Here is a 55,720-nt window from a genome sequence, read left to right on the forward strand (position 1 = left end):
GCGGCCGCGGCCTGCTCCACCAGTGCCGCGTTCTGCTGCGTCACCTCGTCCATCTGCGCCACGGCCTGGTTCACCTGCTCGATGCCCGAACTCTGTTCGGCCGACGCCGCGCTGATCTCGCCCATGATGTCGGTCACGCGCTTCACCGCCTGCACGATCTCGTCCATCGTCGTGCCCGCCTGGCCCACCAGCGCCGTGCCGTTGTCCACCCGCGCCACGGTGTCGCCGATCAGCCCCTTGATCTCCTTGGCCGCGTTCGCGCTGCGCTGCGCCAGGCTGCGCACTTCGCCCGCCACCACCGCGAAGCCGCGGCCCTGCTCGCCGGCCCGCGCCGCTTCCACGGCGGCATTCAGCGCCAGGATGTTGGTCTGGAACGCAATGCCTTCGATCACGCCGATGATGTCGACGATCTTGCGCGACGCATCGTTGATCTCTTCCATCGTGTTGACCACGCGACTGACCACTTCGCCGCCGCGCACCGCGGTTTCCGACGCGTTCGCCGCCAGCCCGCTCGCCTGCCGCGCGTTGTCCGCGTTCTGGCGCACCGTGCTGGTCAGCTCCTCCATGCTCGATGCCGTTTCTTCCAGCGACGCGGCCTGCTGTTCCGTGCGCTGCGACAGGTCGTTGTTGCCCGCGGCAATCTCGCGCGAGGCCGTGGCGATGGATTCCGCCGACTCCTTGAAGTCGCGCACCATGCCCGAGAGCTGCTGCTGCATCTGCTTCATCGCGTGAACCAGGCTCTCGCGGTCACCGGCGCGTGTCTTCACCTCTGCGGAGAAATCGCCTTCGGCAATGCGCGAGGCGATGGCCACCGCATCGCCGGGCTCGCCGCCGAGCTGGCGCGACAGTGCGCGGGCCAGGAATACGCCGAGCAGCACCGACAGCGCCAGGCCGCCAAGCACGAGGCCGAGCATCCACAGGCGGGTGCTGGTGTACACGCTGCGGGCCTCTTCCATGTTGCTGCGCGCGCGGTCATCGCGGCGCTTCACCATCTTGGCCATGACTTCTTCGAGCGCGTGGCTGTCCTTGAGCAGGTCGGCACTTTCGCTGAAGACGGTGCTTTCGAACTGCGAGGTATCGAGCGGCTGCTTGCTGACCAGCTCGGTGTACTTGCCCATGCGTTCGCGAAACGCCGGCGCGAGGGTCTGGTATTGCTTGACCAGCGCCTGGCCCTCCGGTTTCTCGAACATGCCGGCCACCTGCTTGATGCGCTCCTCCATGGTCGCGAGCGACTTGGCGATCTGCTCTTTCTCCGTGGTGCGTTCGCCCATGGTCGATGCCGACAGCAGCGCGATCTGCGCGCGGCTGGCATAGACAAGATTGATATTGGCGTCCTGCACGGCCTTCAGCGCCTGTAAGTCGTTGTTATAGATCTTGCCTGTCCAGTCGGCCATGCGCCCCATGTTGACGACGCCAAGCAGCCCCATGAAAGCGCCGATCACGGCGACCACCAGGAACCCGCCAACCAGCCTGGTCGTGACCCGCAGTTGATTGAACCAATGCATAGAAACTCCCCCTTAAAGCCAATGATCCGGTACGCCCGGCTGCCAGTCTCAGGTCTGCGCCAGGAACGGCGCCTGCGCCATGTCGGCGCGGCGCGGCCGTTGCGGACGCACCTCTGCCTGCATGCTGACGCGGAATGTAGCCACCGCGTCGCGCAGGCGCTCGGCCTGCTCTTCGAGCGCACCGGCTGCGGCCGCGGCCTGCTCCACCAGTGCCGCGTTCTGCTGCGTCACCTCGTCCATCTGCGCCACGGCCTGGTTCACCTGCTCGATGCCCGAACTCTGTTCGGCCGACGCCGCGCTGATCTCGCCCATGATGTCGGTCACGCGCTTCACCGCCTGCACGATCTCGTCCATCGTCGTGCCCGCCTGGCCCACCAGCGCCGTGCCGTTGTCCACCCGCGCCACGGTGTCGCCGATCAGCCCCTTGATCTCCTTGGCCGCGTTCGCGCTGCGCTGCGCCAGGCTGCGCACTTCGCCCGCCACCACCGCGAAGCCGCGGCCCTGCTCGCCGGCCCGCGCCGCTTCCACGGCGGCATTCAGCGCCAGGATGTTGGTCTGGAACGCAATGCCTTCGATCACGCCGATGATGTCGACGATCTTGCGCGACGCATCGTTGATCTCTTCCATCGTGTTGACCACGCGACTGACCACTTCGCCGCCGCGCACCGCGGTTTCCGACGCGTTCGCCGCCAGCCCGCTCGCCTGCCGCGCGTTGTCCGCGTTCTGGCGCACCGTGCTGGTCAGCTCCTCCATGCTCGATGCCGTTTCTTCCAGCGACGCGGCCTGCTGTTCCGTGCGCTGCGACAGGTCGTTGTTGCCCGCGGCCACCTGGTGCGTTGCCGACGAAATGCTGGCCATCCCTTCCTGGATCTCATGCACGACCGACAACAGGCTGCGCTGCATGGTCTGCATGGCCTGGGCGAGCGCGCCCACTTCATCGCGCGCGCGGTGTTCGAAGCTGGTGGTGAGATCGCCCGCGCCCATGCGCAGCGCAAAGTCGAGCATCCGGCTCACCGGACGATGCACGCGCGACAACAGCATCGTGCCGGTGATAAAGGCAGTGGCCACGGCCAGCGCAAAGCCACCCCACAACCACGGGCGCACGGAGCCGATGGCGGCACCGCCAAAGGCTTCGGAGGCCAGCAGCGCGGCCAGGAACCAGACCAGGCCGCCGGCTTGCGACCACAGGATGCGCCGCCGCAGGTTCAGGCGCGTGGCGCGACCGAAGAGGCCGGCCAGGCCGGTGCGTACCACGGCGCCTTCCCGAATGGCCAGGCCATTCGCGCGTCCCTCGCGAAAGCGTGCATAGGCAGCGCTGGCGGCTTCGATCTGCTCGCGCGTCGCCATCGAACGCACCGAGGTGTAGCCCGCCAGCCGGCCATCGATATGGGTCGGCGTCACCGTCGCGCTGACCCAGTAGTAGTCGCCATTCTTGCGGCGGTTCTTGACCACGCCCACCCACGAACGGCCGGCCTGGATGTTCTGCCACAGGTCGGCGAACGCTTCCGGCGGCATATCGGGATGTCGCACGAGGTTGTGCGCCGCGCCCAGCAGTTCCTGCGCGCTGAAGCCGCTGGCTTCGATGAACGTGCGGTTGGCAAAGGTGATGCGGCCCTTCAGGTCCGTGCGCGAAATCAGGTAATCGTCAGGAGAAAGGGCGTACTCGTTTTGCGTGACGGGTTGGTTGTTTCGCATGTATGACATTAACGGCTTGCTTCGGGCACTGCGGCTACGACGGCGGCACAACTCAAAGCGGTTTTGGGGCGACGGCACGTGGTACGTGCCGGTGACACTGGCCCGGCCAGGCGGGCTTGGGTCCCGCGGCCGGGACAACCGGGGTTTTTGGCGAACTCAGGACAGCGCTTCGAGCGCGGCGAGCTCGTCGGTGTTGAGGAGCTTTTCGATGTTCACCAGGATCAGCATGCGCGAGTCGACCGAGCCGAGGCCGCGGATATAGTCGGTGGCAAGCTCGCTGGTGAAATGCGGCGTGGCCCGGATCTGGTCGGGTGCCAGCGTCAGCACATCGGACACGCCATCGACGACGATGCCGGTGGTGCGGTCGCTCAGGTCGACGATGATCACGACGGTGTACTGGTCGTAGCTGACCTTTTCCTGGCGGAACTTGATGCGCAGGTCGATGATCGGCACGATCTTGCCGCGCAGGTTGATCACGCCTTTGATGTAGTCCGGCGCATTGGCAATCTGCGTCACGGACTCGTAGCCGCGGATCTCCTGGACCTTCAGGATGTCAACGCCGTATTCCTCGCGGCCGAGCGTGAAGGTCAGGAATTCCTCGCCGGCGCCTTCCACCTTGTCGATATGCTTCATGGTTGCTTGCCCCCCGGTTGGCTGCTGTGACTCGTGCCGCCGACAGCATGCAGGCGGCAGCGGCACGGGGACTTTCACTTTGTCCCCCGTTATTTACGGCAGCGCGGCGAGTGCCTGAAGGGCGACTCGCGATAAACCACCCCCTTCGTTGGAGGGGGATGGCCATTCAGCCAGCCAACGCGGCCACGGCGGCCATCAGCTGACCGGGATCGAACGGCTTGGGCAGGAAGCCGGAAGCCCCTGCCTCGCGCGCCTGTTCGCGGATACGCTCGTCGGCTTCCGTGGTCAGCATCAGGATGGGAATGCCCGCATAGCGCTCGGTGGCGCGCAGGGTGCGGATCAGCGTCAATCCGTCCGTGCCCGGCATGACCTGGTCGGTCAGCAGCATGTCGAAGCCGGTCTCCATGGCCAGTGCGCGCGCCTGGTCGCCGTCGGCGGCCTCGGTCACCGCATAGCCACCGGCCCGCAGGCACGCGGCAATCATGCGGCGCAGGGACGGCGAATCATCGACGACGAGGATGCTGGGGACGGACATGGGAGGCATGGGTGCTCCGAAAGCGCATGGCGGCTGGATCCGACCGGGGGCATGGCGCTGCCGGCGGCGGACAAGCCGGCGCGGACTGCACGGATCGCCATCCGGGCGCCGGCAGCCTGCCGAAGTGATTATCGGCAGGCCGGTGCACGGGCTTGAGGGGGACGGCGGGGGATCGGCGGGGGAACGGCGGCTTTCCGGACAGACGGCCAGTGCGGCGCAGCGTCTCAGCGCACCGCCTGCACTTCCCTGGCAGAGGCCTTTTGCTCGAGCGCTTCGGCGAACCGCGCCGCGTCCAGCGGCAGGGACAGCAGGAACCCCTGCACTTCATCGCAGCCCATCGCGTTGAGGATCTCGAGCTGCGACAGCGATTCGACGCCTTCGGCCACCACCTTCATGCGCAGCTCGTGGGCAAGCGCCACCATGGAGCCGACAATGGCCTGGCCCTGCGCGTCGGCATCGAGGCCGCCGATCAGCGTCCGGTCGATCTTCAGCGTGCCCACGCGCAGCCGCTTCAGGTAGCCGAGACTGGAATAGCCGCTGCCGAAGTCGTCGAGCGCCACCTGGATGCCGAGCGATTGCAGTTCGGCCAGCGTTTCGAGCGACTTGCCGATGTCCTTCATGGCCGCGGTCTCGGTGATTTCGAGCGTGATGGCCGAGGGCGGGATGTCGTGCTGGTGAATCTGCTCGAGCAGGTATTGCGGGAAATTGCGGCTGGCAAAGCGCAACCCCGATACGTTGATGGCCACCGGCACCAGCGGGAGCCCGGCGTCCTGCCACTGACGCACATGGCGGCACACGCTCGAGATGACCCAGTCGTCGAGCTTGTCGATCTGGCTTGACTGCTCGGCCACCGCAATGAACTCGGCCGGACTGACCTGGCCGAGTGCCGGGTGGCGCCAGCGGCAAAGCGCCTCGGCACCGACCAGCAGGCGCCGCCGCGCGTCGAACTTCGGCTGGAACTGCAGCGACAGCGCGTCGTCCTGGATCGCGGTCCAGAGATCGCGCCGGATCACGCGCGTACGGCGGGCGCGCTCGCCGGCCGCGCTGTTGAACAGGCGCACCTGGTTGGAGCCGCTTTCGCGGGCCTCGGTCAGGCTCACGCGGGCCGCCTGCATCAGGGACTCGGACGTCTGCGCATCGCGCGGATAGACGGCGATGCCGATGTTCACGCCGATCTGCATCTGCAGGCCGCGCGCGGCCACGAATTCGGCCAGCGACCCAAGGACGCGCGACCCCAGTTCCTGGGCGCGGCCATGGTGGACCATTTCAGGCACGCCCACCGCGAATTCGTCGCGTGCCAGCCTGGCCAGGAAATCGTGGGGCTCCAGCGCGGCCTGCGCGAGCGCGCCGGCGTCCTGCGCCAGGATGTCGTCGGCACGCACTTCGAAGACTTCGTCGACTTCGCGAAAGTCCGCGACGTGGATCAGCAGGACGGCACAGTTGCCTTCGGACAGGCGCGCCTGCGCGACAGCCTGGTCCAGCCAGCGGCCGAAGGCGATGCGGTCCGGCATGGCGGTGGCCACGCTGTACTCGGCCACGGTGCCCTGGCCACGTGCGCCGGGGCGGACGACAAGGCGTCCGGGTATGCGGCCGCTGCGCCGGATCTGCCGCGACTCGGCCACGCGCAGCGCGCTCGGGGCGTCGTCCGACAGGTCATCGGCAAGGCCGGCGCCATGGTGCCCGGGGCCGGCCATCCAGCCGCGCGACTGCGCCTGATGGAACGCGAACATCAACACGCACAGCGCGGTCAGCCCACCTGCCAGCCAGGCCGGATGCGGCAACCCCGCGGCATCGATGCAGGCGCGCGCGGTCATGGAACCCGTGCCACAGACTCTCCCAAGCCGCGTGCCGGCTACGGCCACCAGCCCCGCACCAGCCAGCGCCGAGGCAATCGCCGCGCCGCGCCAGAGCCGGACGCCTTGCTTGAGCCAGCCGAACAGCATCTTGCCTGCCGACGTCGCCACCGCCGCGACGGCGAAGGCGCCCGCCATCTGCGCCGTCTCGTTGGCCGCCGGCACGCCGCCGGAGCCGACCACCACCACGAAGGGCAAACCCACCGTCAGCTGCGACAACAACGTGGCAGACCAGGACAGCGCGCGCATCGGGCCGCCGCCGTCGGCCGCTGGGCGTGCCTGGCGGCCGCCGAGAACGGCGGCCACGCCGAGCAGGGCGGCCAGCAGCAAAAGGGCGGTACTCAAGGCGATCATGCGATTGCGCTGTGATGAGAAGAATGCGCGAACGTTGGGACGATGCGGAACAAGCCCGGAATCATGGCAGTTTGCGGTCGCGATGTGAACAGGGCAAGACGACAGCCATGCTAGAAAGCGCTCCAGTCATCGTCCGATCCACGCGATACGGCAACGGCAGGGGCCACCCGGGCCGGCCTTGCCAACGCGGCCGCCGCGTCTGGCCTGGCCGCGGCTGCCGGCAGTACGCGCGCGACGGGCTGCGAGACTGTACCGGTTGCGCTGCCCAGATTGAAGACCGACACCACGTTTTTCAGCTTGCGGGCCTGTTCATCCAGCGAGCCGGCCGCCGCGGCCGCTTCCTCCACCAGCGCGGCATTCTGCTGCGTGACCTGATCCATCTGGTTGACAGCCTGGTTCACCTGCTCGATGCCGCTGGTCTGCTCCTGCGAGGCGGCGCCGATCTCGTTCATGATGTCAGTGACCCGGCGCACGGCCTGCACGATCTCGCCCATGGTTTGGCCCGCCTCGGCCACCAGTCGCGTCCCGTTTTCGACGCGCTGTCCGGATTCGCTGATCAGCGCCTCGATCTCCTTGGCCGCGGACGCCGAGCGCTGCGCCAGGCTGCGCACCTCGCCGGCCACCACCGCGAAGCCGCGGCCCTGCTCCCCCGCGCGCGCCGCTTCGACCGCGGCATTGAGCGCGAGGATGTTGGTCTGGAAGGCAATGCCTTCGATCACGCTGATGATCTCGACCACCTTGCGCGAGGCGCCGTTGATCTCGTTCATGGTGTCGACCACGCGGCCCACCACATCGCCGCCCTTGAGGGCGATCTGCGAAGCCTCGCCGGCCAGCACCCCGGCCTGACGGGCATTGTCGGCATTCTGGCGCACCACCGTGGTCAGTTCCTCCATGCTTGCCGCGGTCTGCTCGAGCGACGACGCCTGCTCCTCGGTGCGCTGGGACAGGTCCAGGTTGCCGCTGGAGATCTGCTCGGTGGCCGAAGCCATGGAATCCGCGCCCACGCGTACATCGGACACGATCTTGTGCAGGCTGTCCTGCATGGCGGCCAGCGCTTGCATCATGCGGCCGACCTCATTGCGGGACACCGCGGTGATGCGCGAGGTCAGGTCGCCGCGCGCGATCCGCTCCATCACCTTCAGCGCTTCTTCCACCGGGCGGACGATGGCGCGGTTCAGCGTGACCGTGCACAAGCCCGCCAGCACTAGGCCGACGGCGATCAGCGCGACCGACAGCATGCGGGTGCGCGCGAAGCGCGTCTGCGAACCTTCGAAACTGGCCTGGCCGGTCGTCATCTGGAATTTTTGCAGGGTCTCGTGCGCCGTAGTCATGGTGCGCTGCAGTTGGGGCATGACTTTGCTGGCCAGGCGCACTGCCTCTTCCTGGTTGCCAGCCAGGGCCGCCTGCTGCAGCGGTTCGATCCCCTTTGCCATAAAGTCGGCGCGCTTGCGTTCGAGGTCGGCGGCGAGCGCCTTTTCCTGCTCGTCTTGCGGCAGGCTCATATACCGCTTCCATGCGGCGTCACCGGCCTCGACAAACACCTTCGAGCGGTCGACGCTGATTTTCGGATCATCCAGCTCGCCCTGCATTACGCTGCGGTCGAGCGCCAGGCGCATGCGCGTCGTGGCCAGCATGGCGTCGCTGAGCGCCACCGTCGAAGCCAGCTGGTTCGAATAGGTTTCCTTCAGCGCGTCATTGCTTTGCGAGATGCCGTGCAGCCCCGCGCCGCCCAGAAGGATCAACAGCAGTGACAGCGTGGCCATGGCGCCCTTGAGCAGGGTCTTGATCTGAATATTGTTTTCGAATGGCATGATGAACGCGACGGTAGGCAACTCACAGGACACACTCTTGGTCCTGGTACGGCGGTCCGACACCCGGCGATCCGCCCTGCCCCGGATAACGGCTTGCCCATTCGGTTCTTGAGCCAGCTCAGATATTTGCAGTGCAGCATAAAAAATGTCGGATAGACGCCACGTGAGCAGGCGTTCCGCGCCATCGGACACTTCAAGAAAATGGCATTTTCGCCAGTTCTTCGACGTCGTTATCGATTATGTGTTTTTGGAAATCGGCAAAGCTCTTCGTCTCAGCCCGCAAAGTGGGATCCAAAACAAATGATCGATTTGACTGGTTCCGGAGCCCCAGCCGGCAACCGGCCATTCGCCCGCTCGATACCGAGCGCCGGTAACCGCGGGCTGACCAGGTGCGATCACAAAAGTTCAGGGCAATATCGCTAGAGAATCTTCCTAATTTTGCCGTTTCATCGGCATGAAAGATTTGCAGCGACGCGTTAGCCCGATATAATGCTTTTCGACATTCCGCACCAACCCGATACACGAGGATCAAATGGCGACTTATCAGGAAATCGTTCAGAAAATCAACGAACTGCAAAAGCAGGCCGAAGAAATCAAGGCACGTGAGCAGGCTGCAGTGATTGCCGATATTCGCGAAAAAATCGACCAATATGGGTTGACGGCGGAAGATCTCGGTTTTGGCGTGAAGGCCGCGGCCGGCAAGAAGGTCGCCAACCGCAAGGTGCCGGTGCGTTATCGCGATAGCGCCGGCAACACCTGGACGGGCCGCGGCAAGCGCCCGGGTTGGTTGACCCAGGCCCTGGCAGCCGGCAAATCGGTGGACGATTTCCTGATCCGCTGATGCAGTCGCAGTAGTCGCAATAAAAACGCCACGGCAATCTCCGTGGCGTTTTTGCTTGGCGCGCCATCCGCTCATCGCGGCCACGCAGAAACGGGTACGCCCAGGATCTCAGGCGTCAAAGCCGTTCGGATTGGTGGACTGCCAGCGCCACGAGTCCTCGCACATGCGGTCAAGGCCATGGCGCGCCTGCCAGCCCAGCAACTGGTGCGCCAGCGTCGGATCGGCATAGCAAGATGCAATATCGCCCGGCCGGCGCGCCACGATCTCGTGGGGCACCGGGCGCCCGCTGGCCCGCTCGTAGGCGGCCGCTACCTCGAGCACGCTGTAGCCGCGGCCCGTGCCCAGGTTGACCGTCATGCTCTGTCCGCGATCACGCAGGCAGACCAGTGCGGCCAGGTGTCCGTCCGCAAGATCGCAGACGTGGATGTAGTCGCGTACGCCGGTGCCATCCGGCGTCGGATAGTCGCCGCCGAATACCATCAGTTTTTCCCGACGGCCGCCGGCCACCTGGGCGACATAGGGCATGAGGTTATTCGGGATGCCGCGCGGGTCTTCGCCGATCAGGCCGCTTTCATGTGCCCCGACCGGGTTGAAATACCGGAGGTAGGCAATGCGCCACGTCGGATCCGATTTTTCCAGGTCGCGCAGGATTTGCTCGCCCATCAGCTTGGTCTGTCCATATGGATTGGTTGCCGAAAGCGGAAAATCCTCGAGAATCGGAACCGTATGCGGATTGCCATACACCGTCGCCGACGAGCTGAACACCAGTTGCTTTACGCCCGCGTCACGCATGGCGGCACACAGGGTCACCAGGCCGTCCAGATTGTTGCTGTAATACTCGAGCGGCTGGCTGACGGATTCACCGACCGCCTTGAGCGCCGCGAAATGGATAGCTCCGGCAATGCGATGCTCGGCGAACAGGCGATCCAGCAAGGCGCGGTCGCGCACATCGCCTTCGACAAAATTCGGGGTCTGTCCGGTAATGGTTGCGATCCGGTCCACCACCACCCGGCTGCTATTGCACAGATTATCGAGGCCGATCACCTGATAGCCGGCATTGAGCAATGCCACCCAGGTATGTGAAGCGATATAGCCAGTGGCACCGGTAAGAAGCAAAGTCTGGGACATTGGAATTCGGTAACTCGTCGAAAAAGGATGGGCGAACATCGGCCATGGCATGCAGCCGCGGGCCGGTACGAGAGGCGACGCTTACGCCGGAACACCGGCTATTATCGCCCACCGGCACAAAGGCAGGCGTCCCGGCAGTCCGGGTTCAGTCGTCCGAGCCGCCGCCCGGAGGCAAGCCAGCCCGGGCAATCCATGCCTCATGGGCGGCACGCAGCCTCCAGCCCGACTCGAAATCGCGCATGCCGAGCCATTGCGACACCGTGGCCGGCGATGCGCCGGCCTCGAAATGCATGGCGCCGCAGGTATTGCGCAGCGTCTGCGGCGATGCCCGTTCGCTGCGCGCCGACAGCACGCCGGCCTGGTCGAGCAGCAGCTCCACGCGTCGATACACGGAGGCGGCATGCATGGGCCGCCCGCTCGGCATGGCCGGGAACACCAGTTCGCCCAGCGTGCCCGACGCCTCGCGCAGCGAAAGCCATGCGCTCAGCGGCCGGTGGGCAAAGGCAAACAGCGGCGCGTCGTAGGTTCGGCCGCTCTCGGGCTTGGCCATGCGCAGCACCACGCGTCCAGCATGGCCGCTGTCGATGGCCCGGGTCCGCAATCCGCGCAATTCCCCCACCTTCAACCCTGCGCCCAGCAGCACCGCCACCATCGCGGCGTCGCGCGCGCGCTTCCATGCCGTGGGCGAAGCGTCGGCCCCATCCGCTGCGCTCTCGCCGGCCGGCCCGAGCACGCGCGCGATCAGCAGGTCGCGCTCGCCGGGCAGCAGGAAGGCGGTCGGATCATTCTCGCCCTCGGCCAGATGCGCGCGCACCGCCTGGCTGGCCGGGTTGTGCAGGCCTTCGTCAAGATGGGAGAGATGGTTATAGATCCGCTCGATCAGCCGGGTATATCGATAGCGATGTGACTTGTGGAGATCCTGTTCATCCAGGAATTCACCGATCTGGCCGGCCGACCACGATAGCGGCGCCAGCCCGCGTTCTGCCGACCAGCGCAGAAGTTTTCCCCACATGGCGCGATAGACCACGCTGGTGCCGTGACGGAAGCCGTTGCGCGCGAGCCAGCCATCGAAGGCGCGCTCGGGATGGCTGCGCCAGCTCGCCAGGTCGGCATCGAACAGGGCTGCCTGCGGTCCGTCCGCGCTGGGCTGGCTGCGCTGAGTGGTCACTGACTCTCCGGCAAATGGTAACGGCAATGCGCATATTGTAGACAAGGCGTCACTGGACGGGCGCCCGGCGCGGGCGTCATGCAGCCCGAGCTTGCGAGCGCGTCTTCGGCATGCTACCTTTTGCTCATTCATGCAACTGGTTGCATAGTACAAAATTGCACGATAGCTTTGACCACGAAGAACGAGGAGACCACCATCCATGAATGCCGCTGCGCTGATTCCGAATGCCCGTTCCACGCTTGCCGCTTGGCACGAGATCCTTGCCACGCATGCCTTCGAACGGCTCGGAGACATCATGGCCGACGACGTGGTGTTCCGCTCGCCGGTGGCCCACACGCCGTACCCGGGCCGCGCCGCCATCGTGCTGGTGCTGACGACCGTGAACCAGGTCTTCCAGGACTTTCGCTATCACCGTAGCTTCGTCGGTGACGACGGACACAGCGTGGTGCTCGAGTTCAGCGCCGACGTGGACGGCAAGCAGTTGAAGGGCATCGACATGATCCGCTTCGACGCCGCCGGCAAGATCGCCGAGTTCGAAGTCATGATCCGCCCGCTGAGCGGCCTGCAGGCACTTGGCGCCGCCATGGGCGCACGCCTGTCCAGCCAGAAGCAAGTACTTACCGGGGCGCTCTGAAGCCACCACCGCCCGATTCCACCGAGGAGCTTTTCGCATGTCCCTTCCCGCCCAGTTGAAGAACCGGCTTTCGCTGCCGGTCGTGTGCTCGCCACTGTTCATCATCTCCAACCCCGACCTCGTCATCGCCCAGTGCAAGGCTGGCGTCGTCGGATCGTTCCCGGCGCTCAATGCGCGGCCGGCACCGAAGCTGGAAGAGTGGCTGGACCGCATCACGACGGAACTGGCGGAACACGACGCCAGGCACCCGGACCGCCCGGCCGCGCCGTTCGCTGTCAACCAGATCGTGCACAAGTCCAACGACCGGCTCGAGCATGACCTGGAAATGTGCGTGCGCTACAAGGTGCCCATCGTGATCACGTCGCTGGGCGCGCGCACGGAAGTCAACGAGGCGGTGCATTCGTACGGCGGCATCGTCCTGCACGATGTCATCAACAACGCCTTTGCGCGCAAGGCGATCGAAAAGGGTGCCGATGGGCTTGTGGCCGTGGCGGCAGGCGCGGGCGGCCATGCCGGCACGCTGTCGCCGTTTGCGCTGCTGCATGAAATCCGCGAGTGGTTCGACGGTCCGCTGCTGTTGTCGGGCGCGATTTCGAGCGGCGACGCCATCCTGGCCGCGCAGGCCGCGGGCGCGGACCTCGCCTACATCGGCTCGGCCTTCATCGCCACGCAGGAAGCCAACGCCCAGGACGGCTACAAGCAGATGATCGTGGACAGCAGCGCGAATGACATCGTCTACTCGAACCTGTTCACCGGCGTGCATGGCAACTACTTGCGCGGCAGCATCGAGCGCGCGGGCCTGGACCCGGCGGCGCTGCCGCAATCGGATCCGTCGAAGATGAATTTCGGCTCGGCCAGCGCCAAGGCGTGGAAGGATATCTGGGGTGCCGGCCAGGGTGTGGGCGCCATCAAGCGCGTGGTGCCTGCCGCCGAACTGGTGCGCCGCTTTGCCGAAGAGTATGCGCTCGCCCGCCGCCGCCTCGGCCTGCCCGATGCCGCCGGTGCGTCGCAGGCACAGGCCGCGGACATCGCCTGACGCAGCAGGAACGGGAAAGGGAACGGGCTCAGTCCTGGCGATCGCCCGCAGGTGTCGCCAGCAGGGGCATCAGATCGTTGCCCCAGGCCACCCAGTCCTGTTCGAAACGAATGCCCCGGCGCAGCAATGCCAGGCGCAGTTGCTGCGCACGGTCCCGGCGGCCGTCGGCAAAGTCGCGGCGCTCGATGGCCTGGTAGGTTTCCAGCCGTGCCTGGTGCAGCGCGATCAGCCGGCGCATTTCATCGGCCAGGCCCAGTGGGCCGATCGCCGCGTCCGCGCGCAGCTTGACCAGGATCTCTTCGCGCTGGTCCAGGCCCGCGCCGGGCTCCAGCACCCATCGCACCAGTTCCTCGCGCCCGGCTGGCAGCACGTGGTACACCTTCTTGCGGCTTTTCTTCTCTTCGCCATTGGGCGAGGCGTTGCCGTCGGCGTCGACGCTCGGGTCGGTTTCCTCGGCGGCAATCCAGCCGTGATCGGCCATGCGTCCAAGTTCGCGATAGATCTGCTGGTGCGTGGCGTGCCAGAAATAGCCGATGGAACGATCGAACCGGCGCGCCAGGTCATAACCGGACGACGGTTTCTCGATCAGGGAAATCAACAGGGCGTGCTGTGTCGACATTCGGCTGGAAGGGTAGCCATGCTGGCGATTGAAGGCCGGAAAGCATGCGACGGCAAGCTTCTCGGGGACCGCGCTATGGTAGCGCAAGGCTTTGCGCGATAGCCGCGGGCGCCGCTCCCGGCTGATGCATCGGCGAGAGGACATTTCCGGTGAACCGACAAAACCGACAATTTTGAAAACACATGCCTCTCAGAATTAAAAAATGCTGAATGGCATTTTTGGGGAGCATGGCATACATTGCAAACAATACGATCTGTCTGCGCGAGACGGGCATCGCCCCCACCCTGCTCGTGCTTTGTCACCGGAGCCAATGGAAATGAGAGGACACGATCTTGCAGAAGACCGTGACGTCGCCTGGGAGGCTGATGCCGGGCAGGACCCGGCGAGCGAAATCGCGGTGCTGCCGGCCCGCGCACCGGTCTACTACCGGTTGCCGGATACGCCGGACGGCCACCATATCAAGGAATACGCCAGCGGCCTGCGCCAGCTCGTGCGCTTTGTCGGTGTCGAGGAGCAGGTCGTCAAATACTGCCTGGGCTGAGCACGTCGGGCCAGCAAGTTCTTCTGTGGTTGTCTCCTCCAGGCCCATCTGCGGCCATGGATTGAACCCGCGAGTTTCTTTGCGGGTTTTTTTCTGCCAGTTCAGCCAACCTGACTGCTCCGGCAGCGGTCAATATCGGACTATTTCCGTGGCGAGTTCAGCGAGACTTTAGCGGGAGTGATTTCGCCGACATCCTCCCACGTCTGCGTGTCGAAGCGGAACTTGGCGACCGCGCAGGTGGGCATGTTGGTGATCTCGGCCGACAGACGATGCGCAAGTTCCGTGAACTCAGGGTTGTGACCGAACAGCATCACACTGCCAACCGACTTGTCGAGTTCACGAACGACGGCCAGCAGGCTGGCGGCGCTACTGGCGTACAGCCGGTCGTCGACCATGATGTCCTTGCGCTCATAGCCGAGTTCGTCGGCCATCAGCTGCGCCGTCGTCAGCGCGCGCAGGGCCGGACTCGACACGAGCAGGTCGGGCTTTACCTTGCGGCCCGCCAGGCGCTTGCCCATCTCCGGAGCGTCGTGCCTGCCACGGTCCTCCAGGGGTCGCTCACGGTCGGGCAAGGACGGGTCATCGTGACTTGCCTTGGCATGCCGCACCAGAAACAGAGTCTTCATAGTCCCTCCTGATCCATTGGGATCGTTATGGGGTGTTTGTCGGGGTGTTTGTCGATGGCGCGCCTCGGCAGACCGGCACTTGGACGCTGGCCTCGCCACCACGCCCGCCCTATAGTGGACTGGGATGGGGCCGATTGCAACGCGGTGCACCGCAAGGCGCCATCTGCTGGAGGGCAGCGGCATGCGAGACAGTTCAGATACCACCGAGGTGGTGATCCCAGCCGGCGGCGTGGCCCTGCAAGGCATCCTCACATTGCTGCCGGGCGCCGGCGCATTGGTCTTGTTTGCGCACGGTACGGGCAGTTCCCGGCTTAGCCCGCGCAATCGCCGTGTGGCCGCCGAACTCAATCGCTGCGGCATTGGAACGCTGCTGATGGACTTGCTGCTGCCGGAGGAAGACCAGGTGCAGTCCATCCGCTTCGACGTCGACCTTCTGGCTTCGCGACTGGCACAGGCGACCAGCTGGGTGGCACGGCAGCCAGGCACGCCGCCACGGCTGGGCTATTTCGGCGCCAGCATTGGTGCGGCCGCATCGATGCGTGCGGCAAGCCGGTCGCAAATCCCGATCGGCGCCATCGTCTCGCGCGGCGGCAGGGTCGATCTGGCGGGCCCCGACGCGCTTACACAGCTGGCTGCGCCGACCATGCTGATCATCGGCGGGCTCGATGTCAGTGTCCTGGAACGGAATGAGTCGGCCTTTGCCCAGCTGACCTGCCAGAAGAAACTGGTGATCGTGCCCGGGGCCTCCCATTTGTTCGAGGAGCCCGGCGCGCTGGAATCGGTCGCTCGTCTGGCGGCGCAGTGGTTTGAGCGTTATCTGGGGAAGGCCTTGCCTTGACTGGCGCCTGCGGATTCCTTTCGCAACACGCGGAAAGAGTCAGTTCGGATACTTACTTCCTGACACCGCACCCATGGCCCCCGTACCATGCGTAGCGCGTCCGCCTGCAGCAGTTTCCCGCCTGGCAATCGCTAAAAGCCGTTGCACGAGATCGGGAACAGGCTCCGCGACATGCACGGCGCCAAGGGGGGCGAGCCCGGCTGGCATTGCCACCTGCAACTGGCACACACGCCCGCCAGCCAGCATGCCTGTCGATATGCTTCGCGGTATCAACGCAACGGATCCCGGCAACTGCAGGAAAGTTTCTAGGACCGGCAGCGATACGGTTGCAAGCGGTAGTAACTTGGCGTCGGGCAGTGCGTCAAGCACGACGCTATCAAACATCTCCCGCAGATGAACACTGGCCACGGGCAATACCCAGTTCGCCCCCCGAAGCGCCTGGATGGGAAGCGCGTCCCGCTTGCACAGTGGGTGCGAAGACGAAGCGACAATCATGGCTTCATCGTCCAGGACCGGCTCGAAGTGCAACACATTGGGTAATCGCCGCGGCATCCTGCAGAACACGACGTCCAGGCCGCCCGCACTTAGCAATGACATCAGGCGCACGCCGAAGTCTTCTTGAAGTTCGAGACGGACTTCCGGGTACGCCTGATGGAAAGTGCTCAGCACTGACGCCGTCAACGCATGGGAAGCAGCGGGAATGGACCCGATGCGCAGTGACCTGGTATCACCCTGCTGGCTCGCAGCCAGAAACTCCGCAGATTGCTGAAGCCGTACCATGACTTCACGCGCATGAGAAATCATGCCTCGTCCGCATGCCGTCGGCCGTATTCCACGCGCGTGGCGCTCGAACAGCTTCATGCCGACCAACAGTTCGAGCTGGGCGAGCGACTGAGTTGCGGCCGACTGGCTCATGCAAGCTTCCTTTGCCGCGCGCGCGATGCAGCCGCAATCGTCGACCATGACCAATAGTTGCAGCTGACGCAACCGACCCTGCTTGATCAGCCGCCCAAAGAGGGTTTTTGCGAGCAGGGGCGCTGCGGCCCCCGAAAGTACAGACGCTCCGCCGTCAACCGGAACGGACTGATCTGTCGAGCTCTTCACGGAAAAGCGCTCGCTGTGCCGTCAGGCTTGCCAAGGGAGGGGACCGCAAACAGCAGGACCATACGCCAGGCTCCATCTACCACAAGCGATACCAGCAACAGTCTCTGTAGTCGCGATGCCATTGAGCGAGCTAGCATGGCATGCCCGAACTGCTGGAGCCATTACAGTTCCAGTATGCGATACCAGTTGCAATGATCCATCTCAATCTTGCACACATTCAGTCGGAGATAGTGCGCGCGACATGCGTTCGCGCCGCTCGGAACAATCAGCGGCCGCAGGTATGCGTGAGCAACGGGCTCGGGGCATCCCGATGGGCGCTGTTTCGTTTGACCTAAGCTGTTGTATCAGTCAGGCGCATTCTCGGCGCCGGATTTCACCAGTTTCCGATGAAGCAGCAAAGCCACAGTAATGCACAGCCCAGCGTTGTATGCGGCAATGATTTGAAAAGCGTCGGTAAACTGAAGAAACGTGCCAGCCGCAAATAGCCCCGCCGGAAAAGCAGACCCCACGATCAACGTTTGCACGCCCAAGATGCGGCCATATGAATCGCGCGACGCCAGCCTCATCAACAGCGCATCCGCCGCGCTTCCCGAAAACGCGACACTGGCTCCGATCAACAGCAAGGCAACGTTAAACACCGGATATCGCCATGCACTCGTCAACCCCGTTGAGACACAGATCAGCAAGAAGCCGCAACCGGTCATTACAGCCAATGACGGAAGATGGCACCGCCTCAGCTTTGCGTAACCCAAAGCACCGCCAACTGCGCCCACACCCAAGCAGGACTCCGAAAATCCGAGATACGCGCTGTTAGATCCGTCGATGCCTGTTATGAAGAGTGGCATGATAATTACCAGGGGGGACAGCACAAAATTAAGTATCGCAGTAAAACCAAGTGCACACATTAGCATGTCGTCGCTTTTGTAGAACACAAAGGCCGTTGCAAAGCGTTCGGTCAAAGGCAATGCCTTCACGGCGGCAGTACGGGAGGCTGGCGAATCTATATCCAACGTACAGACTACCCATGCGCTGACCAGCAGAGTGCCGCAGCACACCAGCGTAGAATAGACAGCCTCCAGTGCTATCAACAGCAGACCACCAAACAGTGGAACTACCAGCTTGCTCAGGTAGCCCGTACTGCGGGAGAGACCCGCAGCCAAGCCTTTCCCCTGGCCGTGAAGCATGTCCTTGATCAGAATCTGCCGCGAAATCGAATAGCCGGTTATTGCAACTCCCATCCCAATCTCAGCGGGAATCAATAGCCAAAGCGGCATTAGCCGCGCAAGCACTGGAATCGTTCCGAGTAAGATGGCGGCACCAGACAGCAGGCATACAATGCAGGCGTTGCGTGCCCCTGATCTTTGGATCAGGTAGGTCAGTGGGATGCCACTGAAAATTCGCGCCACGGCACCGCCCCCGATGGTCAGCGGGAGCAGTGAGGCAAGCTCGGCGTGCTGCGCGAGGTACCACGTGATCGTGAACGTTTGCAGAATTGTGGCACTTGGGACGAGAAACCCGACGACAGCCAGCCACAGAAATGGCTTGGGTAGGTCTTGCGTTTCTATATTCTGCACTGTCATTTGGACTGCCCGAAGACGGCCCGCGTCAATGCAGCTCCGCGCTGCCCAAGTGACATCAAGTAGAAGACGTTGTCGCGAATATCATCACAAACAGAAAACTCCTTTGCGAATCCCAAGTCTCCTGACGCCAGATCCGCATAGTCTGCACGCGGGCAATAGTGAGAGACTGGGCACTCCTTGCACGCCACCGGCTCTTCCAGCATTGCCTGGTACTCGCATAGCTTGTCGAATGCGTAGTCGCCCGACAGGATGTCACCAAAATGGTACTCAGGGAATTCAAACAGATTGTCCTGAGGGCATACGCGACCATCGTGATTAATGTGGAACTGCACTCGTGGCAGAACCCCAGCATCGCGCATATAGATCAGTTTGAGATAACGAGCAATTGGTGACGATTGCACAAAAGGACCCAGCCTTGCGTCACCTTCGATGGCAGCAACCATCTTTTCGGTGATCATCCTGGTCGTCACCTTGTTCAGCAATTTGATACGCGCCGCCGATCCCGTCAGGCTTAGGGGTGAGTACAGGAACTGTGTTGCCCCAAGTTCGCGTGCAAAATAGATGGTATCAATGAAGGACGAGAAATTATGCGCCCCCACTACAGCCTTGATAGAGATGAAGGCTCCCATATCCGCCATGTATCGCACATTGGACACGACCTGATCAAAGCTTCCGGGTCGGAACTGATCGTGCACCTCTCGCACGTGGGAATCCAAGGAAATACGCCATTCACCCCCCTTGTCCTGATAAAAATCTAAGAACGCTCCCGATTGGAATTTTTTGATATTTGCCGCATTTGTTGACACCCGGACCATCAAGCCTCTTTCTCTGGCGTAACCGAGAATGTCTGCGAAGTCTTATTTATTGTTGGTTCACCACCGAAGAGTTGAAGCGTCCTTGTAGGATTGTTCATTGCACCACCTAGCCCGATGACGTAATCGATGAAATCCCTTACCTCTCGGTATTCGAGGTCGAACTTTCCCCGGCGCATGCTGCTTGGAGCCTCAATGTAGCAGTGGGGGCACGATAAGTTGCAACGGTTGGTGAGCTTGACAACGGGATACAGTGCCAGATGTTCCTTGCCTGCCAACTTTGACGTTTTTGAAATGCCCTCTAGCGATCGCATAAGAGCTGGGTCATCATCCGCTAGCAAACTCTCGAGTTCTGCCGCCCTTCCGCTGCTTATTTTCATCCACGCTTGTGGGTTCTTTGTTGCGTATATCACCTCACCATCGGCTTCTACTTTGAAGAATTCCATGTCGGGCCACCTATCCGGAAGGGTGAGATGGAGTCATTTCCATCTCACCTCACTCACCGCGCTCAATACTGAATGGCTTCTCCCCACATGGCGCGCTCCGGATCATGGCCAGAATCCCATTCAACCTCGAAGGTAAAGTCATCGAGACGGAAGCCGGCCTGCGACTCGATTCCCGCAGGGGTATTGCACGACTCATGGATCATTTCAAGACTCCTTGTTGACTGAGAAATGGGCTAGTCCACACCGCCCAACTTCAGCTTAGGGAGCGCAAGATCCTGGTACCAGTCGCTTTTAGCCCCGAGCTAACGGCGTTATCGATATCCCGCCCTGCAGTGTTTGCTTCCTTATGGAATTGATGGCGAAAGCTATCCCAGCTACATCGCGAAGAGAGACAGGCCGGGGCAGAGAAATTCCGGGTAGTGACAATGTCGAGGCTAGCATCCGAAGAGATCAGCAAAGCTCCGGCTTCACATCTTTTGATTGCGGACATTGCCGAGATATCTGCATCCTCGTCCGCAGTTTTGTCTCGTTTGGCTCCCCAGACAACAAAAAAGCCGGTCCCCCAAGGAACCGGCTTTCCACCATCGCAAAAGCAACAGAGTCAGACAGTAATCAATCCACCGTCGCGCCCGAAGCCTTCACCACCTTGGCCCACTTCGCGGTCTCGGTCTTCATGAACGCGGCGAGCTGGGCCGGCTTTTCGGGATTGGGCTCGGCACCCTGGTCGGCCATCTGCTTCTTCACCTCCGGCATGGCGAGGATCTTCACCACTTCGGCGTTCAGGCGGTCGATGATGGGTTGCGGGGTTCCGGCGGTGGCGTACAGCGCGAACCACGAGGTGGCTTCATAGCCGGGCACGCCCGATTCCGCCACGGTCGGCACGTTCGGCAGCGCCGGCGAGCGCTTGGCCGAGGTCACGGCGATGGCGCGCAGCTTGCCGGCCTTCACGTGCGGATACGACGACGGCATGTTGTCGAACATCAGGCCGATCTGGTTGCCCAGCAGGTCGTTCACGGCAGGCGCGCTGCCCTTGTACGGGATGTGCTGGATGTGCAGGCCGGTCATCGAATTGAACAGCTCGCCCGACAGGTGCATCGACGAGCCGCTGCCCGATGAGCCGTAGGACAGCTTGTCCGGATTGGCCTTCACGTAGGCAATCAGTTCCTTGATATTGTTCACCGGCACCTTCGGGTTCACCACCACCAGGTTCGGCACCATCGCCACGCGGCTGATCGGCGCGAAATCCTTGACCGGGTCATACGGCAGCTTGGAATACAGCGACTGGTTGATGGCGTGGGTGCCGATGGTGCCCATGAACAGCGTATAGCCATCGCCCGGCGCCTTGGCGGCCAGCGATGCGCCGATGTTGCCGCCCGCGCCCGGACGGTTGTCGATCACCACGGGCTGGCCGAGTGCCTTGCCCAGTTGCAGGCCGACGATGCGGGCCAGGATGTCGGTGGTGCCACCGGCCGAGAACGGCACGATCATCGTGATCGGCTTGGTCGGGTAGCCACCTTGCGCATGCGCCGCGCCGGCAAAGCCGGCAATGGTGGTGGCCAGCGCAACGCCTGCGGCCAGCAGGCGGCGGCGGGTCGTGGAGGTCTGGGAATCGAGTCTCATCGGTTTGCTCCGGTTGTCCTTGTTGCCCGCGCGCAGCGTGTCTGTCGCGGGCGAATGCTGGATAGCGTGATTGCTGCCCTGGAAGAAGACAGCGCGGTGACGCTGTCTTCGTGCCGGCTGTGACCGCAAGGATCGCAGCCTGATATGACGCTTTATTAACGTCTGTTCTTGTGAATGCCTGAAGTCCGCGGGATCAGACCGGTGCCACGCCAAGCGTGGTTCCGCCGCAGACGTAGAGGACCTGGCCCGTGACAAAGCCATTATCCGGCGACAGGAAGAACAGCGCGGCGCGCGCCACGTCTTCCGGCGTACCCATGCGCTTCACGGCGATGCTCGCCAGGATGCGGCGCGTCTGTTCGCTGCCTTCGGGATTGCTCTTGCGGAACAGCTCCGTGGCGATCGGGCCCGGCGCCACCGCATTCACGGTGATGCCGTCGCCGCCAAGCTCCATCGCCAGCGTGCGCGTCATGCCGATCAGCCCGGCCTTGGTGGCCGAGTACACCACGCGCTCGGGCTTGCCCAGCGCCGCGCGCGAAGCCATGTTGACCACGCGGCCAAACCCGACGGCGCGCATGGCCGGCAGGCAGGCCTGCGTGAGCAGCATGGCCGCCTGCAGGTGCAGGCCAACGACATAGTCGAGGTCGGCCACGGTGGCCGTGTCGGCGGTGCCGGGGCGCGTCGCGCCCGCATTGTTCACCAGCCGCGTGACGGCGAACTGCGAGGTGACCTGCTGCGCCACGGCGCGTGTCGCCTCGGCATTGGTCAGGTCAGCCTGGAAAAACGTCATGTTGGGATGGGACCAGCCCGGCTCGGTGTAGTCGATATTGACTACGCGGGTGGTGCCGTCTGCCAGCAGCATTTCACTGATGGCGCGCCCGATGCCGGAACTGGCGCCGGTTACGATCGTGGCGTTGGGGTGGGACATCTTCAACTCACTCAAGAAAGACCGCTGTACTACGCCCTCTCCCGCGAGCGGGAGAGGGGAGCAAACAAGTCGTGGTGCAACCGAATGCGCTTAAACGCGTTCGATCACCATGGCGATGCCCTGGCCCACGCCGATGCACATGGTGCACAGCGCGAAGCGTCCGCCGGTGCGATGCAGCTGATACATCGCTGTGGTCACCAGGCGCGCGCCGCTCATGCCGAGCGGGTGGCCCAGCGCGATTGCGCCGCCATTCGGGTTGACGCGCTTGTCGTCGTCGGCGATGCCCAGTTCACGCAGCACGGCCAGGCCTTGCGCGGCGAACGCTTCGTTCAGTTCGATCACGTCGATCTGGTCCAGCGTCATGCCCAGTTGCTTCATCAGCTTCTGCGTGGCCGGTGCCGGGCCGATGCCCATCACGCGCGGCGCCACGCCGGCGGTTGCCATGCCGACGATGCGCGCACGCGGGGTCAGGCCGTGTTGCTTGAGGCCGGCTTCGCTCGCCAGCAGCAGCGCGCAGGCGCCGTCGTTCACGCCCGAGGCGTTGCCGGCGGTGATGGTGCCGTCCGCGCGCACGATCGGGCGCAGCTTGGCCAGCGCTTCCATGCTGGTGGCGCGCGGGTGCTCGTCGCGGTCGACGACGATCGCATCGCCCTTCTTCTGCGCGATGCTGACCGGCGTGATTTCCTGCGCCAGCGTGCCGTCGGCCTGGGCGCGCGAGGCGCGCTCCTGGCTGCGCAGCGCCATCAGGTCCTGGTCTTCGCGGCCGATCTTGTAGTCGGTGGCCACGTTCTCGGCGGTCTCGGGCATCGAGTCGACGCCATAGGCCGCGCGCATCGCCGGGTTGATGAAGCGCCAGCCGATGGTGGTGTCGAAGATCTGCGCATCGCGCGAGAACGCGCTGGTGGCCTTGCCCATCACGAACGGGGCACGGCTCATGCTTTCCACGCCGCCGGCGATCATCAGCGTGGCTTCGCCCGCCTTGATGGCGCGCGCGGCAGTACCGGTGGCGTCCATGCCCGAGCCGCACAGGCGGTTCAGCGTCGCGCCCGGCACGTCCTGCGGCAGGCCGGCCAGCAGCGCCGACATGCGCGCCACGTTGCGGTTGTCTTCACCGGCCTGGTTGGCGTTGCCGTAGATCACGTCATCGATGGCGGACCAGTCCAGGTTCGGGTTGCGCGCCATCAGCGCCTTCAGGGGCACGGCACCCAGGTCGTCCGCGCGCACGGCGGACAGGCTGCCGCCATAGCGGCCGATGGGGGTACGGATGGCGTCGCAGATAAAGGCTTCGTTCATGTCTCTCTCTCGGTCTTGATGTCAGGATGTCAGTGGTCAGCCCTGGATCAGGGTCACGCCGGTCAGGCGCTGCAGCTCGTCGAAGCCCAGCCCCTCCACCAGGTCGCGCGCAACCAGCCCGTCGGCGGTCACGTCGATGGTGGCCAGATCAGTGTAGATACGCGTCACGCAGCCGATGCCGGTCAGCGGATAGGTGCACTGCGGCACGATCTTGCTTTCGCCCTGCTTGGTCAGGTGCTCCATCATCACGAACACCTGCTTGGCGCCGATGGCCAGGTCCATCGCGCCGCCCACGGCGGGGATGGCGCCCGGTGCGCCGGTGTGCCAGTTGGCCAGGTCGCCCTTCTCGGAGACCTGGAACGCGCCCAGCACGCAAAAGTCGAGGTGGCCGCCGCGCATCATGGCGAACGAGTCGGCATGGTGGAAATACGAGCCGCCGGCCTTGATCGTCACGGGCTGCTTGCCGGCATTGATCAGGTCGCCGTCTTCCTGGCCCGGTGCGGGCGCGGGGCCCATGCCGAGCAGGCCGTTTTCACTGTGCAGCAGGATTTCCTTGTCGGCCGGCAGGTGGTTGCCCACCAGCGTGGGCAGGCCGATACCGAGATTCACCACGGCACCTTCGGGGATGTCCTTGGCCACACGGGCGGCCATCTGGTCGCGGGTCAGTTTTTGCATGTTCGCTCTCCTTCTCGCTCAGACCTTCACCACGCGCTTGACGAACAGGCCCGGCGTCACGATGTGCTCCGGATCCAGTTCGCCAAGGTCCACCAGGTGGCTCACCTGGACGATGGGGCACTTGGCAGCCATGGCCATGATCGGGCCGAAGTTGCGAGCGGTCTTGCGGTAGGTCAGGTTGCCCCAGCGGTCGGCCTTGTCGGCCTTGATCAGGGCGAAGTCGGCCTGGATGGGCTTTTCGAACACATAGCCCTGGCCGTCGATGATGCGGGTTTCCTTGCCTTCGGCCAGCGGCGTGCCGTAGGCCGTGCGCGTGAAGAAGCCGCCGATGCCGGCGCCGGCGGCACGGATGCGCTCGGCCAGGTTGCCCTGCGGCACCAGTTCCAGTTCGATCTCGCCGGCGTGGTACAGCGAATCGAAGACATAGGAGTCCGACTGGCGCGGGAACGAGCAGATGATCTTGCGCACGCGCTTGGTCTTGAGCAGCGCGGCCAGGCCGGTGTCGCCGTTGCCGGCGTTGTTGTTGACGATGGTGAGGTCGCGCGCGCCCTGCGCGATCAGCGCGTCGATCAGTTCCGCCGGCATGCCTGCCATGCCGAAACCGCCGATCAGGATCGTGGCGCCGTCGTGGATGCCGGCCATCGCCGCTTCCACGGAGTCAAATATCTTGTTGATCACTTGCGTTCCAGTCCGGGATGAGGGTCTGGCAGGTGCCGGGACCGGCCGCAAGGCGCGGCACGCAAAAACTGTCTCCGGGCGATCCCTGCCGGACGGGCGTCTGGCGCAAGCACCGGGCGACGGCGCGCTAGCCATGACGGGTTCCAACAGAAATAAACGAATTTGTTCTTATTGCGAACTTGAATTCGCACTCTGAACAGAGTACACCCCGCGCCAAACACGGGTCAAGGCAACGGCAAAGAGCTTGTCCGGTAATCGGCCGCGCATGCAGCCATGCCTTGCACCGCGGGACTTCCGCCCCTGCTCGCTTCCCCTGTGTAGGACTGAGCCGACGCCACAATCGGCCCGGTGGCGATACGGCCGCGGCCCGCGCCTGCCTATGCTTGGATCAAGACCAGCCACAAGACGACCGCCACCGGACCACCCGGCACGCCACGGCAAGTCTGCACCAGAACCAGTCCGGCACGACGTGGCCGGACCAGAACAGAAAGAGGAGTCGGAAATCATGGCACGCGCCTTCGCCAGCCCCAATCCTTCCCGGACAAGCAAGCATCAGGCCGCACTCGACCGGATCCTGCGCACCACGCGGCAAGACTGGATGCTGGATATTCTGCCTTCCGAGCCCGCCCGGCAAGCACCCCCCGCCCGCCCGCGCTTGCCGCTGCCGCGCCTGGCCGCCCGGGCCTTCGAGGCGCAAATCATGGCCATCCGCTGCCAGAAGGTATTCGCGGCCTGAACCCTGAACCCCGAACCCTCAACCGCGCCACGCTCAGGGCAGTTGCAGCACCGCGCGGCTACCCGCGGTGCCAGGCCGGACTTCCAGCCGCACGTCGATGCGTTCGCGCAGTTCCGCGACATGCGAGATGATCCCCACCAGCCTTCCCGCCTGCTGCAAGTCCAGCAGTGTGCGGATGGCAAAGTCGAGGCTTTCCGGATCGAGCGTGCCAAAGCCTTCGTCGACGAACAGCGTATCGAGCTGGATGCCGCCTGAGCGCGACTGGACCACATCGGCCAGCCCGAGCGCCAGCGACAGCGAGGCCAGGAACCCTTCGCCGCCTGACAGCGTATTGGCCGGCCGCGCCGCGCCGGTGTCGTAGTCGAACACCTCCAGGTCGAGCCCGCCGGCCGTGCGCTGGTCGGCCTGCTCGCGCACGCGCTGCAAAGTGTAGCGGCCACGGCTCATGGCCAGCAGGCGCACGGAGGCGGCCTCCAGCACCTCGTCGAGCAGCGTGGCCAGCACGAAGCGCTGGAACGTCATGCGGCGCGGGTTGTTCCCGTTGGCGACTTCCGCGAGCCGTCCGAGGATGGCGTAGCGCGCTTCGATCTCGCGGTTGGCCGCGGCCAGGGCATCGAGCTGCCTTTGGCATTGCAGCAGGTTGTCGCGCATGCGCGCACGGTCGGCCTGCTGCCGGACGATGCCTTCCACCGCAGCCGCTGCCATCGACGCGGCCAGGCGCACGCCATCCAGGTCCGGCACCGACAACCCCTCGGCCGCCGCGATGGCGCGCGACAGGCCATGCGCGGACACCGCAAGGGCTTCATCGTAGAGGCGTACCGCATCGTCCAGCGCCTCGATCGCCGCGGCGTCCAGCCGGGCCGAGCCAAAGGCCGCCAGGTCGGCAAAGCCCGACGCGGCCAGCATGGCGTCCGCCGCGGTTCGCGCTTCCAGCAGGCGCTCGCCCGCGCGGGCCAGCACGGCCTGTGCCGACTGGCTGGCCGCTTCGGCCCGGGCCAGCGCCGCGCCGGCCTGCTTGTCGGCGTCTTGCGCTGCCTCCAGCGCGGCGCCAAGCGCGGTGAACTGGGCGCGGGCCTGTCGCAGGGCGGCTTCGATCGCCCCGGGATCGCGCGCGTCTTCGGGCAGTTGTGCGCACGCCGCCCGCCACTCCCCCTGCAACTGCGCGAGCGACTGGCCCGTGGATTCCATCGTGGCGCACGCCGTGCGGTGGGCATCGTCCGCGGCCGCGAGCACGGCGCGCCGTTCTTCGATGACCGCCGGCATCCGGGCCAGCCGGTCAGACGATGCCTGCGCGGCAGCAAGCTCCCGCTCGAGCGCGGCGGTCTGCACGGTCAGTTCCTGTGCCGTGGCATCTAACGCCTGCAGCGCGGCGCCGCCGATATCCGCCGCGGCCTCCGCGAGTTGCACGGCCCACCGTTCGAGATCGGCCTGCGCGGTGTGCCGGATGGTGACGGCACGCAGCGCGGCATCATCGGCCTCGCGCGAGGCGCCACGCGCCTGCTCGAGCGCATCGTCCGAAACCAGTTCCGCGGTGTGCTGCGCGAGCGCCGGATGGTCGGTGCCGCCGCAGACCGGACACGCCTCGCCCGTCGCCAGCACGGCGGCAAGGCGCGCGGCCTGCCCGGCCCGCCAGGCGGACTCCGTCGTCGTCAGGGCCGAGCGCAGCGTGTCACGGTGCATGGTTGCACGGGCCGCCGCCGCATCGCAGCGCGCCAGTGTCTCGCGCGCCTTCGCCTCGGCCTGTGCGGTCTGCCGGTAGCGGGCGATCTGCTTCGCGCGCGCCTGGGCTGCCTGCAGCTGCAGGCCGAAGGTCTGCAGCTGCGCAGCCAGCACCTGCGCCTGGCGCTGGTCGGCTTCGGCAGTGGCCAGTTCCACCTGCCTCTGCGCCAGCACTTGGGCGGCCCGGTCGCGCGCGGCAACCGCATCGGCCTGCTGCCGTGCGGCGGCCTCCAGCGACTGGCGCAGGTTGCCAAGCTGGCGCGCGCGGGGCAGCAGGGCCTCGAATTCCATCACGCGGCGTTGGCCAGCCTCGCGCACCTCGCCGCGCGCAAGCTCGGCCTGCAGCCGCTCGGTGGCCTGCGCGGCCCCCTGTTGCTGTTGCCGCAACGCGCTGGCCGCGTGCTCCACCGCTGCGTGCGCGGCCTGCTGGTCGCGTGCCGTTGTTTCCAGATGCTGGATGGCAGGCCACGCCTGGGTGGCACGTCGTGCAGCGTGCAGCCGCATGCGTTGTTCGTCGGTCGCCGCCTTGCGGGCCAGCAAGGCCTCATGGGCTGCGTGCGCGTCGGCACGTTCGCGCAGCCGTGCCGCTACCTGCTCCGCGCCTTGCAAGGCCGTTTGCGCGGCGGCATGGCCGACGCGTGCGGATTGCTCCTGTTGCTGCAGGTCTTGCAGTGCCTGCTGGAGCTGCGCGATACCGACGGCCAGTGCATCGGTCGACTCCATGTCGAACTGGCGCAGCAGCGCCTGGCGCTGGTCGAGGATGCGCTCGGCATCGCGCCGGATGCCGGCCGCCTCGCTTTTCAGCAGCTCTTCCACGCGCCGGTACAGCTCGGTGCGGAACAGGCGCTCCAGGATCCCTTGCCGCGCCTGCGAACTGGCCGTCAGCAATTCGCGGAAGCGTCCCTGCGGCAGCACGATGACCTGGCGGAACTGCGCGCTGTCGAACCCCAACAACTCGCGGATGGCATCGCTGACCCTGGCTGGCTGCCCGGCCTTGCTGACCCAGCCCTCGCCCTCCCAGGCATCGAGCTGTGCCTTGGCGGTTTCGGTGACCATGCCCTCGCCGCGCTGCTTCGGCCGCTCTTGCGCGGGCGAACGCACGACGCGAAAGCGCTGCGCGCCAAGGCCGAACTCGAGCACGACTTCCGTGCGCAGCCCGGGCGCCGCATTGGCGCTGCGCATGGCCTGCGCGGAACGCTCGCCGCCCGAGGTGTCGCCATACAACGCAAAGCAGATCGCGTCGAGCAGCGTGGTCTTGCCGGCACCGGTCGGGCCGTGAATCAGGAAGAAGGCCTGCTCGCCCAGTTGCGTGAAATCGATCGCCTCGGTGCCGGAAAACGGTCCGAAGGCCTGCATCGTCAGGAGCAATGGCCTCATGCCGACTCCCTCTGCGCGGCGGCCATGCCGGCCAGCACCTGCTCCAGCGCGGCGCGCTGGCCATCATCGAGTTCGGCATCGGCCACTTCGCGGAAGAAGCTCGCAAAAAGCTCGCCGGTACTTTGTTCCCGCAACCGCCGCGCGGCATCGCCAGCGGCTCCGGCACGGGACAGTACGGTGCGCTCGACCGCGAGCGCATTGGGATAGACCTGGCGCAGCTTTGCCATCGGGTCCAGCAGCGCGCCGGTGTCGGTGAGGCGCGCATAGACATAGTCATCGCGCCGCGCGTCAATGGCGGCCGCAGCGATCAGGGCCGCCAGCTCGCCTTCGACGATGCGCAAGTCGCGCAGCGGCCGCAACGGCCTGGGCGTGATCTGTACGCTGCCGTCGGCGCCAAGCTCGATCATCGACACGGACTTTTCGTGGCTGCACTCCGACAGCGAATACTTCAGCAGCGAGCCCGCATAGCGCACCCGCCCGCCGATCGTCTGCGGCCGGTGCAGGTGGCCCAATGCCACCAGGTCGAAGCCGTCGAACGCCTGCGCCGCCACCGCGCCGCTGCCGCCGACCGACAAGGGCCGCTCCGACTCGCTGACCGCGCCGCCGACGACGAAGGCATGACCCACCACCACCGACCGCATGCCGCGCGGATGGTTTGCACGGATGGCGTCCAGTTGCGCGCACAGCGCCGCTTCATGCGTGGGCAATTCGGCGCCCAGCGCGTCACGCACGACGGCGGGTTCGGCATAGGGCAGCGCATAGATGCGCACCTCGCCATGCGCGTCGTGCAGCGCCGCGCTGGCGGGCGTGGCGGACGTGCAGCCGGCCACGTGCAGGCCTTGCGACTGCATCAGCCTGGCGCCAAATTCCAGCCGCTGCGCGCTGTCATGGTTGCCAGCGATCAGCACCACGGGCACGCCCGCATCCAGGACGATCCGCGCCAGGACGTCGTCCAGCAGCGCGACCGCTTCCGGCGGCGGCACGGCCCGGTCGTACACGTCGCCGGCTATCAGCACAGCGTCGGGGCGCTCGGCGCGCACCAGCTCGACAAACTGGTCGAGGATATGGGCCTGGTCTTCGATCAGGCTGCGGGCATGGAAGAGCCGGCCGAGATGCCAGTCGGCGGTGTGCAGGAAGCGCAATGTGGATACCTGGTCTGCGGGGTGAGGGTGGCGTGTCCGCCACGGCGGCACGCAGTACAGCCGGCATCATAACTGCGCGGACCGCCCACCGGTCCTGCCGGCCGCTTCAGGCCCCTGGCGCTCCGGTGAACACCGTCAGCACGCCCGTGTAGCCGTACAGGTGGTCGCGAGCGATCTCGCCGTTGGCGAAGAACCCGGCCAGTGGCAATTCGCCGAGCGCGCGGCGCACCAGCTGCAGCTCGGCGTTGGGGGCGCCGAAATGCGGGCCGCCACGTCCGGAGCAACTGATGTAAAGACCGCCCAGCACCCGCCCGACCGTGCCGCTTTCGATCTCGGCGCGGATTTCCGTGGCGATGCGCATCAGGTCGGCGCGCGCCGCCCCCGGGTTCTGGGTGCAGAAGGCGAGCCGCATGCCGGGCTCGGCAACGTCTGCCAGCGCCAGTACGCGATGCTGCACGTCAAGTCCCATCAAATGCCGCACCATGGTCTCGGCGCCGAACCTGCCCGGCAGCCGGGGCGCGTCGTCCGCCCCCGCGCTCAGGCCGGCCAGTGTTCCCGACAAGGCCTCGGCCATCTCCTGCGGGGGCGCGTCGCGCCCGAGCCCGAGGTCCTTCAGGACGCAGTCGAGCGCCGGCTCGTCGTCCAGCGTGAACAGCAGGTTGCGGTCCACGCGTGTCACGGTGCGCGCGGGCCCGATCGGCTGGCATCCCTGCGTCACGCGCGAGATCAGGCCGACCCGCGGGCCGAACAAGACCCCCGACAAGCCGCCCGAGTAGATGCCGTCGGCCATCTGCAGCGTCCGGTTGCGTGCCGACGACAAGCCGCCGAACAGATAGCCGGTGGCGATGCGTTCGCTCAGTTCGTGCAGCAGGTCCTGCAGGTCGGGCGTCGAGGCTTCCGCATGCACCAGCGCAGCATGAGGCGTGAAGCCGGATGAGGCCGCCGGCAACGGCTTGCGGCCCGAGAACAGCCGGAAGGCATCACGCGGCAGCGGCGCCGCCATCAGCACCATGGCGGGCTCGTCGATGTACTCGACGCCGCAGGCGCAAACCCCGACCGCGGAGGTTCCGACCCAGGCGACGCCAGGCCACTCCCGCTGCAGCGCATCGAGAATGCGCTCGGCCGCCGGGGCATAGTAATCGCTCAGGTAGCACCAGCCCAGGGTCAGCGCGACGGCATTGCCGTGCTGCGCCTGCTGCACGGCAAGCTGGGCTTCCAGTTGCGAGCGGCAGTCGCCCAGTGCTTCCTGCCAGCGCGCATGGGCGGCGTGGGCGTGTACGAAGGCCGCGTCGTGCATGAGATCCTCCTTGGCAGCCCGCGCCGGCCGACCGGCGATCACTCACAAGTCGCGTGCGCGCAGATGCAGTGCGAGGTAGGCAGCCTGTTCAGCGTCGGTTCAGCCATGCCGGCGCATCATCGTTTCCGTCGCCCCCAGAACTTCGAACAAACAAGGACGAGCACCATGAAACGCATCCTCATCGCCACCGCCTTTGCCATGGCAGCCGCTGCCGCCCACGCCTAATACACCGGCCCTTCGGCTATCCCCGCCGCCACCGTCAAGTCGCTGCAGCAGGGTGGCAAGGACGACCAGCATGCCGTGCTGCGCGGCAAGATCGTCAGCCACGTCGGGCACGAGCGCTACCTGTTCGCGGATGGCACGGGACAGATGCAGGTGAAGATCAAGGCCTCGCGCTGGCCCGCGCAAAAGCCTGTCGACGCCAACACCACGGTCGAGCTGCTCGGCGAATACGACACGGAGCTGATCGGCGAATCGCACTTCGACGTGAAGGAAATTCGCCTGCCCTGAACGGCGCGGCCTGCCAGCGTGCACGGGTGCGCCGCGGCGCGCTCAGCTCACGCGGAAGCCGATCTTCAGCGTCACCTGGAAATGCGCGACCTTGCCGTCCGCGATATGGCCGCGCGTTTCGACGACCTCAAACCAGTCGATATGCTTGATGGTCTCGCTGGCCTTGGTGATGGCATTGCGGATGGCAGCGTCGCAGCCGTCGGGCGACGAGCCGACGATCTCGACGAGCTTGTAGGTATGGTCGCTCATGTCCCATTCTCCTTGGCCGGCTGGCACCGGGCGCGGTTCCATCCATCATAGGCACGCCCACGGCGAAAGCCCAGTAGACGCATGCGGCGAAAGGGACTGTTACACACGGGCCGCTTGTCCCGTGTGAAGCGGGCTGCTACGCTGCGGGCCCGCATTGCCGCGCGGCGTGGCATGCGGGGCCTCCGTCCCCGAACCGAATAGCAACGTGAACCATCGATTCAAGCGCGCGGCCCTGTCCGCCCTGCTGCTCGCCGCCTGCGCAACCGGCCTGGCCCAGGCCCGCTCCACTTCGGCACTCGACAGCATCACCGACTCCCTCAGCAATACTTTCAACGAGGCCATCGCGAAGCTGCCGGCCGCGCCTGGCCAGAACGCAAGGCCGGACGCTTCGGCACGGCCCGTCAACGCCCGGCCGTTTGCCTCGGGCAGCGGCTACACCCTGTGCTTCGTTCCGGACGGCGTAAGCTGCCAGGACCTGCTCGTCAACGCCATCCGCGGCACGCGCCAGCGGCTGCTGATCCAGGCCTACTCCTTCACCAGCAAGCCGATCGCCGAGGCCGTGGCGCAGGCGCACAAGCGCGGCGTGGACGTACGCGTGATCCTCGACAAGAGCCAGGTAAGCGAGCGCTATACCAGCGCCACGTTCCTCAAGCACGCGGGCATCCCGGTCGTCATCGACACCAAGCCCGCCATCGCGCACAACAAGGTCATGGTGTTCGACGACCAGGCCGTGTTCACCGGCTCGTTCAATTACAGCAAGTCGGCCCAGGAACGCAACGCCGAGAACGGCATGCTGATCCGCGGCGACGCGGCTGTGGTCAAGGCCTATACCGACAACTGGAAAGCGCGCTACCAGCAGTCGTCGGCGTACTGACGCGGCCGCGGCATGAATCGGCGAGCGGTGGCAAACTTGCGGTTTGCCCACATCAATCCAATTGGAACCCGCCATCATGCCAGCCATTCCCGACAGCAAGTGGATCCGCGTCGACGCCGACACGGGCAGCTTCGACGCCTACCTGAGCCTCCCGCCCGCCGGCGTGCAGCCTGACGGCCCCGCCATCGTGCTGCTGCAGGAGATCTTCGGCGTCAACGAACATATCCGCGCCGTGGCGGACCAGTATGCGGCCGACGGCTACACCGTACTCGCCCCCGACGTGTTCTGGCGCGATGCCCCGCGCGTCGAACTCGGCTACGCCGGCGACGACATGAAGCAAGCCATGGACTTGCGCAAGTCGGTGGATGTCGAAGCCGCCGTGCGGGACATCGCCGCGACCGTACGCGCGCTGCGCGCGCGTGCCGGTGCCGGCAGCAAGGTAGCCGCGGTGGGCTATTGCTTTGGCGGCCTGCTCGCCTACCTGAGCGCGGCGCGAGGCCTGGTCAATGCCGCCGTGCCGTACTACGGCGGCGGCATCCAGAACAACCTGCAGGAAGCCAGCACGCTGAACGTGCCGGTGCAGTTCCACTATGGCGCGCTCGACGCGCATATCACGCCCGATGCCGTCGCCAACGTGCGCGCCGCGGTGGCCGGCAAGCGCGGCACCGAGGTCTTTGTCTACGAAGGAGCCGACCACGGCTTCAACTGCTGGGCGCGCGCGAGCTACCACCAGCACAGCGCGGCCTTGGCACACGGCCGCGCACTGGCCTTCCTGGCCCAGTCGCTGTAAGCGACCCCGGCCCCTCGCTGAGGGGCCTGCCTTGCCATGGGCGCGCCGCAACCGTATGCTGCGCTGCTGAGCTTCAAGACTTGCTGGATCCAAACCAAGACGACGGAGACCACCATGCAGTCAGAGCAGCAGCGCGCCCTGCGCAACACCATCCCCGATGCCGTGGCCCGTGCCGTGCGGCGCCACCCCACCAAGACCGCCATCCGCTTCGGCGCGCGCAGCTGGACTTACCAGCAACTCGATGAGGCCGCCGCACGCGTCGCGGGCGCGCTCGCGCAGTGGGGGCTGCAGCCTGGCGATCGCGTCGCGGCCTTCGGCAAGAACTCCGACGCCTACGTGCTGCTGTGGCTGGCCTGTCTTCGTTCCGGCCTGATCCATGTGCCGGTGAATTTCTCGATGACGCGGGCCGAGGCGGAGTACATCGTCACGCAGTCGGGTGCGAGCGCGATCTTCGCCGATCCGTCGCTCGCCGAACGCGTGCTAGGGTTGCCTTGCCGCGTGAGCGGCACGCTGCATGGGGGCGGCGAGCGCGACGTCCTGCTGGCGGCCTCGCACGGCCCTGTCGCACCGGTGCTGTCCGATCTCGCCGAGGAAATGCCGGCGCAGATCCTGTACACCTCCGGCACCACGTCGTCCCCCAAGGGTGCCGTGCTTACGCATCGTGCGCTGCTGGCCGAGTACGTGAGCACCATCGCGGCCTGCGACGTGCGGGCCGGCGACTATTCGCTGGCGGCCCTGCCGCTCTACCATTCGGCGCAGATGCATGTGTTCCTGATGCCGCTGCTGCTGTGCGGCGGCACCACGCTGATCGCCGACAGCCCCGAGGCTGGCTTCTGCCTGCGCACCATCCATGAGGAAGGGATCACCAGCTTCTTTGCGCCGCCCACGGTGTGGATCGCCTTGCTGCGGCACGTCGACTTCGACCCCGCGCGTTTGGGTACGCTGACCAAGGCGTACTACGGCGCGTCGATCATGCCGGTGCCGGTGCTGCTGGAACTGCAGGCGAAGCTGCCCGGGCTGCGCTTCTACAACTGCTATGGGCAGAGCGAGATCGGTCCGCTCGCCACGGTGCTCGGCCCCGACGAGCATGCCGCGCGGCCAGCCTCGGCAGGGCGGCCGGTCCTCAATGTGGAAACGCGCATCGTCGACGAGAAGATGAACGACGTCGCCCCCGGCACGCTCGGCGAGATCGTGCACCGCTCGCCGCAGCTGCTGACCGAATATTGGGACAAGCCTGAGCAGACCACCGAGGCCTTTGCTGGCGGCTGGTTCCATTCCGGGGATCTCGGCTATATGGATGAAGCAGGCTACCTGTATGTCGTGGACCGCATCAAGGACGTGATCAACTCGGGCGGCGTGCTGGTATCCAGCCGGGAAGTCGAGGAATGCCTGTACACACACCCGGCCGTCGCCGAAGTTGCGGTGTTCGCGCTGTCCCATCCCAAATGGGTGGAAGCCGTGACCGCGTGCGTGGTGCTCAAGCGCGATGCCACGGCCAGCGAAGAAACCCTCGTGGCCCACGCGCGCAATGCGCTGGCACCGTTCAAGGTGCCCAAGCGCGTCGTGTTCGTGGCGGACCTGCCGCGCAATACGGCCGGGAAGCTGCTCAAGCGGAAGTTGAGGGAGGATTATGTGGGGTTGTTTGGGGAGGGGGGTTAAATCTGGTTCATCGCGGAATTGCGGGGACGCTGTTCTTGGCAGGTGCGGCTGTTTCGCCGGCGTAGCCGGCGACTTACTCTAGCCTGCCATCAATAAGGCACCGCCACCCCATTCTCCACCCGCACGCGATCCCCATTCCGAAGCTGGTAAGGATTAGCCTGCGTCACCGTCAGGTACCCATTGTCATTAGTCCTGACCCGCACCCGATACGCCGGCGGCACGGCGCTCCCCCGCTTTTCCACTTCATTCCCGGCCAGCGCGCCGACGACCGCGCCGCCGATGGTGGCCACGGTGTTGCCGCGCCCGCCGCCAACCTGGTGCCCCAGCAGCCCGCCCACGACGCCGCCCACCACCGCGCCGGCGCCGCTCGTGGACGCTGCCTGCCCCTGCACGACTTCAATCGACTCCACCCAGCCATAACGTACGCCATACTGTTCGACGCCGTTGTTGCCATAGCCATTGTCGGCCGGATAGCCCTGCTGGTAGCCCGGTTGCGGATAGCCCTGCTGCTGCGGGTAGCTTGCCTGCGGATAGCCCTGTTGAGGATATGAACTCTGCGGATAAGCGCCCTGCGGGTAGGAGGCTTGGGGATAGCCCGCCTGCGTGGCGGCGGTGCTGCCACCGTAGGAACCATAACCTCCCGAGTACCCGCCCGCATAACCACCATAGGGCGCGGTCACGCAACCGGCCAGCGCGCCGGCACCGAGCACCGCAAGCACAACCGAACGAAAGGGGATGGACATGGAAACGACTCCTGCGAATTCGCGTGTTGGGAATGCGCGCGAGTCTAGGGCCAGCGGCGCCCGGCGGGTGTCACCACGAATTGTGATTGGTAACTGGCTGTAACCGCACGGCCAACCGCCGCGGCGCGACGGCTTCAGTCGCGCTCGGCCTCGTCGTCGTTGAATGCGGTAATACGCGCCACGCGGAAGGCCCCGCGCAACGATTCCAGTTCGGTCCGGTGCAGGACAGCCAGCCGGTTCAGGCAGCGCTCGCCTTTCGCGAGCAGATGCACCTGAACCACGCGACGGTCTTCGCTATTGAGCTTGCGCTTGACGAGGCCGGCTGCCTCGCAGCGGTTCACCAGCGCCACCACGCCGTGCTGCTTGGCCTGCAGGCGCTCGGCCAGTTCGCCGATCGACGCCCAGTCCTTGCCGGCGCTGCCGCGGATATGGAGCATCAGCAGGTACTGCTGCACGGTCACGCCTTCATCGCGGGCCGCGTCTTCCGAAAAGCGGAGAAAGCGCCGGAGCTGGTAGCGGAAGTCGGAAAGTGCCTCGAAGTCCGGCTTGCTGAGCGGCGACGGTTTCGCGGAGGCGGACTTGCTGGGCATAGGCGGGTAAGACGACGGGTAAGACGGCAGGTAAGACGGAACAACCGCGCGTCCGCGCACGGGGCGGCTGGCGGCAGAAATCGGATCGACGCAATTATAGGGGCAAGTCACGGAGTGACCCGCCACAACGCCTGATGAGAAGCCACGCCGTCCGGGCATCCGGCTATGGCAGAATCTGTGCGGTTGCAGACACCTTTACCTCCGCCACGGAAACCTGACCGATGTTCACGGAAATCGCCCTCTTCCTGCTCGATACCGTCTTTACCCTGTTCGGCATGGCCCTGCTGCTGCGCGTGTGGATGCAGTTCACGCGCATGCCCACGCGCAACCCCGTCTCGCAGGGTGTCTTTCAGGTCACTGACTGGCTGGTGCGGCCGTTGCGACGGGTCATTCCCGGAGTGGGCGGCATCGACTGGGCCACGGTCATCGGCGCCTGGCTTACCGCGCTGGCATTCCTGCTGCTGGTCGCCACGCTGACCGGCGGCGAACTGTTCGCCTTCCTGCCGATGCTGCTGCTGGCTGCGCTGCTCTACGTGCTCAAGTGGGGCATCAGCCTGGTGATGTGGGTAACGCTGCTGATGGCGATCCTGTCGTGGGTGAACCCGCATTCGCCCGTGACGCCGGCCATCAACCACCTCACCGCGCCGCTGCTGCGCCCGATCCAGCGCGTCATGCCGCGCCTGGGCGGGTTCGACATGTCGCCACTGGTGCTGTTCCTGGTCGCGCAGATCCTGCTGATGATCATCGCCCGGCTGAGCGTGGGCGTGTTCGGCATGCGCTACTGAGCCAGGCCGCCGATAGGGCTTCCTCATGAAGCCGTGATGACATTGTTCAGGCAGCAGGACAGTGTGTCGAGGATTGACCCTTTTTCCCCGGTCTTCGAGGTCCTACATTACAGGTCAACGTGGCGGACGCCACAAACCCTGACAAAGAAGGACACGATCATGAAGACCCTTGCACAACGCCGCAACCTTGCCACTTCGGTTCTTTGCGCGCTCGGCCTGACGCTGGCCGCCGCTGCGGGCGCGCACGCCGCCGAGCCGGTTTCGGACCTGGCCCGCCTGGATGGCGGCGTCGCCCGCGTGGGCAACGTCGACCCGTTCCTGGACGGCGCCCACAACGGCAAGCGCGACCCGTACACCGACGGCGCGAAGCTGGGCAAGGTGGATCCGTTCACCGATGGTGCCAACCTCGGCAAGCGCGACCCCTACACGGACGGTGCCCGCGCGGTCAATGAAGCCCGCAGCGCCTTCACCGACGGCGCCTGAGCCCCCTCGCTGAACGGAAAGTCCCCGCATCTCCGCCCGGTCACAAGACCGGGCCGGCCATGGCGTCCTGGCCCAGTTCGGGCTCCAGCATCGACTCGATCGCCTCCATGAACGCCCGCACCTTGCGCGGCTGCAGACGCCGGTCTGGCAGCAGCGCAAACGCCCTCAGCGGCGGCAGCGGGAATTCGGGCAACACGCGCACCAGCCTGCCCTGCGCCATTTCCGCCTCGCAATAATTCACCGACAACTTGGCAATGCCCAGTCCCGCCAGCGCGCCCTGCAGCCGCAGTTCCGCGTTGAAGGTCTGCATGCGCGGCCGGATCGGCACCGTGAAGCACTCGTCGTCGCGCTGGAATTCCCAGACGGTATCGCCCGGCGTGGTCAGCGTCGGCAGATTGGCCAGGTCCTCGGGTCGCATCAGCGGCGGCAGGCTGGCCGCCAGGGCCGGCGCCGCAAAGAGCCCGCGCTCCACGTGGTAGATGCGGCGCGCCACCGTGCCGGAATCCGGCAGGTCGGCGTCGACGATCACGAACGCCACGTCAAACCCGTCGCGGATCGGATCGACCAGGCCTTGCGTGATTTCGACCGAAACGTCCAGCGCCGGATGGGCCGCCAGCGTGCGGCAGATGATGCCGCCCAACTGCTGGGCGCCGAATTCGTAAGGCGTGGCAATGCGCAACACGCCTTGCACGCGCTCTTCGCGGGCGAGCGTTTCCTGGCGGATTTCGCGCAGGCGCGCGAACAGCGGCGCCACATCGCGATAGACCGCGCTGCCGGCGTCGGTCAGCCGCATGCGGCGCGTGGTGCGCTCCAGCAGCTTGGCGCCGATGGCGGTCTCCAGGCGCGCCACGGCCGCCGAGACGCGCGATTTCGGGCAATCGAGCTGTTCCGCCGCTGCCGTAAATGTGCCCTGCTCGACTACGCAGCAGAACGCCTCCCAATCATTCCACTGGATTGTTTCATTCACCGGACAAAGTTTCCCTGACAAGCTGTGGTTCCAGACGGAAGGCAACATTATGCTTTAGCGATGCAACAAACGTCCGTCTCCGCAGTATCTGGCGCCCCTGACGCCAAAGGCCAGGTCACCATGGCTGCCGCCGCCCCCCAACGCCCTCGCATGCAGATTGCCAGCCACCCGGAAATGGGCCACTGGCGGCTGTCGCTGTTCGGGCTGACGCTAGGGCTGGTCACCGGCATCGACTTCTCTTCCACGCTCATGACGGGCGTCGCCAGCCAGCACATCCAGGGCGGCGTGGGCGCCGCGCCCGAAGACTACCTGTACGCCGTCTCGGCCTATGCCGCCACGGCGGTGCTGATGAACATGGTGCTCGACCAGATCGCGCGCCGGACCACGTACAAGCGCTTCACCATCGCATCGCTGCTGGTGTTCATCCTCGGCTCGCTGCTGTGCGCCGAAGTCGCCAGCCCGAGCGGGCTGATCGCCGGCAAGGCCGTGCAAGGCCTCGGCGCGGGCGGATTGTTCGCGGCGTCGCGCATCCTGGTGCAACTGGTGTCCACGCCGGCCGAGCGCGCGCCACTGATGCTGCGCTTTGGCGGCGGCTCGTTTGCGATGCTGGCCATCACCCCCTGGCTGACCAGCATCTTCCTGGACGATATCGGCTGGCGCGCGGTGTTCCTGTTCCAGGCCGCGATCGCGCTGCCGGTACTGCTGTCGGTGATCGCCACCTATCCCACGCGCGCGCCGCGCGATCCGCATCCGCCGGTGTCCACGCTGGACTGGCCGGCCGCCATCGCCGCCGCGCTAGGCGCGCTGGTGTTCCTGCACACGCTGCAGGAAATGCGCTACACCCGCTTCTTCAGCTCGCCGGAGATGCCGCTGGCCGCGCTGCTCGGCGTGGGCCTGTTCGCGTTCAGCGGCTGGCGCCTGTACCGACATCCGGACCCATGGATCGACTTCTCGCGCCTGGCCGGACGCCAGTACCTGTATGGGCTGGGGTTCTACGCGCTGTACTACCTGCTGTCGTCGGCCTGGGCGTTCCTGCTGCCGACGCTGACCCAAAGCGGGCTGGGCCTGACCTTCCGCTCCACCTGCATGCTGCTCTCGACCAGCGGCACCATCTCCGCCATCGGCGCGGTGATCATCACGCTGGGCATGGCGCTGGTCTTTCGCAAGCGCCGCGTGATCGCCATCGGCTTCATCATCTATGCATGCGCGGCCATGCTGCTGTCCTATCAGCTGATGCCGGGCGCGCCGGACTATGCGCTGGTCCCGGTGGTGCTGCTCGAAGGGCTGACACCGGTGTTGCTGATGGTTCAGGTCGCTTCGATGACGTATCTCGACCTCCCGGTAGAGGATTTCTCGCACGCGTACCAGTTCAAGAACGTCTGCAAGCAAATCGCCTCGGCCGCCGGCACGGGCCTTGCCAGCGTCTTCATGCAGGACGGCCTGGCCGCGCATCGGACGCACCTGGTCGAGCACGTCACGCGCTTCACTCCCGCGCTGCAGACGCCGGACGCGCTTTCCCCGTCCAGCCTGGCGAAAATCTCGCTTGAAATCGACCGGCAAGCCACGCTGCTGGCCGGCATGGACATGCTGCACGGCTTTGCGGCGCTGTGCGTGGCGATGGCCGTTTTCGTCCTGCTGCAGAAGAGCTTCCGCTGATACGGCGCACGGCATAACGGTGCAGGAGACAGCATGGCGGCGGCGCTCCGACGGGGCGCCGCCCGCGCGTGCATCGGCCTGCACTGGCGAAATCGCCGTATTTCCTCTACCCTTTCGGCCTTTGCGTGCCCATCCGGCGACCTGCCGGTGCCTGACAGATGGCCAGTCCCGCCGACCCCCGACCTGCAGCGGAAAGCGCCGCCACCTCCGCCACCACGCCGGAAAAGCCCAGCGACAGCTATGTGCAGTCCTTTGCACGCGGGCTGTCCGTGATCCGCGCCTTCAACGCCGAACACCCGGCACAGACCCTGACGGAAATCGCCCAGGCCAGCGGCCTGACGCGCGCCGGCGCGCGCCGCATCCTGCTGACACTGGTAGGTCTTGGCTATGTGCAGGCGGAAGGCCGGCTGTTCCGCCTGACGCCCAGGATCCTGGATCTCGGCTTCGCCTACCTGACCTCGATGCCGTTCTGGAACCTGGCCGAGCCGATCATGGAGACGCTGTCGCAGCAGGTCCATGAAAGCTGCTCGATCTCCGTGCTCGACGGCACCGAGATCGTCTATGTGCTGCGCGTGCCGGCCCGCAAGATCATGACCATCAACCTGTCGATCGGCAGCCGGCTGCCGGCCTATTGCACGTCCATGGGACGTGTGCTGCTGGCCGGCCTGGCCGATGACGAACTGGATGGGGTGCTGCGCAATAGCGAACTGCGGGCGCACACCAGCCGCACCGTCACCGATCCTGCCGCGCTCAAGGCCGTTGTCGCCGATATCGGCGCGCGTGGCTGGGCACTGAACGACCAGGAGCTCGAAGAGGGCCTGGTGTCGCTGGCCGCGCCCATCCGCAACCGCGCTGGTCACACCATTGCCGCGCTCAATATCAGCGGGCAGGCGAACCGCACCAGCGCCGCGGAAATGCTCGAGCGCTTCCTGCCTCCGCTGCTGGAAGCGGCCGGCAAGATTTCGGGACTGGTGGGCCTGCGCACCTGAGCGGCACAGGCTCGCCCCGCAGCCGGCGCTACAGTTCAACGCTGCCGAACTCCGCCGAGCGCGTGCCCTCGACCGGGCGATTGCTCGCGCCAAAGTAGGCGAACGCCACCGACAGCTTCACCGCATCCGAGCTGTTGCGCCCCGCGGCATGGAACAGCCGGCTGTCAAAGAACAGCACGTCGCCGCGATGCAGCGCCAGCGACGCGGCGCCCTGCAGCAAGGGTTCGCTGGCCGGATGCGCTTCGATCAGGAACTCGGCCGGGTCAAGCTGGCCCGGCTCCAGCCGCGCCTTGTGCGAGCCCGGGATGACGCGCAGGACGCCGTTGCGCTCGTCCTCGTCGCCCAGCGCCAGCCACACCGTCACCAGTTCCGGGCTGATAAACGACCAGTAGCGGGTATCCCGGTGCCAGCCGGTCTGGCTGCCGTAGTGCGGATGCTTGGTCATCACGCAGTTATGGTGCGCCAGCGTGATGCGCGCGGGTTCGCCAAGCAGGGACTGCACCACGGCCACCAGGCGCGGGTCGGTGGCCCAGTCGCGAAACACCTGGTCGCGGCCGTAGGCCTGCCGCAGGCGCCTGACCGTGCCGCCGCCCGCGGCATCGCGATGGGCCGGTGCCCCCGGATAGCCCAGATCGGCCTCGAACTCCACGGGCGGGATGGCCGCGTTCAGGTGGGCGCGCGTCACCGCCTCCAGCGCCGCGCACGCGTGCTCGGGGGCAAAGCCGCGCAGGACGATGAAGCCATCCTGATGGAATGCCTCGGCCAGGCGCCGCAGCGCGGCGGGATCGGGTTCGTTGGAAGTGGCAGACGGAAAGGGGGAAGCGTCCAGCGGGGAGGTCATTGCGGCAGGAGGGAAATTCAGGCCAGGACACGGCCGACACGACGATGATGCCAGAACCGGCCGGACCTCGCCCGGCCTGGCGGGCGCGTGCGCCCCGGCAAATGCTGTCTCCGTGCGGAAACAGACTGTGCCGTGCAAGCCGCACCCCGCTACAATGCGCGAATTCCCAGTCTTCCAGCCGAGGCCAACGTGACTGCTCGCCCGCGGATCGTCGCTACGCTCGCCGAAGCCCAGACCCGGCTTGGCCGCATCGTGCTGGGCAAGCCGCGCCAGATCCGCCTGGCGCTGGCGTGCATGCTGGCGCGCGGCCACCTGCTGCTGGAAGACCTGCCCGGCGTGGGCAAGACCACGCTGGCGCACGCACTGGCCCGCACGCTCGGGCTCCAGTACCAGCGCGTCCAGTTCACGAGCGACCTGCTGCCCGCCGACCTGATCGGCGTTTCGGTGTTCGTGCGCGACTCGGGCGAATTCCGCTTCCATCGGGGGCCGGTTTTCGCGCAGGTGGTGCTGGCCGACGAAATCAACCGGGCCCCGCCCAAGACGCAGAGCGCGCTGCTCGAAGCCATGGCCGAAGGCCAGGTCACGCATGACGGCGCCACGCACGCCCTGCCGTCGCCGTTCTTCGTGATCGCCACGCAGAATCCGCTCGAACAGCTCGGCACGCACGCACTTCCCGAATCGCAGCTGGACCGCTTCACCATGCGGCTGTCGCTGGGCTACCCCGACGCCGCGTTCGAACGCGTGCTGTACCTGGGCGGCTCCACGCCGCCGCAGGCCGATCCGGTCATGGACGCGGCGCAGGTACTGGCCTTCCAGGACGCCGCGACGCAGGTCTACGCCAGCCCCGCGCTGGTCGACTACGTGCTGGCGCTGGTGCAGGCCACGCGCACCAGCAGCGCGTTTGCGGCCGGATTGTCGCCACGCGCGGGACTTGCATTGCTGGCCTGTGCCCGGGCGTGGGCGTTGCTCGATCAACGTGAAATGGTGCTGCCCGAAGACGTGCAGGCAGTCTTTGGCGCTGTGGCCGCACATCGCCTGGCGCCCGTCGGCGCGCGGACCGGCACGGACAGCGTGGCCACGTTGCTGGCCGGCGTGCCCATCCCCTGACGGCCATGCCGCGCGACCGGTCCGCGGCCACCCGCCATGCCGCGTTGCCGCTGCCCGGCGCCGCGCCATACCAGCGGCGCTGGTTCCGGCTTGCGCGAGTCCCCGAGCAACGCGAGGTGCGGCTGGACCGCACGCGCCTCTATATCCTGCCCACGCGCGGCGGCCTCGGCTTCGCCGTCCTGCTGCTGGCCATGCTGGTGACCTCGCTGAACTACAACATCAGCCTGGGCTTCGGCCTCACGTTCCTGCTGGCGGGCATCGGCATGGCATGCATGTGGACGGCGTATCGGAACCTGCTCGACCTGTGCGTAACGGCCGAAGCCGGTGTGCCGGCCAGGGATGCCTTCGCAGGCCAGGACGCGGCATTCGCGCTGCGGCTGTCCAATACCGACACGCAGGCCCGCATCGGCATTGAAGGCCGCATCGCCGCCATGCCTGCGGCTGCGCCTTCCAGCGTCACGCTGGATGCGACCAGCGACGGCACGCTGACACTGCTGGTGCCGGCTACGCGACGCGGCTGGCTGCGCCTGCCCCGCGTCACCGTGTCCAGCCGCTTTCCGTTCGGGCTGTTCCGGGTCTGGGGATATGCGGACCTGGGCCTGTCGGTGCTGGTCTTTCCGGCGCCAGAGCCGGCCGCGCCGCCGCTGCCCCCGATGGCCGCGCTGGACGCCGGTGAAGACGGCAACACCAACGGCCATGCCACCGACGAAGGCATCGACCAGTTGCGCAAGTACCGCAGCGGCGATCCGCTGCATCGCATTGCCTGGAAGCACAGCGCGCGCACCGGCCGCTGGATGAGCCGCGCCGGCGAGCCACCCGCGCGGCCGATGCGCTGGCTGGACTGGCACGCCCTGCCGGCTGGCATGCCGGCCGAGGCCCGGCTGTCGCGGCTGTGCGCGTGGCTGCTGGCGGCCGGCGACGAGGCGGAAGTCGGCCTGCGCCTGCCAGGCGTTGAGGTCCGGCCCGCCCACGGCGCGGGTCATCGCCGCGCCTGCCTGGAGGCGCTGGCACTGTGGCGCGCGCCGGGCCACGGCGGTGCTGCATGAGCACGCCGGCACGTCCGCTGGCGCACCAGGATCACGGCATCCTGCTCGGCCAGCTCGCGCTGGTACTCGCGCCGCAGGCGCGCATGCTGCCGGTGTCGATCAGCCTCCTGCTGCTCGCGCTGCTGGGCTGGCGCTGGCTGCTGTGGCGCAGGCGTGCGCCGCTGCCCTCGCGGGCGATCCTTGCCGCGGCGGCCGTGCTGGTTCTTGGCATCGCCGCCGCGCTGATCTGGCGGGATGGCGGCGGCACCATGCGCGACCTCGCCGTCGCCATGCTGGGCGCCTTTGTCGTGCTCAAGCTGCTCGAGTGCCACAGCCTGGCGGACGCGACACTGGTCACGCAGCTGTCGTTCTACCTGCTGCTGACGCTCTACCTGTCCGACCAGCCATTCTGGCTGGCCCTGTACAGCGTGGCGATCGGTGCATGGATCCTGCGCAACTGGCTATTGCTGCACCATCCCGAGGCGCGTGGCCGGCTGGCCATCTGGCCGCTGCTGGGCCGCATGGCATTGATCGGCCTGCCCTGGGCGCTCGTGCTGTTCGTCCTGTTCCCGCGCCTGGAACGTCCGTTGTGGCAATTGCCGCCATCGGCGCCGATGTCCCGGACCGGCATCAGCGACGTGATGCGTCCGGGCAGCGTCGGGCAGCTCGTACGCTCGACGGAAGTCGCCTTGCGCGCGGAGATCGATGGCGATGCGCCACCGTCCGGGGCGCTCTACTGGCGCGCCCTCGTGCTGTGGCAGTTCGACGGCGCAAGCTGGCTTCCGATGCCGCAACGCCAGCAGTCCACGACGCCCGCCGCGCCTTCGCCACCGGTCGGCGCACGGCAACCCGGCAACGTCGACTACACCGTCACGCTCGAGCCCAGCCAGCAGCGCTGGCTGTTCACACTGGACCGCGGCGTGGCGGTGTCATCGAACGTCAATGCGCGGGTCTCCGCGGATGGCGAGTACTTCCTGGCCACGCCGGTGGACCAGCGCATCCGCTACCGGGCACGCTCCGCGCTGATGTCCGCGCCCGAACCCCTGTCGGCGCGCACGCGGTCACTGGCCCTGAGCCTGCCGCCGGGCAACCCGCGCGCACGCGAGCTGGCCGCGCGCTGGGCCGGCAGCTACGCCGACCCGGCACAGCGCGTGCAGGCCGCGTTGCGCCTGTTCGCCTCGGCGCCGTTCGGCTATACGCTGCGGCCACCGCCGCTCGGCACGGAACAGGTCGACAGCTTCCTGTTCGAGACGCATCGCGGCTTCTGCGAACACTACGCGAGCAGCTTCGTCTTCCTGATGCGCGCGGCGGGGTTGCCGGCGCGCGTGGTGGCCGGCTACCTGGGCGGGGAGTACAACCCCATCGGACGCCACTACATCGTGCGGCAGGCTGACGCCCACGCCTGGGCCGAGGTCTGGCTCGACGGACGCGGCTGGGTACGTGTGGACCCGACCAGCGCGGTGGCCCCCAGCCGTGTCGAACAGGGGCTCGATGCCGCCCTGGGCGGGCAGGAATCCGGGGTCTGGTCGCCGGGCGAGGAAGCCGGCTGGCTGCGCAACCTGCGCTGGGCCTACGACGGACTGACCTACACATGGCAGCGCTGGGTCCTGCAGTACGATCACCGCCAGCAGGAGCGGCTCTTCGGAGAATGGCTGCCTGGCATCAGCGTGGCACAAGGGCTCGCCTGCGGGCTGGCCGCCCTGAGCTTGCTGGCACTGGTGCCACTGTGGCTGCGCCGCCGCCGGCTCGACCCGGTCGAAGCGAGCTACGCGCAAGTCTGCCGCATGCTCGCGCGGCACGGTTGCGAGCGCGGCGCGGCAGAGGGTCCGCAGGCATTCGCCCAACGCGCGGCGGCCCGGCTGCCGCACGCGGCGTCGGCCATTCATGCCTTCATCGGCATCTACATCGGCCTGCGGTATGGCGCGATGCCAGAAGCACGGCGGACGGCGGAACTCGCAAAGCTGCGCACTGGCGCGCGCCACTTGTCGGCCAGCCTTCGCTTGCGGCATGGCCAGAACACCGTGACTGGCGAGATTTATCGCACCTGATATAATTTCATCCGTAACTATTTCAGATGAAAGCACTCAGGCAGAAAATCCGCGACTGGGTGCCCTCCCCGCCATGTCCTTCGAGCAACGTATCGAGCGCTTCAGCGCCGCCCATCCGGACGCGCCCCGCGACCTGATCCTGGCATCCCGCCTGCTGCTTCGCACCGCGCGCCTGCTGCGCGACCACATCAACCGGACGCTGGCCCCGTTTGAGCTCGACATGAGCCAGTACCTGGTGCTCAGCATGCTTGCCGTCGACGAGGGACAACCGAGCATGCCGTCCGAGCTTGGCGCAACCATTGACGCCACGCGCACGCAGATGACCCGGCTGCTCGACGGCCTGGAAGCGCGCGGCCTCGTTCGTCGCCAGGCTTCCGCACAAGATCGCCGCGCGCTGGAGCTGACCCTCACACCGGCCGGCCGGCGGCTCCTGGAGCGAGCGCTGCCGCTGGTTCACACGGCCTATGGCGAAGCCTGGGCACCGGTGGGCGAAAGCAGCGTGGCCGCAAGCACGCGCGTACTGAACCGGCTGCACCAGAGCCTGCAGGCGCTGCAGCCATGAATCCGGGATCTCGCTGGCAACCGCTCCGGCAACTGCGCCTGAGCTTGCGCTGGCTGCGGTGGCTCAGCCACCGGCAGCGCCAGACCTTGCTGATGATGCTGCTGGCCCTGGCCACCGGCGTGGAGTTTCTCGAGAACATCATGTTCGTGTTCGCATCGAGCCACATCATGGGCGGTGTCGATGCGGATCCACGCAGCTTCGCGCTGGCGCAAGCCGCCTACGCGGTGGGCAGCATGCTCATGATCCTCAAGCAGCAATGGTTGTCGCGCCGCTTCGGCTACCGCTACTACGTGACCGGCGCGCTGCTGATCTTCATGGCGGGCACGCTCGCCGCGGCCACCAGCCACTCGCTCACGCAACTCGTTGGCGCGCGCTTCGTGCAGGGATTCGGCGGCGGCGCACTATTCACGAGTTGCCGCATCCTGGTGGCCGTGCTGTTTGGCCCTGTTGACCGGCCGCGCGCGAGCCGCATCTTCATGACGGGCATCTTTGTGGCGAGCGCGCTCGGGCCTGCGCTCGCGGCCGAACTGGTCGATCGCGGCGTGTGGCAAGACGTGTTCTACGGCGCGCTGCCGTTTGCCGCGCTGGCCGCCCTCGGAGCCTGGGTGTTGCTGCCCGACGCGGAACCGCGCCGCCCTGCCCCGAGCCCCGCGCTCGGCCCGCTGCTGCTGTTCGGAGCGGCGGTGGTCACGCTTCAGGCCGCCATGACCGAGGCGCGCTTCGACGTCTTTTCCCACCCTATCCGGCTGGCGCTGATCGCCGCCGCGGGCCTGGGCCTGCTGACCGTGTTCCTGTGGCATCAGTGGCACCATGAGGCGCCGGTGCTGCACCTGCGGGCACTGCGCAACCCTGTCTACCTGGCCGGGATCGGGATGTACTTCGTGTACTACATGATCAACAACCTCAGCGCCTACGTGTTTCCGATCTACGCGGAGCAAGCGCTGCGAATTCCGCTCGCCACGACCGGATGGCTCAATACGTTTGCCGCGCTGGTGAGCCTGACTGGGGTCATGGCCTACCTGCGGTACGCACCACGCATGACGCGCAAGAAGCCGCTGATGGTGACAGGCTTGCTGCTGATGGCCGCTACCGCGTGGTGGTTTTCGCGCATGCCGCCGGATGCCGGACCGCCTACGCTAGCCTGGGGCCTGGTCGGCAAGGGACTGTTCGGCGTGCTGGTCATCATCCCGATCGCGGGTCTGACTTTCCGCTCACTCAGCGGCGAAGAGTTTGCGCACGGCTACCGCAGCAAGAACCTGATGCGGCAGATTGCCAGTTCCTTTGCCTCGGCCATTGGCGCTGTGTTGCTGCAAAACCGGCAGTTCGCCGTGCATGACAGCCTGGTGCATGCGTTGGGGCAACGGACCGCGGAAGCTCAGCTCTGGATACAGTCGGTACAGGCCGCACTGGTGTCTCGAGGCCTGGATGAAGCGCAGGCTCGCCACGGCGCATTGGCTCAGCTTGGCGGGATAGTGGAACAACAGTCCCGTCTGATTGCTTGCGAGGATCTCTACCGCCTGATTGCGGTGCTGGCGCTGACCGCTGCGGTGTACATGCTGCTGCAGCGCCGCCTGGACTAAGGCGCTACGTAGGGCGGTGCCATCGACGTGGCGACCGGAGGAAAATCAGAACTCAGAACAGCGAAAGCTGGCGCATGCCAAAGCCGATCGTCTCTTCCACGCGCGCACGCGCATGGACCAGCGATCCTTCAGCGCCGGAATAGTTGCCCGCCGCCCAGTGATAGACCACCGGCACGTCGCCGCGGTCGGACAGGCGAACCTCGCCCAGCTTCTCGCCGCGCTCGTTGCGGTAAAAATGCGAACGGTAACCGCGCTCCCAGTGCGGGGGCGCTTCCTTCTTGCGCCGCCGGGGGCTCGGCGCAGATTGAGCGGTGGGCGCAAGGCGCCGCGCTCTCTCGGGACCCGGTGTAATGGCTCGGGTGAAATCCAACTGCATAGACTTCCTTGTTCTGTCGAATGAGCAGGAACCAAGGTCGGCGGGCCGTGCCGCCGCATGCTTCGTGCATCGCAGTCGAGATCATACCTGCTGCCGCGCTTTCTGTAAGCCCTTCCTTGCGCCGAAACCCGCTTCCGGCAAGGCTTCGCGGGTGGTATACCCGGTTCGTATACGGTGCGTATACCGCCCGTAAACGTCGCCGTATACCCCCGGTATACGGCGACCGAAAGACCCGGAAGCCTTGTCGGTAAACGCTTGCGCGGATGTCAGCCAAGGTCGAGCGGAATGAAGATGCGTGCTTCGTCGCGTTGAACCAGCAGTGCCACCTGCTTGCCGGACTTGGCCACCAGCGCGCGCAACTGGTCGGCCGAACCGATCGGCGTACCGTTGAGCGACAGGATCACGTCGCCGGGCTGGATGCCCACGCGCGCGGCGGGACCCGCAACGTCTTCCACCACGAGGCCGCCCTCGATCCCGCTTTGGCGCTTCTCGGCGGGCGTCAACTGACGCACGGCCAGCCCGAGCCGGCCGCCCGCCTGGTTGTCGCCGCCCTTCTGCGCGACGGACTCCTCCTTGGCGGCGCCCACCTTCACCGACAGCGTCATGGGCTGGCCCTTGCGGATGATCTTCAGCGACGTGTCGGTGCCCGGCTTGATATCCGCGACGTGTTCGGGCAGGTCGCCCGAATGGTCGATGACCTCATTGTCGAGTTGCACGATCACATCGCCAGGCTTGAGACCGGCCTTGGCCGCCGGGCTGTCCGCCTCGACCGAATTGACCAGCGCACCGGAAGGCTTGGGCAGGCCGAAGGACTGCGCCAGGGCCTGGTTGACTTCCTGCACCGAGATGCCAAGCCGGCCACGCGTGACCTTGCCATGCGCCACCAGTTGCTGCTCGACTTTCGTTGCCACGTTGATCGGAATGGCGAACGAAAGACCCTGGTAGCCACCGGTCTGGCTATAGATCTGCGAGTTGATGCCGATCACCTCGCCACGCTGGTTGAACAGCGGGCCGCCCGAGTTGCCCGGGTTCACGGCAACGTCGGTCTGGATGAACGGGACGTAGGTATCGTCGGGCAGCGAGCGCGATTTCGCGCTGACAATGCCCGCGGTCACGGTGTTCTCGAATCCATAGGGCGAGCCGATGGCCAGCACTGGCTCGCCAACCCTCACGTGCGACGGATCGCCCAGACGGACTACCGGCAGGTCCTTGGCATCAATGCGGATCACCGCGACGTCGGTCTGCGGGTCGGTGCCCAGCACCTTGGCCTTGAACTCGCGACGATCGGTCAGCTTCACTGTGACCTCCTGCGCGCCGTCAACGACGTGCGCATTGGTCAGGATCAGGCCGTCAGGGCTGACGATAAAACCGGAGCCCAGGCCCTTTACCAGTTGCTGGCCGCTTTGCGGACCCTGGAACTGCGGGCCGAACCGCTTGAAAAACTGGAACAGCGGATCGTCAGGATCCATTCCGGACGGGGCTTGCATGGCCGTGCGCTGCGCGCGCGCGGTCACGCTGATGTTGACGACGGCGGGTCCGTACTGATCGACAATGCCGGAAAAATCCATGGGCGAGGCCACCGCGACGGACTGCCCCGGCGTGGCTACCGTGGCAGGCGCGGACGCGGCGTACCCCGGTGTGATGACTTCCTTCTGCAGGTAAGCATAGCCACCACCGATCGCGGCAAGCGCGGCAAAACCAATGGCGGTACGTGCAATGGTCTGGCGAATCATGGAATCTCCTTTCGCAGCGATATGCGGGCGCCGGTGCGGGTGAGCGAGGTGGCGCGACGGTTGGATACTAACCAGCGAGACTTAAGACACCCTTAAAGCGGTGGCCGCCACAATGCGTCACTTTCCGTAAATTTCAAATTTACCTTGCACGCAATCTAATTGCGTCTAATATATCGACATGGATGACACGATCAACGAACGCAAGGAAGACTGGCTGCTACTCGACCGGCAGCTATGTTTCGCTCTCTACTCGACATCGCTTGCGATGACCAAGGCGTACAAGCCGATGCTGGATGAGCTCGGACTCACTTATCCGCAATATCTGGTCATGCTGGTGCTGTGGGAGCACGAGCGGCAGACGGTATCTGAACTCGGAGGCCGCCTGGCGCTGGACTCCGGCACGCTGACGCCGCTGTTGAAGCGACTGGAAGGCGCTGGGCTGGTGAGTCGCAGGCGGGATGCCGACGATGAGCGCCGCGTGCTGGTGGCAGTGACGGATGCAGGCCGCAAGCTGCGAGAGTCCGCGGTCGGCATCCCGGAAAAATTGCTCTGCGCGACACAGTGTCCGATCACTGAAATTCAGGCACTGACGCAGCGCCTGCATGCATTACGGTCGACGCTGGAACATGCGCGAACGATCCCTGAGCAGCCGCCTGAAGATCAGAGCGGCGGCTCACTTGCCCAGATGGGCAACCCTACCCTGGAGCTTCCATGAAACTCGAAAAAGTCCTGTACACCGCCCATGCCACCGCCACCGGAGGCCGCGACGGCCGCGCGGTGACGTCCGACGGCCAGCTCGATGCCAAACTGGCCCTGCCCAAGGAAATGGGCGGCAAGGGCGATGGCCTGAATCCGGAGCAACTGTTCGCGGCCGGCTATTCAGCCTGTTTTATTGGCGCCATGCGACATGTGGCTGCCCAGCAGAAGATCGTGCTGCCCGCGGATACGTCAATCGAAGGCTCGGTCGGAATTGGTCCGATCCCTCAGGGTTTTGGCATCCAGGCTGAACTGAAGATCTCCGTTCCGGGCTTCGAGCGCGAAGCCGTGGAAAAGCTGGTCGAGCTGGCGCACCAGGTGTGCCCGTACTCGAATGCGACGCGCGGCAATATTGAAGTGACGTTGACGGTAGTCTGACCTTCCAGAACCGGCAAAAAGGCGTACGCCCTTGCGGCGTACGCCTTTTTTCTTTCAGGAGCCGTGCTGCTCCAGCGTCGCGCAAAAAGCCACCTTTTCTGCCGGACTCATGCGCTTCGTCGCCAATTCCGCTTTCAACGCTTCGGATTTCGATGGAAATGAAATCTGTCCCAGTACCCGTAACGGTTTGCGCGAACGCGTGTATTTCGCGCCTTTGCCGGCCTGATGCTGCGCGAAGCGGCGGGCCACGTCGGTGGTAATGCCGGTGTAGATCGAGCCGCCCGCGCATTCGAGCAGATAGAGGTACCACGGGCGCTCAATCGCCATGAGATTCTGATTCGAAAAACACGATCATGCGATATTAAGCCGGTTCGCCATGCACGAACGCAGCCGCCAAAGCAAAAACCCCTCGCAGCACATGCTGTCGAGGGGTTTTGCATTGTAAGAGCCTGGCGATGACCTACTTTCACACGGGTAATCCGCACTATCATCGGCGCGGAGTCGTTTCACGGACCTGTTCGGGATGGGAAGGGGTGGTTCCAACTCGCTATGGTCACCAGGCATAAGGGGTTGTGAGGCTGACGCGGTCAACCTCACCAATTCGGGATGTAGTTCTGTAGTCTTGGGTTGTGCTTGTCAACGCACGGCACAGGCGATTCTCTCACCAGGCTAAAACACACTGGTTATAGGATCAAGCCTTACGGGCAATTAGTACTGGTTAGCTTAACGCATTACTGCGCTTCCACACCCAGCCTATCAACGTCCTGGTCTCGAACGACCCTTCAAGGCGGTCAAGCCGCCAGGGAATCCTCATCTTCAGGCGAGTTTCCCGCTTAGATGCTTTCAGCGGTTATCTCTTCCGTACATAGCTACCCTGCGATGCCTCTGGCGAGACAACAGGTACACCAGCGGTACGTCCACTCCGGTCCTCTCGTACTAGGAGCAGCCCCCGTCAAGATTCCAACGCCCACGGCAGATAGGGACCAAACTGTCTCACGACGTTTTAAACCCAGCTCACGTACCTCTTTAAATGGCGAACAGCCATACCCTTGGGACCGGCTACAGCCCCAGGATGAGATGAGCCGACATCGAGGTGCCAAACACCGCCGTCGATATGAACTCTTGGGCGGTATCAGCCTGTTATCCCCAGAGTACCTTTTATCCGTTGAGCGATGGCCCTTCCATTCAGAACCACCGGATCACTATGTCCTGCTTTCGCACCTGCTCGACTTGTCGGTCTCGCAGTTAAGCACGCTTTTGCCATTGCACTTTAGGTACGATGTCCGACCGTACCAAGCGTACCTTCGAACTCCTCCGTTACACTTTGGGAGGAGACCGCCCCAGTCAAACTGCCTACCATGCACTGTCCCCGACCCGGATTCACGGGCCAAGGTTAGAACCTCAAACAAACCAGGGTGGTATTTCAAGGACGGCTCCACGTAGACTAGCGTCCACGCTTCAAAGCCTCCCACCTATCCTACACAGATCGGTTCAAAGTCCAATGCAAAGCTACAGTAAAGGTTCATGGGGTCTTTCCGTCTAGCCGCGGGGAGATTGCATCATCACAAACACTTCAACTTCGCTGAGTCTCGGGAGGAGACAGTGTGGCCATCGTTACGCCATTCGTGCAGGTCGGAACTTACCCGACAAGGAATTTCGCTACCTTAGGACCGTTATAGTTACGGCCGCCGTTTACCGGGACTTCAATCAAGAGCTTGCACCCCATCATTTAATCTTCCGGCACCGGGCAGGCGTCACACCCTATACGTCCACTTTCGTGTTTGCAGAGTGCTGTGTTTTTATTAAACAGTCGCAGCCACCATTTTATTGCAACCCCTTCACCCTTCTGGCGCAGGCCAGTCAAGCTACCAGGGCGTACCTTATCCCGAAGTTACGGTACCAATTTGCCGAGTTCCTTCTCCCGAGTTCTCTCAAGCGCCTTAGAATACTCATCTCGCCCACCTGTGTCGGTTTGCGGTACGGTCTCGTATGACTGAAGCTTAGAGGCTTTTCTTGGAACCACTTCCAATTGCTTCGCAGCACTAGGCCGCTCGCCCCATAGCCTTGAATTACGCGCCCGGATTTGCCTAAGCGCCTTCTCCACTACAGGGACCGGGACTTCCAACACCCGGACAACCTTCCGCGATCCGTCCCCCCATCGCATCATACGACGGTGCAGGAATATTAACCTGCTTCCCATCAGCTACGCATCTCTGCCTCGCCTTAGGGGCCGACTCACCCTACGCCGATGAACGTTGCGTAGGAAACCTTGGGCTTACGGCGAGGGGGCCTTTCACCCCCTTTATCGCTACTCATGTCAGCATTCGCACTTCCGATACCTCCAGCATCCTTTACAAGACACCTTCACAGGCTTACGGAACGCTCTCCTACCACGCACATTGCTGTGCGTCCGCAGCTTCGGTATATAGCTTAGCCCCGTTACATCTTCCGCGCAGGACGACTCGATCAGTGAGCTATTACGCTTTCTTTAAAGGGTGGCTGCTTCTAAGCCAACCTCCTGACTGTTTTAGCCTTCCCACTTCGTTTCCCACTTAGCTATATTTGGGGACCTTAGCTGGCGGTCTGGGTTGTTTCCCTCTTGACACCGGACGTTAGCACCCGATGTCTGTCTCCCGTGATTGCACTCTTCGGTATTCGGAGTTTGCTATGGCGGGGTAATCAGCAATAGACCCCCCAACCATGACAGTGCTCTACCCCCGAAGGTGAGACACGAGGCACTACCTAAATAGTTTTCGGAGAGAACCAGCTATTTCCAGATTTGTTTAGCCTTTCACCCCTATCCACAGCTCATCCCCTAACTTTTCAACGTTAGTGGGTTCGGTCCTCCAGTACGTGTTACCGCACCTTCAACCTGGCCATGGATAGATCATCTGGTTTCGGGTCTACACCCAGCGACTGAACGCCCTGTTCGGACTCGCTTTCGCTACGCCTGCCCTAATCGGTTAAGCTTGCCACTGAATGTAAGTCGCTGACCCATTATACAAAAGGTACGCCGTCACCCGTTTCCAGGCTCCGACTGTTTGTATGCATGCGGTTTCAGGATCTATTTCACTCCCCTCCCGGGGTTCTTTTCGCCTTTCCCTCACGGTACTGGTTCACTATCGGTCGATCACGAGTATTTAGCCTTGGAGGATGGTCCCCCCATCTTCAGACAGGATTTCACGTGTCCCGCCCTACTTGTCGTACACCTAGTTCCACAACGCTGTTTTCGCATACAGGGCTATCACCTGCTATGGCCGGGCTTTCCATCCCGTTTTGCTAACAACACTGCTAAAGAGTACAAGGCTCTTCCCATTTCGTTCGCCACTACTCTGGGAATCTCGGTTGATTTCTGTTCCTGCAGCTACTTAGATGTTTCAGTTCGCCGCGTTCGCTTCCCTGGCCTATGTATTCAGCCAGGGATGACCCATTCGGGCCGGGTTTCCCCATTCGGACATCTCCGGATCAAAGCTTGTTTGCCAGCTCCCCGAAGCTTTTCGCAGGCTACCGCGTCCTTCATCGCCTGTGATCGCCAAGGCATCCACCACATGCACTTGTTCGCTTGACCCTATAACGAGTGTGTCTCAGTGAGACCCTTCGCTACAGGTGAGTTCTCGCATTTGTGCCGTATTCCAAGTCATCTTTCGATCACTTAAATACATTTTGGTTGATACAATCACAACCCGGTATCGCGTTGGTTACTGCAGCGTCTCATCAACGCTCGCGCGACACCTTTACTACATCCCATATTGTTAAAGAACAGCCGATTCGCAGGGCAGACCCGCGATCGCTTGGCAA

52 protein-coding genes, 2 rRNA genes and 1 pseudogene are annotated in these 55,720 nt (G+C 65.1%); 22 read left to right on the forward strand and 33 right to left on the reverse strand.

Annotated elements, in window-relative coordinates; genetic code table 11:
* The 6 genes from AC3FKG_RS27785 to AC3FKG_RS27810 form a co-directional block, all read right to left on the reverse strand.
* Window positions 1-1,505: methyl-accepting chemotaxis protein (locus AC3FKG_RS27785; RefSeq protein ID WP_488744686.1), on the reverse strand; the 1,505-nt coding region annotated here is incomplete at its 3' end.
* A 48-nt stretch (window positions 1,506-1,553) separates the two neighbouring features.
* Window positions 1,554-3,200 (reverse strand): methyl-accepting chemotaxis protein, encoded by a 1,647-nt coding sequence (locus AC3FKG_RS27790; RefSeq protein ID WP_483714407.1) that lies wholly within the window; start codon window positions 3,198-3,200, stop codon window positions 1,554-1,556.
* Window positions 3,201-3,356: 156 nt separating this feature from the next.
* Window positions 3,357-3,833: a chemotaxis protein CheW gene (locus tag AC3FKG_RS27795; RefSeq protein ID WP_483712552.1), complete on the reverse strand. Its 477-nt coding sequence runs from the start codon at window positions 3,831-3,833 to the stop codon at window positions 3,357-3,359.
* Window positions 3,834-3,999: 166 nt separating this feature from the next.
* Window positions 4,000-4,368 carry a response regulator gene (locus AC3FKG_RS27800; RefSeq protein WP_483714408.1) on the reverse strand — a complete coding sequence of 123 codons (369 nt, stop codon included), beginning with the start codon at window positions 4,366-4,368 and terminating at the stop codon, window positions 4,000-4,002.
* Window positions 4,369-4,592: 224 nt separating this feature from the next.
* Window positions 4,593-6,575, reverse strand: a complete 1,983-nt coding sequence (locus AC3FKG_RS27805; RefSeq protein WP_488744687.1) for a putative bifunctional diguanylate cyclase/phosphodiesterase — start codon at window positions 6,573-6,575, stop codon at window positions 4,593-4,595.
* 110 nt (window positions 6,576-6,685) lie between these two features.
* A complete protein-coding gene (locus AC3FKG_RS27810; RefSeq protein WP_488744688.1) occupies window positions 6,686-8,386 on the reverse strand; it encodes a methyl-accepting chemotaxis protein in 1,701 nt (566 codons plus the stop codon).
* Between the two features lie 532 nt (window positions 8,387-8,918).
* Between AC3FKG_RS27810 and AC3FKG_RS27815 the strand changes: the two genes are divergently transcribed.
* Entirely contained in the window at window positions 8,919-9,227 is a 309-nt protein-coding gene (locus AC3FKG_RS27815; protein ID WP_483712555.1) for an H-NS histone family protein, read from the forward strand.
* Between the two features lie 108 nt (window positions 9,228-9,335).
* Here the strand turns inward: AC3FKG_RS27815 and galE are convergent, their stop codons facing one another.
* On the reverse strand, window positions 9,336-10,355 hold the full coding sequence (gene galE / locus AC3FKG_RS27820; RefSeq protein ID WP_483712556.1) for a UDP-glucose 4-epimerase GalE: 1,020 nt from the start codon (window positions 10,353-10,355) through the stop codon (window positions 9,336-9,338).
* 145 nt (window positions 10,356-10,500) lie between these two features.
* Window positions 10,501-11,523, reverse strand: a complete 1,023-nt coding sequence (locus AC3FKG_RS27825) for a tyrosine-type recombinase/integrase (RefSeq protein WP_488744689.1) — start codon at window positions 11,521-11,523, stop codon at window positions 10,501-10,503.
* 199 nt (window positions 11,524-11,722) lie between these two features.
* Between AC3FKG_RS27825 and AC3FKG_RS27830 the strand changes: the two genes are divergently transcribed.
* Together AC3FKG_RS27830 and AC3FKG_RS27835 are read left to right on the forward strand one after the other, a co-directional pair.
* Entirely contained in the window at window positions 11,723-12,157 is a 435-nt protein-coding gene (locus AC3FKG_RS27830) for a nuclear transport factor 2 family protein (protein ID WP_488744690.1), read from the forward strand.
* Between the two features lie 37 nt (window positions 12,158-12,194).
* Window positions 12,195-13,193, forward strand: coding sequence for an NAD(P)H-dependent flavin oxidoreductase (locus AC3FKG_RS27835; protein ID WP_483712561.1), 999 nt, complete (start codon window positions 12,195-12,197; stop codon window positions 13,191-13,193).
* Window positions 13,194-13,221: 28 nt separating this feature from the next.
* Here the strand turns inward: AC3FKG_RS27835 and AC3FKG_RS27840 are convergent, their stop codons facing one another.
* Window positions 13,222-13,812 carry a PadR family transcriptional regulator gene (locus AC3FKG_RS27840; protein WP_483712562.1) on the reverse strand — a complete coding sequence of 197 codons (591 nt, stop codon included), beginning with the start codon at window positions 13,810-13,812 and terminating at the stop codon, window positions 13,222-13,224.
* Window positions 13,813-14,128: 316 nt separating this feature from the next.
* On the opposite strand from AC3FKG_RS27840, the gene AC3FKG_RS27845 reads away from it, so the two are divergent.
* Window positions 14,129-14,353, forward strand: a complete 225-nt coding sequence (locus AC3FKG_RS27845; protein ID WP_483712564.1) for a hypothetical protein — start codon at window positions 14,129-14,131, stop codon at window positions 14,351-14,353.
* 140 nt (window positions 14,354-14,493) lie between these two features.
* On the opposite strand, the gene AC3FKG_RS27850 is transcribed toward AC3FKG_RS27845, so the two are convergent.
* Window positions 14,494-14,979 (reverse strand): SixA phosphatase family protein, encoded by a 486-nt coding sequence (locus AC3FKG_RS27850; RefSeq protein ID WP_483712565.1) that lies wholly within the window; start codon window positions 14,977-14,979, stop codon window positions 14,494-14,496.
* A 181-nt stretch (window positions 14,980-15,160) separates the two neighbouring features.
* Between AC3FKG_RS27850 and AC3FKG_RS27855 the strand changes: the two genes are divergently transcribed.
* On the forward strand, window positions 15,161-15,817 hold the full coding sequence (locus AC3FKG_RS27855; protein ID WP_488744691.1) for a dienelactone hydrolase family protein: 657 nt from the start codon (window positions 15,161-15,163) through the stop codon (window positions 15,815-15,817).
* Between the two features lie 39 nt (window positions 15,818-15,856).
* Here the strand turns inward: AC3FKG_RS27855 and AC3FKG_RS27860 are convergent, their stop codons facing one another.
* The 10 genes from AC3FKG_RS27860 to AC3FKG_RS27905 form a co-directional block, all read right to left on the reverse strand.
* Complete coding sequence (locus tag AC3FKG_RS27860; RefSeq protein WP_488744692.1) at window positions 15,857-16,921, reverse strand: LysR family transcriptional regulator; 1,065 nt, start codon at window positions 16,919-16,921, stop codon at window positions 15,857-15,859.
* 344 nt (window positions 16,922-17,265) lie between these two features.
* Window positions 17,266-18,501 (reverse strand): MFS transporter, encoded by a 1,236-nt coding sequence (locus AC3FKG_RS27865; RefSeq protein WP_488744693.1) that lies wholly within the window; start codon window positions 18,499-18,501, stop codon window positions 17,266-17,268.
* Window positions 18,498-19,316 (reverse strand): radical SAM protein, encoded by an 819-nt coding sequence (locus AC3FKG_RS27870; RefSeq protein WP_488744694.1) that lies wholly within the window; start codon window positions 19,314-19,316, stop codon window positions 18,498-18,500. Before AC3FKG_RS27870 ends, AC3FKG_RS27865 begins: the two co-directional genes overlap by 4 nt.
* The gene (locus AC3FKG_RS27875; RefSeq protein ID WP_488744695.1) at window positions 19,316-19,759 is read right to left on the reverse strand and encodes a hypothetical protein; all 444 of its coding nucleotides are present in this window, start codon (window positions 19,757-19,759) and stop codon (window positions 19,316-19,318) included. The genes AC3FKG_RS27870 and AC3FKG_RS27875 overlap by 1 nt, the downstream gene beginning before the upstream one ends.
* A gap of 62 nt (window positions 19,760-19,821) precedes the next feature.
* Entirely contained in the window at window positions 19,822-19,962 is a 141-nt protein-coding gene (locus AC3FKG_RS27880; RefSeq protein ID WP_483712575.1) for a hypothetical protein, read from the reverse strand.
* Window positions 19,963-20,371: 409 nt separating this feature from the next.
* Window positions 20,372-21,379, reverse strand: a complete 1,008-nt coding sequence (locus tag AC3FKG_RS27885) for a Bug family tripartite tricarboxylate transporter substrate binding protein (RefSeq protein ID WP_483712576.1) — start codon at window positions 21,377-21,379, stop codon at window positions 20,372-20,374.
* A 193-nt stretch (window positions 21,380-21,572) separates the two neighbouring features.
* Entirely contained in the window at window positions 21,573-22,304 is a 732-nt protein-coding gene (locus AC3FKG_RS27890) for an SDR family NAD(P)-dependent oxidoreductase (protein ID WP_488744696.1), read from the reverse strand.
* A 90-nt stretch (window positions 22,305-22,394) separates the two neighbouring features.
* A complete protein-coding gene (pcaF, locus tag AC3FKG_RS27895) occupies window positions 22,395-23,597 on the reverse strand; it encodes a 3-oxoadipyl-CoA thiolase (protein WP_488744697.1) in 1,203 nt (400 codons plus the stop codon).
* Window positions 23,598-23,633: 36 nt separating this feature from the next.
* Entirely contained in the window at window positions 23,634-24,272 is a 639-nt protein-coding gene (locus tag AC3FKG_RS27900; protein WP_483712581.1) for a 3-oxoacid CoA-transferase subunit B, read from the reverse strand.
* Window positions 24,273-24,290: 18 nt separating this feature from the next.
* Entirely contained in the window at window positions 24,291-24,950 is a 660-nt protein-coding gene (locus tag AC3FKG_RS27905; protein ID WP_483712583.1) for a 3-oxoacid CoA-transferase subunit A, read from the reverse strand.
* Between the two features lie 505 nt (window positions 24,951-25,455).
* On the opposite strand from AC3FKG_RS27905, the gene AC3FKG_RS27910 reads away from it, so the two are divergent.
* On the forward strand, window positions 25,456-25,686 hold the full coding sequence (locus AC3FKG_RS27910) for a hypothetical protein (protein WP_483712584.1): 231 nt from the start codon (window positions 25,456-25,458) through the stop codon (window positions 25,684-25,686).
* Window positions 25,687-25,719: 33 nt separating this feature from the next.
* On the opposite strand, the gene AC3FKG_RS27915 is transcribed toward AC3FKG_RS27910, so the two are convergent.
* The 3 genes from AC3FKG_RS27915 to AC3FKG_RS27925 form a co-directional block, all read right to left on the reverse strand.
* Complete coding sequence (locus tag AC3FKG_RS27915) at window positions 25,720-28,782, reverse strand: AAA family ATPase (RefSeq protein ID WP_483712586.1); 3,063 nt, start codon at window positions 28,780-28,782, stop codon at window positions 25,720-25,722.
* Entirely contained in the window at window positions 28,779-29,924 is a 1,146-nt protein-coding gene (locus AC3FKG_RS27920) for an exonuclease SbcCD subunit D (RefSeq protein ID WP_483712588.1), read from the reverse strand. The genes AC3FKG_RS27915 and AC3FKG_RS27920 overlap by 4 nt, the downstream gene beginning before the upstream one ends.
* Window positions 29,925-30,030: 106 nt before the next feature.
* Window positions 30,031-31,221 (reverse strand): FIST signal transduction protein, encoded by a 1,191-nt coding sequence (locus tag AC3FKG_RS27925; RefSeq protein ID WP_483712589.1) that lies wholly within the window; start codon window positions 31,219-31,221, stop codon window positions 30,031-30,033.
* Between AC3FKG_RS27925 and AC3FKG_RS27930 the strand changes: the two genes are divergently transcribed.
* On the forward strand, window positions 31,216-31,446 hold the full coding sequence (locus AC3FKG_RS27930) for a hypothetical protein (protein ID WP_488744698.1): 231 nt from the start codon (window positions 31,216-31,218) through the stop codon (window positions 31,444-31,446). The genes AC3FKG_RS27925 and AC3FKG_RS27930 overlap by 6 nt on opposite strands.
* A 12-nt stretch (window positions 31,447-31,458) precedes the next feature.
* Window positions 31,459-31,731 (forward strand): annotated as a pseudogene (locus AC3FKG_RS27935) (YgiW/YdeI family stress tolerance OB fold protein); the annotation flags it as partial.
* Between the two features lie 42 nt (window positions 31,732-31,773).
* Here AC3FKG_RS27935 and AC3FKG_RS27940 read toward each other — a convergent pair.
* A complete protein-coding gene (locus tag AC3FKG_RS27940; RefSeq protein ID WP_483712591.1) occupies window positions 31,774-31,980 on the reverse strand; it encodes a dodecin in 207 nt (68 codons plus the stop codon).
* Window positions 31,981-32,185: 205 nt separating this feature from the next.
* On the opposite strand from AC3FKG_RS27940, the gene AC3FKG_RS27945 reads away from it, so the two are divergent.
* From AC3FKG_RS27945 to AC3FKG_RS27955, 3 genes are all read left to right on the forward strand, one after another.
* Window positions 32,186-32,854 carry a phospholipase D family nuclease gene (locus tag AC3FKG_RS27945; protein ID WP_488744699.1) on the forward strand — a complete coding sequence of 223 codons (669 nt, stop codon included), beginning with the start codon at window positions 32,186-32,188 and terminating at the stop codon, window positions 32,852-32,854.
* A gap of 76 nt (window positions 32,855-32,930) precedes the next feature.
* Window positions 32,931-33,644, forward strand: a complete 714-nt coding sequence (locus AC3FKG_RS27950; protein ID WP_483712593.1) for a dienelactone hydrolase family protein — start codon at window positions 32,931-32,933, stop codon at window positions 33,642-33,644.
* 114 nt (window positions 33,645-33,758) lie between these two features.
* Window positions 33,759-35,303, forward strand: coding sequence for an acyl-CoA synthetase (locus tag AC3FKG_RS27955; RefSeq protein WP_488744700.1), 1,545 nt, complete (start codon window positions 33,759-33,761; stop codon window positions 35,301-35,303).
* A gap of 89 nt (window positions 35,304-35,392) precedes the next feature.
* Here the strand turns inward: AC3FKG_RS27955 and AC3FKG_RS27960 are convergent, their stop codons facing one another.
* On the reverse strand, window positions 35,393-36,046 hold the full coding sequence (locus tag AC3FKG_RS27960) for an outer membrane lipoprotein (protein WP_483712596.1): 654 nt from the start codon (window positions 36,044-36,046) through the stop codon (window positions 35,393-35,395).
* Window positions 36,047-36,180: 134 nt separating this feature from the next.
* Window positions 36,181-36,636 (reverse strand): MarR family winged helix-turn-helix transcriptional regulator, encoded by a 456-nt coding sequence (locus AC3FKG_RS27965; protein WP_483712598.1) that lies wholly within the window; start codon window positions 36,634-36,636, stop codon window positions 36,181-36,183.
* 221 nt (window positions 36,637-36,857) lie between these two features.
* Here AC3FKG_RS27965 and AC3FKG_RS27970 point away from each other — a divergent pair, with 221 nt between their 5' ends.
* Window positions 36,858-37,421 carry a YggT family protein gene (locus AC3FKG_RS27970; RefSeq protein ID WP_488744701.1) on the forward strand — a complete coding sequence of 188 codons (564 nt, stop codon included), beginning with the start codon at window positions 36,858-36,860 and terminating at the stop codon, window positions 37,419-37,421.
* A 159-nt stretch (window positions 37,422-37,580) separates the two neighbouring features.
* The gene (locus AC3FKG_RS27975; protein WP_483712600.1) at window positions 37,581-37,904 is read left to right on the forward strand and encodes a hypothetical protein; all 324 of its coding nucleotides are present in this window, start codon (window positions 37,581-37,583) and stop codon (window positions 37,902-37,904) included.
* 40 nt (window positions 37,905-37,944) lie between these two features.
* Here the strand turns inward: AC3FKG_RS27975 and AC3FKG_RS27980 are convergent, their stop codons facing one another.
* Window positions 37,945-38,871, reverse strand: a complete 927-nt coding sequence (locus AC3FKG_RS27980) for a LysR family transcriptional regulator (protein WP_483712601.1) — start codon at window positions 38,869-38,871, stop codon at window positions 37,945-37,947.
* Window positions 38,872-38,931: 60 nt separating this feature from the next.
* On the opposite strand from AC3FKG_RS27980, the gene AC3FKG_RS27985 reads away from it, so the two are divergent.
* Together AC3FKG_RS27985 and AC3FKG_RS27990 are read left to right on the forward strand one after the other, a co-directional pair.
* A complete protein-coding gene (locus AC3FKG_RS27985) occupies window positions 38,932-40,527 on the forward strand; it encodes an MFS transporter (protein ID WP_488744702.1) in 1,596 nt (531 codons plus the stop codon).
* Window positions 40,528-40,685: 158 nt separating this feature from the next.
* Window positions 40,686-41,516: an IclR family transcriptional regulator gene (locus AC3FKG_RS27990; RefSeq protein ID WP_483712603.1), complete on the forward strand. Its 831-nt coding sequence runs from the start codon at window positions 40,686-40,688 to the stop codon at window positions 41,514-41,516.
* 28 nt (window positions 41,517-41,544) lie between these two features.
* Here the strand turns inward: AC3FKG_RS27990 and AC3FKG_RS27995 are convergent, their stop codons facing one another.
* Window positions 41,545-42,357 (reverse strand): phytanoyl-CoA dioxygenase family protein, encoded by an 813-nt coding sequence (locus tag AC3FKG_RS27995; RefSeq protein WP_483712605.1) that lies wholly within the window; start codon window positions 42,355-42,357, stop codon window positions 41,545-41,547.
* Between the two features lie 189 nt (window positions 42,358-42,546).
* Between AC3FKG_RS27995 and AC3FKG_RS28000 the strand changes: the two genes are divergently transcribed.
* From AC3FKG_RS28000 to AC3FKG_RS28020, 5 genes are all read left to right on the forward strand, one after another.
* The gene (locus AC3FKG_RS28000; RefSeq protein ID WP_483712607.1) at window positions 42,547-43,464 is read left to right on the forward strand and encodes an AAA family ATPase; all 918 of its coding nucleotides are present in this window, start codon (window positions 42,547-42,549) and stop codon (window positions 43,462-43,464) included.
* A gap of 5 nt (window positions 43,465-43,469) precedes the next feature.
* Complete coding sequence (locus tag AC3FKG_RS28005) at window positions 43,470-44,510, forward strand: DUF58 domain-containing protein (RefSeq protein ID WP_488744703.1); 1,041 nt, start codon at window positions 43,470-43,472, stop codon at window positions 44,508-44,510.
* The gene (locus AC3FKG_RS28010; protein ID WP_488744704.1) at window positions 44,507-46,537 is read left to right on the forward strand and encodes a transglutaminase TgpA family protein; all 2,031 of its coding nucleotides are present in this window, start codon (window positions 44,507-44,509) and stop codon (window positions 46,535-46,537) included. Before AC3FKG_RS28005 ends, AC3FKG_RS28010 begins: the two co-directional genes overlap by 4 nt.
* 73 nt (window positions 46,538-46,610) lie before the next feature.
* Window positions 46,611-47,099 (forward strand): MarR family winged helix-turn-helix transcriptional regulator, encoded by a 489-nt coding sequence (locus AC3FKG_RS28015; protein WP_483712610.1) that lies wholly within the window; start codon window positions 46,611-46,613, stop codon window positions 47,097-47,099.
* A complete protein-coding gene (locus AC3FKG_RS28020) occupies window positions 47,096-48,679 on the forward strand; it encodes an MFS transporter (protein WP_488744705.1) in 1,584 nt (527 codons plus the stop codon). Before AC3FKG_RS28015 ends, AC3FKG_RS28020 begins: the two co-directional genes overlap by 4 nt.
* A gap of 52 nt (window positions 48,680-48,731) precedes the next feature.
* Here AC3FKG_RS28020 and AC3FKG_RS28025 read toward each other — a convergent pair whose 3' ends face one another.
* Both AC3FKG_RS28025 and AC3FKG_RS28030 read right to left on the reverse strand, forming a co-directional pair.
* Window positions 48,732-49,055: a hypothetical protein gene (locus AC3FKG_RS28025; protein WP_483712613.1), complete on the reverse strand. Its 324-nt coding sequence runs from the start codon at window positions 49,053-49,055 to the stop codon at window positions 48,732-48,734.
* A gap of 266 nt (window positions 49,056-49,321) precedes the next feature.
* The gene (locus AC3FKG_RS28030) at window positions 49,322-50,788 is read right to left on the reverse strand and encodes a DegQ family serine endoprotease (RefSeq protein ID WP_483712614.1); all 1,467 of its coding nucleotides are present in this window, start codon (window positions 50,786-50,788) and stop codon (window positions 49,322-49,324) included.
* 178 nt (window positions 50,789-50,966) lie between these two features.
* Here AC3FKG_RS28030 and AC3FKG_RS28035 point away from each other — a divergent pair, with 178 nt between their 5' ends.
* Window positions 50,967-51,503, forward strand: a complete 537-nt coding sequence (locus AC3FKG_RS28035; RefSeq protein ID WP_488744706.1) for a MarR family winged helix-turn-helix transcriptional regulator — start codon at window positions 50,967-50,969, stop codon at window positions 51,501-51,503.
* Window positions 51,500-51,922 (forward strand): organic hydroperoxide resistance protein, encoded by a 423-nt coding sequence (locus AC3FKG_RS28040; RefSeq protein WP_483712617.1) that lies wholly within the window; start codon window positions 51,500-51,502, stop codon window positions 51,920-51,922. Before AC3FKG_RS28035 ends, AC3FKG_RS28040 begins: the two co-directional genes overlap by 4 nt.
* 54 nt (window positions 51,923-51,976) lie before the next feature.
* On the opposite strand, the gene AC3FKG_RS28045 is transcribed toward AC3FKG_RS28040, so the two are convergent.
* From AC3FKG_RS28045 to AC3FKG_RS28055, 3 genes are all read right to left on the reverse strand, one after another.
* Window positions 51,977-52,249 (reverse strand): GIY-YIG nuclease family protein, encoded by a 273-nt coding sequence (locus tag AC3FKG_RS28045; RefSeq protein ID WP_483712618.1) that lies wholly within the window; start codon window positions 52,247-52,249, stop codon window positions 51,977-51,979.
* A 120-nt stretch (window positions 52,250-52,369) separates the two neighbouring features.
* A 5S ribosomal RNA gene (gene rrf, locus AC3FKG_RS28050) occupies window positions 52,370-52,483 on the reverse strand.
* Window positions 52,484-52,609: 126 nt separating this feature from the next.
* Window positions 52,610-55,490, reverse strand: a 23S ribosomal RNA gene (locus AC3FKG_RS28055).
* Window positions 55,491-55,720 lie beyond the last annotated feature (230 nt).

The sequence above is a fragment of the Cupriavidus sp. 22TCCZM04-2 genome, from assembly GCF_057798895.1.

Coding starts and splice junctions, on each gene's coding strand:
- AC3FKG_RS27880 (WP_483712575.1), bottom strand. CDS start 19,962: ATGATCCATGAGTCGTGCAATACCCCTGCGGGAATCGAGTCGCAGGCC.
- AC3FKG_RS28015 (WP_483712610.1), top strand. CDS start 46,611: ATGTCCTTCGAGCAACGTATCGAGCGCTTCAGCGCCGCCCATCCGGAC.
- AC3FKG_RS27990 (WP_483712603.1), top strand. CDS start 40,686: ATGGCCAGTCCCGCCGACCCCCGACCTGCAGCGGAAAGCGCCGCCACC.
- AC3FKG_RS27925 (WP_483712589.1), bottom strand. CDS start 31,221: ATGCACGACGCGGCCTTCGTACACGCCCACGCCGCCCATGCGCGCTGG.
- AC3FKG_RS27835 (WP_483712561.1), top strand. CDS start 12,195: ATGTCCCTTCCCGCCCAGTTGAAGAACCGGCTTTCGCTGCCGGTCGTG.
- AC3FKG_RS28045 (WP_483712618.1), bottom strand. CDS start 52,249: ATGGCGATTGAGCGCCCGTGGTACCTCTATCTGCTCGAATGCGCGGGC.
- AC3FKG_RS27800 (WP_483714408.1), bottom strand. CDS start 4,368: ATGTCCGTCCCCAGCATCCTCGTCGTCGATGATTCGCCGTCCCTGCGC.
- AC3FKG_RS27840 (WP_483712562.1), bottom strand. CDS start 13,812: ATGTCGACACAGCACGCCCTGTTGATTTCCCTGATCGAGAAACCGTCG.
- AC3FKG_RS27845 (WP_483712564.1), top strand. CDS start 14,129: ATGAGAGGACACGATCTTGCAGAAGACCGTGACGTCGCCTGGGAGGCT.
- AC3FKG_RS27975 (WP_483712600.1), top strand. CDS start 37,581: ATGAAGACCCTTGCACAACGCCGCAACCTTGCCACTTCGGTTCTTTGC.
- AC3FKG_RS27910 (WP_483712584.1), top strand. CDS start 25,456: ATGGCACGCGCCTTCGCCAGCCCCAATCCTTCCCGGACAAGCAAGCAT.
- pcaF (WP_488744697.1), bottom strand. CDS start 23,597: ATGAACGAAGCCTTTATCTGCGACGCCATCCGTACCCCCATCGGCCGC.
- AC3FKG_RS27855 (WP_488744691.1), top strand. CDS start 15,161: ATGCGAGACAGTTCAGATACCACCGAGGTGGTGATCCCAGCCGGCGGC.
- AC3FKG_RS27995 (WP_483712605.1), bottom strand. CDS start 42,357: ATGACCTCCCCGCTGGACGCTTCCCCCTTTCCGTCTGCCACTTCCAAC.
- AC3FKG_RS27915 (WP_483712586.1), bottom strand. CDS start 28,782: ATGAGGCCATTGCTCCTGACGATGCAGGCCTTCGGACCGTTTTCCGGC.
- AC3FKG_RS27885 (WP_483712576.1), bottom strand. CDS start 21,379: ATGAGACTCGATTCCCAGACCTCCACGACCCGCCGCCGCCTGCTGGCC.
- AC3FKG_RS27960 (WP_483712596.1), bottom strand. CDS start 36,046: ATGTCCATCCCCTTTCGTTCGGTTGTGCTTGCGGTGCTCGGTGCCGGC.
- AC3FKG_RS27805 (WP_488744687.1), bottom strand. CDS start 6,575: ATGATCGCCTTGAGTACCGCCCTTTTGCTGCTGGCCGCCCTGCTCGGC.
- AC3FKG_RS27955 (WP_488744700.1), top strand. CDS start 33,759: ATGCAGTCAGAGCAGCAGCGCGCCCTGCGCAACACCATCCCCGATGCC.
- AC3FKG_RS27965 (WP_483712598.1), bottom strand. CDS start 36,636: ATGCCCAGCAAGTCCGCCTCCGCGAAACCGTCGCCGCTCAGCAAGCCG.
- AC3FKG_RS27940 (WP_483712591.1), bottom strand. CDS start 31,980: ATGAGCGACCATACCTACAAGCTCGTCGAGATCGTCGGCTCGTCGCCC.
- galE (WP_483712556.1), bottom strand. CDS start 10,355: ATGTCCCAGACTTTGCTTCTTACCGGTGCCACTGGCTATATCGCTTCA.
- AC3FKG_RS27815 (WP_483712555.1), top strand. CDS start 8,919: ATGGCGACTTATCAGGAAATCGTTCAGAAAATCAACGAACTGCAAAAG.
- AC3FKG_RS27970 (WP_488744701.1), top strand. CDS start 36,858: ATGTTCACGGAAATCGCCCTCTTCCTGCTCGATACCGTCTTTACCCTG.
- AC3FKG_RS28020 (WP_488744705.1), top strand. CDS start 47,096: ATGAATCCGGGATCTCGCTGGCAACCGCTCCGGCAACTGCGCCTGAGC.
- AC3FKG_RS27850 (WP_483712565.1), bottom strand. CDS start 14,979: ATGAAGACTCTGTTTCTGGTGCGGCATGCCAAGGCAAGTCACGATGAC.
- AC3FKG_RS27865 (WP_488744693.1), bottom strand. CDS start 18,501: ATGACAGTGCAGAATATAGAAACGCAAGACCTACCCAAGCCATTTCTG.
- AC3FKG_RS28035 (WP_488744706.1), top strand. CDS start 50,967: ATGGATGACACGATCAACGAACGCAAGGAAGACTGGCTGCTACTCGAC.
- AC3FKG_RS28005 (WP_488744703.1), top strand. CDS start 43,470: ATGCCGCGCGACCGGTCCGCGGCCACCCGCCATGCCGCGTTGCCGCTG.
- AC3FKG_RS27950 (WP_483712593.1), top strand. CDS start 32,931: ATGCCAGCCATTCCCGACAGCAAGTGGATCCGCGTCGACGCCGACACG.
- AC3FKG_RS27830 (WP_488744690.1), top strand. CDS start 11,723: ATGAATGCCGCTGCGCTGATTCCGAATGCCCGTTCCACGCTTGCCGCT.
- AC3FKG_RS28040 (WP_483712617.1), top strand. CDS start 51,500: ATGAAACTCGAAAAAGTCCTGTACACCGCCCATGCCACCGCCACCGGA.
- AC3FKG_RS27795 (WP_483712552.1), bottom strand. CDS start 3,833: ATGAAGCATATCGACAAGGTGGAAGGCGCCGGCGAGGAATTCCTGACC.
- AC3FKG_RS27810 (WP_488744688.1), bottom strand. CDS start 8,386: ATGCCATTCGAAAACAATATTCAGATCAAGACCCTGCTCAAGGGCGCC.
- AC3FKG_RS27870 (WP_488744694.1), bottom strand. CDS start 19,316: ATGGTCCGGGTGTCAACAAATGCGGCAAATATCAAAAAATTCCAATCG.
- AC3FKG_RS28010 (WP_488744704.1), top strand. CDS start 44,507: ATGAGCACGCCGGCACGTCCGCTGGCGCACCAGGATCACGGCATCCTG.
- AC3FKG_RS27900 (WP_483712581.1), bottom strand. CDS start 24,272: ATGCAAAAACTGACCCGCGACCAGATGGCCGCCCGTGTGGCCAAGGAC.
- AC3FKG_RS27875 (WP_488744695.1), bottom strand. CDS start 19,759: ATGGAATTCTTCAAAGTAGAAGCCGATGGTGAGGTGATATACGCAACA.
- AC3FKG_RS28025 (WP_483712613.1), bottom strand. CDS start 49,055: ATGCAGTTGGATTTCACCCGAGCCATTACACCGGGTCCCGAGAGAGCG.
- AC3FKG_RS28030 (WP_483712614.1), bottom strand. CDS start 50,788: ATGATTCGCCAGACCATTGCACGTACCGCCATTGGTTTTGCCGCGCTT.
- AC3FKG_RS27890 (WP_488744696.1), bottom strand. CDS start 22,304: ATGTCCCACCCCAACGCCACGATCGTAACCGGCGCCAGTTCCGGCATC.
- AC3FKG_RS27790 (WP_483714407.1), bottom strand. CDS start 3,200: ATGCGAAACAACCAACCCGTCACGCAAAACGAGTACGCCCTTTCTCCT.
- AC3FKG_RS27985 (WP_488744702.1), top strand. CDS start 38,932: ATGCAACAAACGTCCGTCTCCGCAGTATCTGGCGCCCCTGACGCCAAA.